The organism is Psychrosphaera ytuae, assembly GCF_017638545.1.
GTDB classification, from domain to species: Bacteria; Pseudomonadota; Gammaproteobacteria; order Enterobacterales; family Alteromonadaceae; genus Psychrosphaera; species Psychrosphaera ytuae.
The window spans coordinates 57,672-114,232 of sequence record NZ_CP072110.1 but is presented as its reverse complement, the minus strand read 5'-3'; the positions used below and the strand labels follow the sequence as shown (position 1 = coordinate 114,232).

Annotated in this window: 58 protein-coding genes; 22 read left to right on the top strand and 36 right to left on the bottom strand. The window is 41.6% G+C overall.

Going from position 1 to position 56,561, the window contains the following annotated elements:
- Nucleotides 1-244 precede the first annotated feature (244 nt).
- From J1N51_RS00570 to J1N51_RS00540, 7 genes are all read right to left on the bottom strand, one after another.
- A complete protein-coding gene (locus J1N51_RS00570) occupies nucleotides 245-805 on the bottom strand; it encodes a GNAT family N-acetyltransferase (protein ID WP_208832082.1) in 561 nt (186 codons plus the stop codon).
- A 104-nt stretch (nucleotides 806-909) separates the two neighbouring features.
- The gene (locus J1N51_RS00565) at nucleotides 910-2,076 is read right to left on the bottom strand and encodes an alpha/beta hydrolase-fold protein (RefSeq protein WP_208832081.1); all 1,167 of its coding nucleotides are present in this window, start codon (nucleotides 2,074-2,076) and stop codon (nucleotides 910-912) included.
- Nucleotides 2,077-2,135: 59 nt separating this feature from the next.
- Entirely contained in the window at nucleotides 2,136-2,627 is a 492-nt protein-coding gene (locus J1N51_RS00560; protein WP_208832080.1) for a DUF2569 domain-containing protein, read from the bottom strand.
- A 256-nt stretch (nucleotides 2,628-2,883) separates the two neighbouring features.
- On the bottom strand, nucleotides 2,884-3,852 hold the full coding sequence (locus J1N51_RS00555) for an ion transporter (RefSeq protein WP_208832079.1): 969 nt from the start codon (nucleotides 3,850-3,852) through the stop codon (nucleotides 2,884-2,886).
- Between the two features lie 88 nt (nucleotides 3,853-3,940).
- Nucleotides 3,941-5,158, bottom strand: a complete 1,218-nt coding sequence (locus tag J1N51_RS00550; protein WP_208832078.1) for a low temperature requirement protein A — start codon at nucleotides 5,156-5,158, stop codon at nucleotides 3,941-3,943.
- A 25-nt stretch (nucleotides 5,159-5,183) separates the two neighbouring features.
- Entirely contained in the window at nucleotides 5,184-5,726 is a 543-nt protein-coding gene (locus J1N51_RS00545; protein ID WP_208832077.1) for a peroxiredoxin-like family protein, read from the bottom strand.
- 21 nt (nucleotides 5,727-5,747) lie between these two features.
- Nucleotides 5,748-6,344, bottom strand: a complete 597-nt coding sequence (locus J1N51_RS00540; RefSeq protein WP_208832076.1) for an NAD(P)H-dependent oxidoreductase — start codon at nucleotides 6,342-6,344, stop codon at nucleotides 5,748-5,750.
- A 156-nt stretch (nucleotides 6,345-6,500) separates the two neighbouring features.
- On the opposite strand from J1N51_RS00540, the gene J1N51_RS00535 reads away from it, so the two are divergent.
- Together J1N51_RS00535 and J1N51_RS00530 are read left to right on the top strand one after the other, a co-directional pair.
- A complete protein-coding gene (locus tag J1N51_RS00535; RefSeq protein ID WP_208832075.1) occupies nucleotides 6,501-6,857 on the top strand; it encodes a winged helix-turn-helix transcriptional regulator in 357 nt (118 codons plus the stop codon).
- A 10-nt stretch (nucleotides 6,858-6,867) separates the two neighbouring features.
- Nucleotides 6,868-7,473, top strand: a complete 606-nt coding sequence (locus tag J1N51_RS00530; RefSeq protein WP_208832074.1) for an acyl carrier protein phosphodiesterase — start codon at nucleotides 6,868-6,870, stop codon at nucleotides 7,471-7,473.
- A gap of 29 nt (nucleotides 7,474-7,502) precedes the next feature.
- On the opposite strand, the gene J1N51_RS00525 is transcribed toward J1N51_RS00530, so the two are convergent.
- The 4 genes from J1N51_RS00525 to J1N51_RS00510 are packed head-to-tail and all read right to left on the bottom strand — an operon-like array spanning nucleotide 7,503 to nucleotide 9,580.
- Complete coding sequence (locus J1N51_RS00525; protein ID WP_208832073.1) at nucleotides 7,503-7,748, bottom strand: DUF2164 domain-containing protein; 246 nt, start codon at nucleotides 7,746-7,748, stop codon at nucleotides 7,503-7,505.
- 27 nt (nucleotides 7,749-7,775) lie between these two features.
- The gene (locus tag J1N51_RS00520; RefSeq protein WP_208832072.1) at nucleotides 7,776-8,414 is read right to left on the bottom strand and encodes a fumarylacetoacetate hydrolase family protein; all 639 of its coding nucleotides are present in this window, start codon (nucleotides 8,412-8,414) and stop codon (nucleotides 7,776-7,778) included.
- A gap of 1 nt (nucleotide 8,415) precedes the next feature.
- The gene (locus J1N51_RS00515) at nucleotides 8,416-9,111 is read right to left on the bottom strand and encodes a DNA alkylation repair protein (protein ID WP_208832071.1); all 696 of its coding nucleotides are present in this window, start codon (nucleotides 9,109-9,111) and stop codon (nucleotides 8,416-8,418) included.
- 10 nt (nucleotides 9,112-9,121) lie between these two features.
- Nucleotides 9,122-9,580, bottom strand: a complete 459-nt coding sequence (locus tag J1N51_RS00510; protein WP_208832070.1) for a MarR family winged helix-turn-helix transcriptional regulator — start codon at nucleotides 9,578-9,580, stop codon at nucleotides 9,122-9,124.
- A gap of 139 nt (nucleotides 9,581-9,719) precedes the next feature.
- On the opposite strand from J1N51_RS00510, the gene J1N51_RS00505 reads away from it, so the two are divergent.
- Nucleotides 9,720-10,163: an MAPEG family protein gene (locus J1N51_RS00505; RefSeq protein WP_208832069.1), complete on the top strand. Its 444-nt coding sequence runs from the start codon at nucleotides 9,720-9,722 to the stop codon at nucleotides 10,161-10,163.
- 70 nt (nucleotides 10,164-10,233) lie between these two features.
- On the opposite strand, the gene J1N51_RS00500 is transcribed toward J1N51_RS00505, so the two are convergent.
- The 3 genes from J1N51_RS00500 to J1N51_RS00490 form a co-directional block, all read right to left on the bottom strand.
- Nucleotides 10,234-12,081, bottom strand: a complete 1,848-nt coding sequence (locus tag J1N51_RS00500) for a DUF885 domain-containing protein (protein ID WP_208832068.1) — start codon at nucleotides 12,079-12,081, stop codon at nucleotides 10,234-10,236.
- 121 nt (nucleotides 12,082-12,202) lie between these two features.
- Entirely contained in the window at nucleotides 12,203-12,922 is a 720-nt protein-coding gene (locus J1N51_RS00495) for a substrate-binding periplasmic protein (protein ID WP_208832067.1), read from the bottom strand.
- A gap of 104 nt (nucleotides 12,923-13,026) precedes the next feature.
- Nucleotides 13,027-13,380, bottom strand: a complete 354-nt coding sequence (locus J1N51_RS00490) for a VOC family protein (protein WP_208832066.1) — start codon at nucleotides 13,378-13,380, stop codon at nucleotides 13,027-13,029.
- Between the two features lie 100 nt (nucleotides 13,381-13,480).
- Between J1N51_RS00490 and J1N51_RS00485 the strand changes: the two genes are divergently transcribed.
- On the top strand, nucleotides 13,481-14,320 hold the full coding sequence (locus tag J1N51_RS00485) for an EamA family transporter (RefSeq protein WP_208832065.1): 840 nt from the start codon (nucleotides 13,481-13,483) through the stop codon (nucleotides 14,318-14,320).
- 10 nt (nucleotides 14,321-14,330) lie between these two features.
- Here the strand turns inward: J1N51_RS00485 and J1N51_RS00480 are convergent, their stop codons facing one another.
- Together J1N51_RS00480 and J1N51_RS00475 are read right to left on the bottom strand one after the other, a co-directional pair.
- Nucleotides 14,331-14,792, bottom strand: a complete 462-nt coding sequence (locus J1N51_RS00480; RefSeq protein WP_208832064.1) for a hypothetical protein — start codon at nucleotides 14,790-14,792, stop codon at nucleotides 14,331-14,333.
- A 14-nt stretch (nucleotides 14,793-14,806) separates the two neighbouring features.
- Nucleotides 14,807-14,995: a DUF3185 family protein gene (locus tag J1N51_RS00475; RefSeq protein ID WP_408635865.1), complete on the bottom strand. Its 189-nt coding sequence runs from the start codon at nucleotides 14,993-14,995 to the stop codon at nucleotides 14,807-14,809.
- Between the two features lie 169 nt (nucleotides 14,996-15,164).
- Between J1N51_RS00475 and J1N51_RS00470 the strand changes: the two genes are divergently transcribed.
- Entirely contained in the window at nucleotides 15,165-15,956 is a 792-nt protein-coding gene (locus J1N51_RS00470; protein WP_208832063.1) for a hypothetical protein, read from the top strand.
- Nucleotides 15,957-15,987: 31 nt separating this feature from the next.
- On the opposite strand, the gene J1N51_RS00465 is transcribed toward J1N51_RS00470, so the two are convergent.
- The 8 genes from J1N51_RS00465 to J1N51_RS00430 all read right to left on the bottom strand — a co-directional run bounded on the left by J1N51_RS00465 (nucleotide 15,988) and on the right by J1N51_RS00430 (nucleotide 23,901).
- The gene (locus tag J1N51_RS00465; RefSeq protein ID WP_208832062.1) at nucleotides 15,988-16,473 is read right to left on the bottom strand and encodes a DUF6174 domain-containing protein; all 486 of its coding nucleotides are present in this window, start codon (nucleotides 16,471-16,473) and stop codon (nucleotides 15,988-15,990) included.
- A gap of 16 nt (nucleotides 16,474-16,489) precedes the next feature.
- On the bottom strand, nucleotides 16,490-16,867 hold the full coding sequence (locus tag J1N51_RS00460; protein WP_208832061.1) for a DUF3224 domain-containing protein: 378 nt from the start codon (nucleotides 16,865-16,867) through the stop codon (nucleotides 16,490-16,492).
- 40 nt (nucleotides 16,868-16,907) lie between these two features.
- On the bottom strand, nucleotides 16,908-18,146 hold the full coding sequence (locus tag J1N51_RS00455) for an ABC transporter permease (RefSeq protein ID WP_208832060.1): 1,239 nt from the start codon (nucleotides 18,144-18,146) through the stop codon (nucleotides 16,908-16,910).
- A gap of 6 nt (nucleotides 18,147-18,152) precedes the next feature.
- Nucleotides 18,153-19,376, bottom strand: coding sequence for an efflux RND transporter periplasmic adaptor subunit (locus tag J1N51_RS00450; RefSeq protein WP_232842828.1), 1,224 nt, complete (start codon nucleotides 19,374-19,376; stop codon nucleotides 18,153-18,155).
- The gene (locus J1N51_RS00445; RefSeq protein WP_208832059.1) at nucleotides 19,376-20,437 is read right to left on the bottom strand and encodes an HlyD family secretion protein; all 1,062 of its coding nucleotides are present in this window, start codon (nucleotides 20,435-20,437) and stop codon (nucleotides 19,376-19,378) included. The genes J1N51_RS00450 and J1N51_RS00445 overlap by 1 nt, the downstream gene beginning before the upstream one ends.
- Nucleotides 20,434-21,540: an HlyD family secretion protein gene (locus J1N51_RS00440; RefSeq protein ID WP_208832058.1), complete on the bottom strand. Its 1,107-nt coding sequence runs from the start codon at nucleotides 21,538-21,540 to the stop codon at nucleotides 20,434-20,436. The genes J1N51_RS00445 and J1N51_RS00440 overlap by 4 nt, the downstream gene beginning before the upstream one ends.
- A 2-nt stretch (nucleotides 21,541-21,542) precedes the next feature.
- Nucleotides 21,543-22,226: an ABC transporter ATP-binding protein gene (locus J1N51_RS00435; RefSeq protein WP_208832057.1), complete on the bottom strand. Its 684-nt coding sequence runs from the start codon at nucleotides 22,224-22,226 to the stop codon at nucleotides 21,543-21,545.
- A gap of 160 nt (nucleotides 22,227-22,386) precedes the next feature.
- Nucleotides 22,387-23,901 (bottom strand): fumarate hydratase, encoded by a 1,515-nt coding sequence (locus J1N51_RS00430; RefSeq protein WP_208832056.1) that lies wholly within the window; start codon nucleotides 23,899-23,901, stop codon nucleotides 22,387-22,389.
- Between the two features lie 259 nt (nucleotides 23,902-24,160).
- Between J1N51_RS00430 and pabB the strand changes: the two genes are divergently transcribed.
- The 5 genes from pabB (at nucleotide 24,161) to J1N51_RS00405 (ending at nucleotide 29,318) form a co-directional block, all read left to right on the top strand.
- Nucleotides 24,161-25,585 carry an aminodeoxychorismate synthase component I gene (gene pabB, locus J1N51_RS00425; protein ID WP_208832055.1) on the top strand — a complete coding sequence of 475 codons (1,425 nt, stop codon included), beginning with the start codon at nucleotides 24,161-24,163 and terminating at the stop codon, nucleotides 25,583-25,585.
- Nucleotides 25,586-25,606: 21 nt separating this feature from the next.
- Nucleotides 25,607-26,188 carry a CoA pyrophosphatase gene (locus J1N51_RS00420; protein ID WP_208832054.1) on the top strand — a complete coding sequence of 194 codons (582 nt, stop codon included), beginning with the start codon at nucleotides 25,607-25,609 and terminating at the stop codon, nucleotides 26,186-26,188.
- Nucleotides 26,189-26,271: 83 nt separating this feature from the next.
- The gene (locus tag J1N51_RS00415; protein ID WP_208832053.1) at nucleotides 26,272-27,648 is read left to right on the top strand and encodes an L-serine ammonia-lyase; all 1,377 of its coding nucleotides are present in this window, start codon (nucleotides 26,272-26,274) and stop codon (nucleotides 27,646-27,648) included.
- A 17-nt stretch (nucleotides 27,649-27,665) separates the two neighbouring features.
- The gene (locus J1N51_RS00410) at nucleotides 27,666-28,865 is read left to right on the top strand and encodes a cysteine desulfurase (RefSeq protein WP_208832052.1); all 1,200 of its coding nucleotides are present in this window, start codon (nucleotides 27,666-27,668) and stop codon (nucleotides 28,863-28,865) included.
- 3 nt (nucleotides 28,866-28,868) lie between these two features.
- Entirely contained in the window at nucleotides 28,869-29,318 is a 450-nt protein-coding gene (locus J1N51_RS00405; protein ID WP_208832051.1) for a SufE family protein, read from the top strand.
- A gap of 50 nt (nucleotides 29,319-29,368) precedes the next feature.
- Here the strand turns inward: J1N51_RS00405 and J1N51_RS00400 are convergent, their stop codons facing one another.
- Complete coding sequence (locus tag J1N51_RS00400) at nucleotides 29,369-30,433, bottom strand: DUF3549 family protein (protein ID WP_208832050.1); 1,065 nt, start codon at nucleotides 30,431-30,433, stop codon at nucleotides 29,369-29,371.
- 115 nt (nucleotides 30,434-30,548) lie between these two features.
- Here J1N51_RS00400 and truC point away from each other — a divergent pair, with 115 nt between their 5' ends.
- Together truC and J1N51_RS00390 are read left to right on the top strand one after the other, a co-directional pair.
- On the top strand, nucleotides 30,549-31,319 hold the full coding sequence (truC, locus tag J1N51_RS00395) for a tRNA pseudouridine(65) synthase TruC (RefSeq protein ID WP_208832049.1): 771 nt from the start codon (nucleotides 30,549-30,551) through the stop codon (nucleotides 31,317-31,319).
- A gap of 16 nt (nucleotides 31,320-31,335) precedes the next feature.
- The gene (locus J1N51_RS00390; RefSeq protein WP_208832048.1) at nucleotides 31,336-31,785 is read left to right on the top strand and encodes a flavodoxin domain-containing protein; all 450 of its coding nucleotides are present in this window, start codon (nucleotides 31,336-31,338) and stop codon (nucleotides 31,783-31,785) included.
- A 70-nt stretch (nucleotides 31,786-31,855) separates the two neighbouring features.
- Here the strand turns inward: J1N51_RS00390 and topA are convergent, their stop codons facing one another.
- Nucleotides 31,856-34,507: a type I DNA topoisomerase gene (gene topA / locus J1N51_RS00385; protein WP_208832047.1), complete on the bottom strand. Its 2,652-nt coding sequence runs from the start codon at nucleotides 34,505-34,507 to the stop codon at nucleotides 31,856-31,858.
- Nucleotides 34,508-34,901: 394 nt separating this feature from the next.
- Here topA and astB point away from each other — a divergent pair, with 394 nt between their 5' ends.
- Nucleotides 34,902-36,248, top strand: a complete 1,347-nt coding sequence (astB, locus tag J1N51_RS00380) for an N-succinylarginine dihydrolase (protein ID WP_208832046.1) — start codon at nucleotides 34,902-34,904, stop codon at nucleotides 36,246-36,248.
- A gap of 71 nt (nucleotides 36,249-36,319) precedes the next feature.
- On the opposite strand, the gene J1N51_RS00375 is transcribed toward astB, so the two are convergent.
- Nucleotides 36,320-39,997, bottom strand: a complete 3,678-nt coding sequence (locus J1N51_RS00375; RefSeq protein ID WP_208832045.1) for an Ig-like domain-containing protein — start codon at nucleotides 39,995-39,997, stop codon at nucleotides 36,320-36,322.
- 194 nt (nucleotides 39,998-40,191) lie between these two features.
- Here J1N51_RS00375 and J1N51_RS00370 point away from each other — a divergent pair, with 194 nt between their 5' ends.
- On the top strand, nucleotides 40,192-41,544 hold the full coding sequence (locus tag J1N51_RS00370) for a dicarboxylate/amino acid:cation symporter (protein WP_208832044.1): 1,353 nt from the start codon (nucleotides 40,192-40,194) through the stop codon (nucleotides 41,542-41,544).
- Nucleotides 41,545-41,626: 82 nt separating this feature from the next.
- On the opposite strand, the gene J1N51_RS00365 is transcribed toward J1N51_RS00370, so the two are convergent.
- The gene (locus tag J1N51_RS00365) at nucleotides 41,627-42,004 is read right to left on the bottom strand and encodes a DUF3192 domain-containing protein (protein WP_208832043.1); all 378 of its coding nucleotides are present in this window, start codon (nucleotides 42,002-42,004) and stop codon (nucleotides 41,627-41,629) included.
- 192 nt (nucleotides 42,005-42,196) lie between these two features.
- Here J1N51_RS00365 and J1N51_RS00360 point away from each other — a divergent pair, with 192 nt between their 5' ends.
- Nucleotides 42,197-42,499 carry a hypothetical protein gene (locus tag J1N51_RS00360; RefSeq protein WP_208832042.1) on the top strand — a complete coding sequence of 101 codons (303 nt, stop codon included), beginning with the start codon at nucleotides 42,197-42,199 and terminating at the stop codon, nucleotides 42,497-42,499.
- Here the strand turns inward: J1N51_RS00360 and syd are convergent.
- A complete protein-coding gene (syd, locus tag J1N51_RS00355; RefSeq protein ID WP_208832041.1) occupies nucleotides 42,496-43,056 on the bottom strand; it encodes a SecY-interacting protein in 561 nt (186 codons plus the stop codon). The genes J1N51_RS00360 and syd overlap by 4 nt on opposite strands.
- Before the next feature lie 65 nt (nucleotides 43,057-43,121).
- Between syd and queF the strand changes: the two genes are divergently transcribed.
- Both queF and J1N51_RS00345 read left to right on the top strand, forming a co-directional pair.
- Nucleotides 43,122-43,982, top strand: a complete 861-nt coding sequence (gene queF, locus J1N51_RS00350) for an NADPH-dependent 7-cyano-7-deazaguanine reductase QueF (RefSeq protein ID WP_208832040.1) — start codon at nucleotides 43,122-43,124, stop codon at nucleotides 43,980-43,982.
- Nucleotides 43,983-43,989: 7 nt separating this feature from the next.
- Nucleotides 43,990-44,379, top strand: a complete 390-nt coding sequence (locus J1N51_RS00345; protein ID WP_208832039.1) for a ribonuclease E inhibitor RraB — start codon at nucleotides 43,990-43,992, stop codon at nucleotides 44,377-44,379.
- Between the two features lie 86 nt (nucleotides 44,380-44,465).
- Here the strand turns inward: J1N51_RS00345 and J1N51_RS00340 are convergent, their stop codons facing one another.
- A complete protein-coding gene (locus tag J1N51_RS00340; protein ID WP_208832038.1) occupies nucleotides 44,466-45,887 on the bottom strand; it encodes a sodium-dependent transporter in 1,422 nt (473 codons plus the stop codon).
- A gap of 150 nt (nucleotides 45,888-46,037) precedes the next feature.
- Here J1N51_RS00340 and J1N51_RS00335 point away from each other — a divergent pair, with 150 nt between their 5' ends.
- Nucleotides 46,038-46,337, top strand: a complete 300-nt coding sequence (locus tag J1N51_RS00335) for a YciI family protein (protein WP_208832037.1) — start codon at nucleotides 46,038-46,040, stop codon at nucleotides 46,335-46,337.
- A gap of 45 nt (nucleotides 46,338-46,382) precedes the next feature.
- A complete protein-coding gene (locus J1N51_RS00330; RefSeq protein WP_208832036.1) occupies nucleotides 46,383-46,808 on the top strand; it encodes a lysozyme inhibitor LprI family protein in 426 nt (141 codons plus the stop codon).
- A gap of 39 nt (nucleotides 46,809-46,847) precedes the next feature.
- Here J1N51_RS00330 and J1N51_RS00325 read toward each other — a convergent pair whose 3' ends face one another.
- The 3 genes from J1N51_RS00325 to J1N51_RS00315 are packed head-to-tail and all read right to left on the bottom strand — an operon-like array spanning nucleotide 46,848 to nucleotide 48,690.
- Nucleotides 46,848-47,372, bottom strand: a complete 525-nt coding sequence (locus J1N51_RS00325; protein WP_208832035.1) for a hypothetical protein — start codon at nucleotides 47,370-47,372, stop codon at nucleotides 46,848-46,850.
- Nucleotides 47,373-47,414: 42 nt separating this feature from the next.
- On the bottom strand, nucleotides 47,415-47,642 hold the full coding sequence (locus tag J1N51_RS00320) for a hypothetical protein (RefSeq protein WP_232842827.1): 228 nt from the start codon (nucleotides 47,640-47,642) through the stop codon (nucleotides 47,415-47,417).
- 34 nt (nucleotides 47,643-47,676) lie between these two features.
- Nucleotides 47,677-48,690: a nucleoid-associated protein gene (locus tag J1N51_RS00315; RefSeq protein ID WP_208832033.1), complete on the bottom strand. Its 1,014-nt coding sequence runs from the start codon at nucleotides 48,688-48,690 to the stop codon at nucleotides 47,677-47,679.
- Nucleotides 48,691-48,753: 63 nt separating this feature from the next.
- Here J1N51_RS00315 and J1N51_RS00310 point away from each other — a divergent pair, with 63 nt between their 5' ends.
- Entirely contained in the window at nucleotides 48,754-48,978 is a 225-nt protein-coding gene (locus J1N51_RS00310) for a YejL family protein (RefSeq protein ID WP_208832032.1), read from the top strand.
- A gap of 28 nt (nucleotides 48,979-49,006) precedes the next feature.
- Nucleotides 49,007-50,473, top strand: a complete 1,467-nt coding sequence (locus J1N51_RS00305; RefSeq protein ID WP_208832031.1) for a DUF3413 domain-containing protein — start codon at nucleotides 49,007-49,009, stop codon at nucleotides 50,471-50,473.
- Here J1N51_RS00305 and J1N51_RS00300 read toward each other — a convergent pair.
- Complete coding sequence (locus tag J1N51_RS00300; RefSeq protein ID WP_208832030.1) at nucleotides 50,467-51,753, bottom strand: HD domain-containing phosphohydrolase; 1,287 nt, start codon at nucleotides 51,751-51,753, stop codon at nucleotides 50,467-50,469. The genes J1N51_RS00305 and J1N51_RS00300 overlap by 7 nt on opposite strands.
- 146 nt (nucleotides 51,754-51,899) lie before the next feature.
- Here J1N51_RS00300 and J1N51_RS00295 point away from each other — a divergent pair, with 146 nt between their 5' ends.
- The gene (locus J1N51_RS00295) at nucleotides 51,900-53,414 is read left to right on the top strand and encodes a sensor histidine kinase (protein ID WP_208832029.1); all 1,515 of its coding nucleotides are present in this window, start codon (nucleotides 51,900-51,902) and stop codon (nucleotides 53,412-53,414) included.
- Here the strand turns inward: J1N51_RS00295 and acnA are convergent.
- On the bottom strand, nucleotides 53,383-56,049 hold the full coding sequence (gene acnA, locus J1N51_RS00290; RefSeq protein WP_208832028.1) for an aconitate hydratase AcnA: 2,667 nt from the start codon (nucleotides 56,047-56,049) through the stop codon (nucleotides 53,383-53,385). The genes J1N51_RS00295 and acnA overlap by 32 nt on opposite strands.
- 98 nt (nucleotides 56,050-56,147) lie before the next feature.
- Complete coding sequence (locus J1N51_RS00285; RefSeq protein WP_208833269.1) at nucleotides 56,148-56,546, bottom strand: VOC family protein; 399 nt, start codon at nucleotides 56,544-56,546, stop codon at nucleotides 56,148-56,150.
- Between the last annotated feature and the right edge of the window lie 15 nt (nucleotides 56,547-56,561).

The following is a 56,561-nucleotide window of genomic DNA, read 5'->3' as shown; positions in this document are numbered from 1 at the left end:
TTTAGGTACTAGTAAAATATACGCTACCCACGCGAACCACGAAATGAATAAAAACGCCAGTACCCATAAAACTTTTCGAAAACCTGAAGTTCTATCCGACATTAATAATAAAACTAGTGGCACAAACCAAACCGCAACGACTAGCAATATTAGCGTTACACTTAATAGCATTTCCATATGATTGATTTCCTTAGATATTATAAGAGCTTTATACTAACACCCATCAAGTTACTTCAACAGCCCTTTAGCTCTGCTTTGACCTTAACTGTTTTTCAACAGCGTATTCATGATTTAAAAGCCCTAGCTTTAAATCATTCCGCCAATGACCACCTAATTTAAAGTTATCCCTAATTGTCCCCTCATGAGTAAAACCCAAGGCTTTTAGTAAATTAAATGATGGGGTGTTACCTTCTGTGACGGTTGCGATTACTTTATGAAAGTTACATTGGTCAAAGGCATATTCAATAACTGCTATGGTAGACTCTTTACCGAAGCCTTTGCCTTGAAACTCTGGACTTAGCAAAAAGCCAAGTTCAGCTTGTTGATAAGGTTCCCACTCAGGATAAAAACCAGTTACGCCAATTTTTTTCTCAGTTGCTTTTTCTATTATTGTTAACGTTAACCATTGATTAACGGTCTTTTTCCATCCACCTAAGCGAGCATCAAAACGGTCTTTAATTGCTGATTCGGTAAAAGGGTCGCTGACATATTTGATCACTTCACTTGATTGATGAAGCCCCTTAAAAAGCTTCCAATCATTTTCATTAAGTGGCCTTAAAATCAACCTGGGGGTTTCAATTTGCACTGGCTATCCTTTGTCACATTACCTTTAAAAAATTTACATTGTAGAAATAGTGAAATCGTTAAACTAAAACACCAAAGGATAAAACAAGCGTCATAAATTAATTACTAGTTACTTTGCTTTATTTGGCTAAGTAGTCGCTGCTGTCGATTGACGTAGACGTCGTAACCGTCGTCCCCCTCTTTTGACAGCTTCAATGAGGTATTTACCTGTTTTAATGACTCTTTGTATTGCTTATTTTGTTCGTACGCGTAGGCCAAGCCATTGTAGGCGCTCGCCATTTCAGGGTATAACTCTATGTTGTATTTAAACACCTCAATGGCATTTTTAAAGTCTTCATTTCTAACTAAAAAATACCCTAGTTCTCGCATGACCCACTCTTCAGCGTTGATCGAGTAGCCACGTTGCTCAGACACGCGCTTGTAGTAATTTTTAATCGAACTTACACCGTCTTTAAGTTCTGGGTAAGGCATAACTAACGGTAAGAATAGGTTGTGATATGCATTGAACAAGCCTGCTACCGACGTCAATCCGTGCGGAACATCAGGAAAAAAGTCGGTTACTAACTCCAAATTCTTGGGTTTGTTACGCAGAATATCTGCCAGCATATCATCATAAACTTGGCGCATTTGTATATGTTCTGACCCCATATTCATATACAAATAGCTGCTGAGCTCTTTTGTATCAGACATGAACTTAGTTAACGCTTTGGCGGTTTTGTGTTCGCCCCACCATACTGCTGGGCTATATGCGATGTGTGCATCAAACAAGTGTGGTTTGGTTCTTAAGGTATGCAGTGCAAATAATCCAGCAACGGATGCTCCTGCTATAACTTTAAAATCCCCAATTCTGTATTGGTCTTTTAAGCGGGGAAGCAGCTCGCTTTCAATAAAGTTTAAAAACTTATCAGCGCCTCCGCCTTGACCTAGTGGCCCTCTTGGATCTTCATTCACGTAAGGCGCCAAATCCCTGAGTCTGTCCGTGTTTTCAATGGCGACCAAAATCACCTCTGGTGCCGAACCCGCCTCAAATAAGGTATTTAAAATGGAGGACTCTCTTGGCATGTTTGTGGCGCCATCCAACCTAAGGATAAGTGGATATGTTTGATCGGTCTTTTCAAAATAAGACTTGGGAAGCTGTACCGCTATTTCACGCTGCTCACCGAGAATTTTAGAATTCAACGAAACATTCTGAAGCAATGCCTCTTGTGCTAGCACATTAGAAACACTTAAGAAGAGTAATATCGCAGTGAAAAGTCGCTGACAAGATTGCATTGAAATATCCTTATTTTTTAGAAACCTAGACTAGCCAGTCTGTTTCTTTAAACGTGTATTTAGTTAACAAAGGTGTCTTTAGACCTTTGAGAATATATTAAATAGGGAGACCATATTATTAACGGCACGACACTGCGGGCAATTTCTTTCATTGTCTCCGAGTCAAAGGCCTCTAAACCAGGCACTAACAGAGAAGCAACATAAGCATTGATAATGATTAGTATGGTAGAAACAAGTGCCAGCCCAAAGTACCACTTAGGGAGATTACTTTTTTTGTTAAAGAATAGATATATAAGATAAATCCCAGCGATCGCCATCATAAGATTGATTAAGATCTCGCTAATAAAAAAAGTCCCAAAATATGGAATATAAGCGTCGCTACTAGGTAGTGTTAACGCGTCCCATGTACCGTTGGTAAAAAACGCTGGGTAGTTAGTACCAATGTAAAAAAACTGCCTTACCGGCGACAACACAACACCGATGGCAACTATGATTAACCAACCACCAATAGCAAGTGGTTCTTTTTTATCTATATTTTCAATTGTTTTCAATGTACGCTCCTTTGTACTTCCTAGCGCATTTGACATAATTTGCGCCATTGCTTGAGTCGCTTACTTTTCGTAAGCTTTGCCCTCAAAAGTGGTTAAAAAAGAATTTGATTTTTACTCAGATGGTGGCGGAATGCAAACACCCTGGGCAGTAAAATACTCGACCAATATAAAGGCTATTGCCGCAGCCATTCGAGAATTAGTGAACTGATTTAAAACGTACTTACAAGAACGTCTTGGTTGCAAATATTAAAGGGCTCTATGCTTTATCTATATTGACATTGAGTACTTTTCCACAGCTGTCACACGTGACGGAGCAAGTAGTATTTTTGTTGTAGTTTAATATCGCTTGCTCTAATTCATCTGCGGATATGCCTATCGACTGGGATAGTTTTTCGATTGTGGACTGCTCTTCTGAGGTGATGACTCCATCTTCTAATGCCGCATTTATTTCCTGTTCTAATAATTCTCTTCTCGTTCTGAGTTCATCACCAAACTTGGCCGCTAACATGGCCGCTGGCAATGCAACAATTCCAACCCCCAATAACATGATAAAAATAGCAATAAATTTACCTAAGAAGGTAACCGGTGTCACATCGCCGTATCCCACGGTTGTCATGGTGACAACCGACCACCAAATAGCGCTTGGAATACTGTCAAACACCTCGGGTTGTGCGTCGTTTTCTAGACTGTACATCACACTTGCTGAGAGTATTACCAAAACTCCCATTATGAAAATAGCAGCACCAATACTAGGCAATTCTTTTTTTAGAACATCGATAAATAACCGTAACCCTTTGAAGTAATGCGTTAACTTTAATAGCCTAAGCATTCTCAACATTCGAAGATATCTGAGGTCGATAGTAAATATAAACGATAAATAAAACGGGGCGATGGCTAACAAATCAATGAGTGAGACAGGTTTAAATAAGTATTTGACTCTAGATTTTATAGGTGTCGTTTTATCGCACTTTGGTGATTCAACCGACACCCAAATTCGAACAAAATACTCGATAGTAAACACAACGACTGAAAATACATTAAAAACGTAAAACTCGGTTTTATACGCTGTACCGATTGGCTTGTAGGATTCGAGGACAATCGCAAAGACATTTAGGATGATCAATCCTACGATAAATCCGCTAAACAGCTTACTGAGCATCGAACCATCAAACCCGTGTTCAAGCGCTTCGTATACTTTTTTTCGAGTGCTGTGTGTTTTATCCATTTTCCTGTTTGGTCCCTATCCGCTCAATTTTATTAGAGCTTGTTTTTACAAGCTTTATTATGAATGAGTTATGTCGTTAAGTCTAAGTCTAGGCTTTTATCTGTTGTTCTTTTGCCTCTTCATTTAAAAAATGAAAGTAGGCCTGAGTTAATGGAATCGCAATTTGCGAAATCAACGCCGTCCCCCACAATAAGTTACCGACTAAAGCTGGTACAAATGGCAAAACGATTAAAGTAACCAATGCCAAAAACACACCAAAAAACCGAACTTTGGCCGTCGCAAATTTGTGTGCTACTCGCTCTTCGATGTTGCCCTGAATCCATAATAAGCAGAGTAAATAAGCGGCAAGACCGATACAGCCTATCGCACCATATTTAAGAGGGTATGGGTCCCAAAAGCCCACTTTGACCTCACCAGCAAGTGCAACACCCATCATTACCGCCGATAACATAAGGAACAAATGAGCCAACCACCAGTTGACTAAAGTCCATTTTGCTTGGCTTTTAGGTTTGCCGTTACCCACAAAATCAAAATAAATCCAACACTGCACAAAAACAGCAATACCACCAAACATGAAGTTAAATAAAACTTCTGGAGTGACTTTATAAACTCCTTTTTCAGAAAGCGTAATGACTAGCTTAAAGAACCCCTCTCCTACGACAATCAAAAGCAATAAAGCAAAGCGCTCGGACATGTGACCTAATCTAGGTAAAAATCGCTTACACTCCAAAACGCCTATTTTTGGTAGCATGTACAAAAACTGGATTGAAATAATTCCAGCTCCAAATACGATGAAGTTATATGGCTTAGGTAAAAACGCACTGACAGCAAATACAATCGCGAGACCAAAAAAGTTACGACTGACCGTACGTGAGAGAACGGTAACTTCAACACCTAGCTTGTTTGTACGGTAGTACAAATACGCCGTTATTAATCGATTGGCCGCATAAGCGAGAGCAAAAAACGTCCAACCCTTGTTCAAAACATGAGGAATTGATGCGGCCATCACCATAGCAGTGACGATTTGGCAGGACATGATTAAGCGGTGTTTAAAATCAGTGCTGACATAAAGTGAATTAAATACACTAGAGTCTGCCCAAGCAAACCAAACTGCAATAAACAATCCTGCAAACGCCCAAAAGCCATCCATTGTGAGATGATCACTTAAAAAGTTACCAAGTAAAAATATAATGACGACATGGATTAAGTCGTAAAATAATTCAACCCAGTGCACGTGATCATGCGTTCCTTCATGATCTAAGTGGTGCTTTGGTAATCTCCACATTGGATGGTTTTGTAGCGCCATATCAATTCCCCGTTTTTATTAAAGCCTACTTGTGCATGCCACGAATTGGATAATTATTGTCTGGGTTACGAATCCACCCTAGGCCATTAATTAATGACTGTAGCTCTGGTCGCACAAACGGGTTGTTTGAGATATCCACAACATGAACTTTTCCTTCACTGTTAACGACAAACAGCCCAGGTTCAGCAAACGGGTGATCCGTCTCCTCTGGGGACCTCGGATCAGAAATGTACAAACCGAGCTCTTTCATTTGTTCGACAGTAAGACCATAAGCAATAGGAAAGCTAACGTTGAGTTTTTCCATATGACTTTGAAGTTGATCTTTACTGTCACCAGAGACAGCAATTAAGTCTACGCCGACCTGTGCAAGTAAATCTTTAGCACTCTCTAGTTGATTGAGGTATCGAGTACACAAAGGACAATGCTGCCCTCTATAAACAACCACCATTTTCCAATCTAAACCGTTTTCAGGAATCGAAAGTGTTGTTTGATCACCATTTAATAACTTTGCGTCAATAACCGGAAAGTCATCACCTGGGTGCAACTTATTGGTATATTGAATGCTCATAGCAGCTCCTTACAATTTTGATTAAAAATGCTCGTTTATATGCGCTTCAAATCGTTTGAAGTCGTTTTCAACGTCAGCATTTTTCATCACGTCAAAGCTGGCAAAGGTTGGCATTGGTTTCATACCAAAGAACTTAAAGTTCATGTGCGTAGGGAACATCAAATCATCAACCGATTTGCCATCAAAAAACTCAGTCTTATCGTCAAATGATTCGGCAGGTGCATTAAATGTTAGGGATATCATGTATTTTGTGTCGGTTAACGTGCCACCTGTACCATAGTTTTTCTTTGGTGCGTCTTCTGAGCGGCCGTCGCCATGACAAAGTGCCCCGCCCATGCCTGCGGTATACACTTCATCCATATATTTTTTGAAGGACCAAGGCACACCCATCCAATTAACTGGTGTTTGCAAAAAGACAATATCCGCCCATTGGTGCAACGCTAATTGTTCATCGATGTCATATTCGTCACTCATCGTCACGATGCGGGTGTCATATCCTTTTTGTTCAAAGATAGTTATCGCCTTATCAATTAACGCTGCATTTAGCTTACCCTCTGAAAATGGATAGTATTGATGGGCGTTAATAATTAAAACATTTTTTGAATCAGTAGTAGTCATATAGCAACTCCAATTTATTACTAATAAAAATAAGTCAGAGAAACGTTCTCTAACTCCGTCTCTATGTGTTATCTTTGTGTGGTATATATTAGTAACCTATTGCCGACAATCAATTAGTATACTTTTAGTAACCTAGTAAATTTATCAGGAGTATTGATGGAAAGTGTTGTAAAAACAGATAGTAAGGGGCGAAAAAAAGTTTTAAATGTTTGTACCGAGCCCTGTGCCATAGAAAAAGGCATGCGATTGATTGGTGGAAAATGGAAAGGCTCTATTATTTATCACCTCAAAGACGAGCCGGTAAGATTTAATGACTTAACCCGTATGTTAGGCGGCGCCAGCAAAAAAATGGTCGACCAGCGCCTCAAAGAGCTTGAAAGTGAAGGCATGGTAGTGCGCAAAGTGATCAGTGACAGACCCGTTGCAGTTACGTATGAACTCACCGACTTTGGTAAAACGGCATTGAGTATTTTGGACCAACTGCGCATTTGGTCAGAGTCACACAAAATTTAAGGGTATTCCCATGAATTACCTAGCTCATCTTTATCTAGCCCAATCTACAGCGGATTCACACTTTGGTAATCTTTTGGGGGATTTTGGTGGCAAAAGAATCGCTAACGATTTACCAATGACAGTAAAAAGAGGCCTCGACAACCACTATTTCGTCGATAGATTTACTGATAATCATAAGATGGTGATCCAAGCTAAGCAGTTATTCTCGCCTCAGCGAAAACGATTTGCTGGTATTGCCATAGACGTTGTATTTGATCATTTTCTTATTCAGCACTGGCAGCGGTTTAATCAGATACCACTAGAAGACTTTAAAACCAAAAGCTATCAGCTCTTACGTCAACGTATCGATTATATGCCTGCTAGAATGCAAAGGGTTGTAACTAGTATGGTTAACAATGACTGGTTTAAGGAGTATGAAACTACGACAGGTATTGGCACTGCCTTGGACAATATCGCAAAAAGAATTCGATTTACTAATCGCTTTTCAGGGGCCATTGAAGACATTGAGCGTCATTATGGCCAACTTGAAATGGTGTTTTTGGAGTTTTTTCCACAACTGATTGAACATGTTAACGATCATGGGCCTGAAAAGTCAGCGCTAATGGAAAGAGGATAGAGCTCTTCCCTATCGGTGTTAAGAATTTGCTATGTAACGTCCTGCTCTATCGCGTACAAATCCTCATCAATGCTTTGCACTCGCTTTTCAAAAACGGTACGCGCGTCCTCAATGCCTTTGTTATAAAAATGGCCACCAAGCTCTTTGGTGATAAAGTCCAATAAAAACTCCGCATCAAACTGGCCTAATTCAACATCCAATTCTGACCCCATATAGTCTTGTAATCGCTCTACAATTGTGTCTTTTTGTTGTTGAGTAAATTCTATTTTAGCCACTTCTTCTCCCTGTTTATTTTTCTGGCTCTAGGATCTTGATGTTGCATGCCAAGTTTGGCGGATCACAGACGTTGCTCTATGTGTTAGTTGAATATGGAACACATCACCTTCTTTGACTTCACCAACCCCTTTAGGTGTTCCCGTCATCAAAATGTCGCCATCCGCCAAACTCATAAAGCGAGACACTTCTGAAATTAATGCTTCAGGTTTGTGGATCATCAACTCAACATTGGCTTGTTGCGCAACCTCATTGTTAATGGTCAATACCATCTCATAGTCAGATAAATTACCTTCACATGCGATAAACTCGCTAAAGACTGCAGAGCCATCAAAAGCTTTGGCTCGCTCCCACGGTAGTCCTTTGGCCTTTAACTCTGTTTGAACTTGTCTCTTGGTCAGGTCTAAACCCACACCGATACCGGCGAGTTGATTATTTTTAATTAAAAAACAAATTTCCGCTTCGTAATGAATTTGCTCTTTGGGGTTTGAAATTGGATCTTGTGTAGTCCACAGCACATCAGAAAGGGCTGAGTTGGGTTTGATAAACACCACAGGCTCGGTAGGCATTTCGTTGTTGAGCTCTTTAATGTGGTCGACATAATTGCGACCAATACAAACCACTTTACTCGGAATGACAGTTTGGCTATTAAAATTAATAGTGTTCATTTTAGATACCAAGTTTCTTTTGAAGGGCTGGCGCTATAAGGTGTTTTTCTACGTTAAGTGGATCACAACTTTGCCCTTCTTCATTAAAATCTATAGGCCCAATTAATCGCGCTATTTTTAATGCCCTTTGATTAAGGTTCACTGAGCGTTTACCAATACCAAGTAAAGCGCCGCCCATAGCCAACAAGACTTTTTTGGAGGCTTTGTTATAAGACGATTCTATTGTATCGAGTACGTTTTCAAAAAAATCATCTGTGTACTGTTTGGATTTCTTTTTAGAAAACTCATACACCAAGCCATAAGCACAACTTTGCCTGACGACATCGTCGCTGTTAAGCCACTCAATAGCAACATCGAATGCAACTGGCGACTTTGCAAGCGTTGCATCACAGGAAGAAAAGACATGAGTTAACATACCACCATGTAATTCTTGTACTTGTTGTTCGGCTTGTGCTTTGGTAATTAATTTGGGCTCATCGATTAATAATCCCAACACTTTGGCATCGTAACAGTCGGTTTGCCACAGTATTTGGGCGAGCTCTCGATTACGACCTATTTGTTTGGCCAACTTACGCTGCGTGGTCAGCCCCAATCCAAAACTTGTTAAGCCACCTGTGTTGCTCATTTTATTCCAATGAGTAATGCCTTTTTCATTTTTATGCTGTTCTAACAGCTCAAACACATCCGTTTTGTTCATTGCATGGAGTCTATGTAGTTAATTGTTTTAGCAGTAAATCAGAAAGTGCCTTTAGCTGCAATGCATGCTCGACCGACATGTTTACTTTGCACATCAAAGCGTGTGGTACTGATTTAGCTTTGGCCTTTAGCTTTATGCCCTGCTCGGTCAAATGCAAAAACACTTTTCGCTCGTCTTTTTCTGAACGCACCTTATTGACCATTCCTTTGTCCTGTAGACGTTTTAGCAGAGGGGTTAAGGTGCCTGAGTCTAAGTGTAATTTGTCGCCAATTTGTTTAACCGTTATCGGCGAAGATTGCCACAACACCATCATCGTCATGTATTGCAAATACGTTAAGTCGAGTTCTTTTAACAACGGCTTGTACGCGCGTATGAGGGCATTACTTGCAGAATACAGTGAAAAGCACACTTGGTTTTCTATCTGTAAGCTTTTTTCTTCCACATCATCGCATCGAGTACTATCTTTCATGTGTCATCCAGTATTTGTATTGGGCTGGTTACTCGGTCTAAATAACAAGGTTAACCAATTTAAATTGCGCACAATTGAATTGCTCGCTATTATAAACAAAATATAGTTATTAAACACATTTAAAACAAGGGGAAGTAATATGTTTGAATCTACGCTAAGTACCGTATTTGAAACGTACAATTTTACACTTTGGGGCATGTGGCTTATTTTTGTCACTATTGTTGCACAAGCAATGATTGCAACTGTAGCGCACCGAAAACAAACGCAATATGTTCCTGGTATTGTTGATGACAAGCTGAGTCACGAATCATTTGTTTTTAGAAGCCACAGAACAATCCAGAACTCGCTAGAGAATATAGTACAGTTTATTGTACCTGCGATCTTGGCAATGCTTGTTGGTGCGGATGAAGGTTGGTTATCTGGCTTAGTTTGGACTTATGCTATCGCCCGTTTAATTCATATGGTTCTTTATTACGCCATTGCGACGGAGAAAAACCCAAGCCCACGTAGCTACTTCTATATCATTGGCTTGTTTGCCAACATTGGTGTTTTGGTTCTACTTGCCTCAGCGCTTGCAGCTTAATTCCAATTTTTAGATTATAAAAAAGGCCCTTCATCAAGGGCCTTTTGTATTTTTACAAGAGTACTTAAAATTACGCTTGTTCTGCAGCAATGTACTCATCAACAAACTGTTCTAGTACATTTAGCGGTACTGGACCGTTTTTCAAAATAACATCATGGTATTTGCGAATATCAAACTTGTCGCCAAGAGCTTTTTTGGCCTTTTCACGTAATTCGATAATTTTGATCATACCAATCTTGTACGCTGTCGCTTGTGAAGGCATTACAATGTGACGTTCTACCATCTTAACCGCATCCGAAACTGCGTTAGGCGTGTTATTCACGTAATAATCTATACCTTGCTGACGAGTCCACTTTTTAGCGTGGATACCAGTATCAACAACTAGACGACATGCGCGCCATAATTCCATCGCTAGACGACCGAAGTCAGAGTACGGGTTTTCGTAAAGACCGATTTCTTTTGGAATAAACTCAGAGTACAAGCCCCAACCTTCGGTATGCGCTGTGTAACCACCAAACTTGCGGAACTTTGGAATACCCTCTAGTTCTTGTTTGATAGCAATTTGCATGTGATGGCCTGGAATACCTTCGTGATAGGCAAGTGCTTCCAACTGATACGTTGGCATCGCTTCCATATCATAAAGGTTGGCGTAGTAAATACCTGGACGCGAACCATCTGGCGCAGGTTGCTGATAGAAAGCTTTACCTGCTGATTTTTCACGGAACGCTTCAACGGCTTTTACTTTCAACTCTGCTTTTGGCTTAGTTAAGAATAACGAGTCTAGGCGACCTTTCATGTCTTCAATAACACGTACCGCTTCGTCTAAGTATGCTTGTTTGCCTTCAGCCGTGTTCGGATAATAGAACTGCTCGTCATTACGCATAAATTCCATAAATGCAGCAAGATCGCCATCAAAGTTTACTTTGTCTTTGATTGCGCGCATTTCTTCATGAATACGGGCTACTTCAGAAAGACCAATATTGTGAATTTCTTCTGCGGTTAAATCAGTCGTTGTCGTACGAGCTAATGCGTTATTGAAAAACGTCTCGCCCTCAGGAAACTTCCAAGCACCATCACGGGTGTCCGCTTTAGTCTCTAACTCTTCTAGATACGATACCAAACGCTCATACCCTGGTTTGATGTTGTTGACTAATGCCGCTTTGGCCTTTTCGATTAGCTCGTCTTTTTTAACTTGGCTTAACTCTAATGCGTTTACTTTGCCAGTGAAATCAGCCAATAAAGTACTTGGCTCACCATCGTCGAAAGGTGCGCCAACAATGATGTTTTTGGAGTCACGAATAACGTGTGGAAACACAAACTTAGGAGCGATGATCCCCTTTGCTTCACGTACTTTTAATGCGTCAACAACTTGGTCAAGAACCGACTCAGCGCCTTCTAAACGTGCAATATAAGCCAAGGCTTCTTGTTCGTTTGCGATTGAGTGTTGGTTGATCAAAAACGCAGGAATCTGCGAATGAGTACCAAACATTTGGTTAACTGGGTATGAATGATGACGCCATTTGTAATCAGCGATTTCATTTTCTAGCTTTTGCACAAATAGCGTGTGACTCACCTTAGTTTGTGCATCTAGAGTAGAAGGGTCAATTGCCTTTATCTTAGCAAGGTTTTGTTTGCTGATTTCTAATTCTTTAGCGGCGTTTTCCTCTGACAAATCAAACCATTTATCGTAGTCATCCTTAATGCCTAGGTAAGTTTGATAAACCGGGTTTCGCATAACACCCGCCATAAAAATCTCATCAAATAACTGATTAGCGGCTTTAGATGCCTCCGCAACGGATTGAGTAGACTGAGTTGATGCTGACGTTGCTTGGTTTTGTTGAGTTGGTGAAGTTGATTCACCACAGGCGGTAAGGAAAAGTGCAGAGCACACCGCCGCACTTAATATCGTTTTTTTCATAAGTAGGTACTTCTTATTATCTTTTATTATTAAAAGTTAAAATCCGTACCCTTTTGACACAGCAAAAATCAAATTTCAAGGCAAGTACGTTAACTTGCCTCAAATTGCCGATGTATTGCGGTTATTTTGACCCGGCAGTTGCAGCGAGCTCTGCTTGTCGAATTAAAACTGCGAGCTCGCCTGACTCTTTCATCATTTTTATTTGATTGTCTACTTTTGGCACTAACGCTTCATTGGATTTGTGGAGATAGTGATAAAGAGGCTCTGTGGCTAATGGTTGATCTAAAGAAACGACATTATTGAGGCTCAAACGCTCAATCGCCACGAGCCCGTCAATCGTATTTGTTAAAGCGACATCTACTCGACCTTTGTCGACAAGTTTTAATATTTGTTTTGTATTGGTTAAGGCAACAACACTCTCTAGTCCTTTGGTGGCGTTTTCGGTGTGTTTAACACCTTTAACCACCGCAACCTTAAGGCCCTGGAGGTCTTTTATAGATTTGATGGGAATTTTTCTATTTTTATTTACAAACGCCATAGTTTGTAACTGGTAATAAGGTGTAGGAACGCGAATCACCCTATCATTATTATCGCCGTAACTTTCGATGCGCATTATTTCGCCGTCTATAAAACCCAAATATAATAGATTTTCGACTTTGTTAGCGGGCAGCGACTTAACTTCTACATTAAATCCAAGTCTTTGATAGACCTTAGGTAGTATTTTTTTGCCGACTTCTTGCTCAATAAGTCCTTGAATTGCACCTAATTGATAGGTTTTCGCGCTTATGCTCTCACTAAACACCAAAGCAACCAAAACAAGACTTAACAAAAATCGCAACATGTAACTTACCTTATTCAAATATATTAATCAGTTACAAGTATTAGACTAAAAATCAGATTTAACCAGTTTGAGTGTTTGATGACTTATATCTGAGTGTAAGTCGCTTAACAGTCTGACCAAACCGCAAACTCGTTACCACACGGCTCTTTAAAATGAAAACGCCTGCCTCCAGGAAAACTAAAAATAGGCTTTACGATATCACCACCAGCAGCTTCAATTTTTTGTTGTGTCGCCTCTAGGTTATTACTATAAAACACTAACAAAGCACTGCCGTTACGAGTGTCCGCACTCAGTGGCGCTTTAAAAAAACCACCATCTAAGCCCTGTCCGTTAAACGCAGTATATTCAGGTCCATAATCTTCAAATTTCCAACTAAAGGCTTGCTCAAAAAAAGCCTTTGTTTTGCTCAAGTCGACCGATGCAAACTCAACGTAATTTAATTTTTCGTGTTCTAACATAACAAATCCTTTGTGGTTTATAGATTTAGTCTTAGTTCAACCATTGTTATTTCACCCCAATCACTAGACAATATCAATAAAAACTCAGCATGGTAGTTATATGTGGTATTTACTTATCGTCACCTTAGTGTGGGCATTCTCATTTAGTTTAATTGGAGTTTATCTAAGGGGTGTCGATCCTTGGTTTTCGGTTTTATTAAGAGCAGGATTAGCAAGTCTTGTGTTTTTGCCATTTATCTCAATCGCCAACATCAAGCGTGATGTGATCATTAGGCTTTTGGGTATTGGGGCAATTCAACTCGGCTTGATGTATGGCTTTTATTACCACTCATTTTTGTATTTAACGGTGCCTGAAGTCTTATTGTTCACCATAATGACGCCGATTTATATTACCTTACTCAAAGACTTATTAGACCGCCAATTTAACCCAACGCCGCTGGCAGCTGCACTTGTTGCTGTTGCCGGAGCTTTACTGATCAGGTATGACACTTTAACCAGCGATTATTTATTTGGTATGTTTTTGGTGCAAGGTGCCAACCTTTGTTTTGCCTCTGGGCAAGTTTTCTACAAGAGGCTAATAGCCGCAAATTCTAATCTGACTCAGCACAATGTATTTGGACTTTTCTTCTTGGGAGCCTTTGCGTTTTCTGTACTTAGTTTTGTTTTATTTGGCAATGCAGAGCGCTTGCCAGCCACAACGACAGAATGGTCTGTATTGATCTACCTTGGGGTTGTTGCATCCGGACTTGGTTATTTTGCTTGGAATAAAGGAGCAACGATAGTCTCAGTCGGTCAATTAGCAGTGATGAATAATTTACTTATCCCTGCGGGGATAATTGTCAATGTCGCAATTTGGAATCGCGAAGCAGATTTGCTTCGCTTGACTCTAGGTGGTGTGATTATTTTAGCGGCCATGTTTATGGCAAAAAAATCACAATAATGAGGTGGATTTATATCTTCTTGATGGTGATATCAGCTTTTTCTTGTTCTGTTATTATTGACTCGATATGAGCAAGAATATCAGCACGCTTGGCCTTGAGTACAAAGTCAAATCCTTTGCCATTACCATCTAAAATAACGCTGATATAATTATCACCGACCGTTAAAGTAGATATCCGCGAAAGCTCTATTTCTTCTTCAATTGATGACGATACTTTCATTACACCTTTAAATTGGCGAAAGATAAGTAAGTCGCCTACTCGTTGAATAACCGATTGCGGTTTGTATCTATCGAGAAAGTCTTTTGAAAAGTAATAAGAAAACAACCAGCTGTAACAGGCACCTAGGATAGCAAAACCACTGCCCTCTTGGTCTTTGTGCCAAAGATAAAACCCATAACCCAAAAACACAAACGCCAACACTTGTAAAAAGCGTTGGAACTGGTTGTCAGTTGATAAAAATGATTTTTGCATACTTATATCTGGTACTACTTTAATTTTAACAGACCGACCAATACACAAATTCCGCCACCGACTAGGCCAATCCAAGCTTCTTTTGGAGTATCGCCATTTACTAAACGCGTCACTTGAGCGCTGGCTGAGTCATAAACATCGTAACCCCATAACAACAAAGCAATACCTGCTACCAGTAATACGATTCCAATAATTCTATTCATTATAAGCTCCTGTTTTTCAGCTAAGGCAACAATATCACAGTATTTACCGTATCAATAACAAACTGTTACGTTTTTATTGTTTTTCCACAATAGTGAAAACTGGTATTCTGCGCCCAATGAATTACTGAGTAAACACTTGGAAAATAGATCTACATTAAAAGGAATTATTATGGTTTTTCAAACAGATCCAAAGGTATTCATTGCCTTACTTTCACCGTTAGTTATTTCGGGTTGTTACTCAACACCCTATGTCAAGAATGACACCAAACGCCTCATTACCCCGGAAATTCATTCAGAGCCTTTTAAAGTCACCTTGGCTGCTGCAGCATCAAAATCAGATGAAATAACCCCAAGATATGATGAATTGAACGTAAATGATGGCGACTTATCCATCGAAGCAAGAATGACTACTGGTGGTGGAGGTGAAATATTCATCTCCTCTGGTGAAGTAGAAGGTGCGGGGTTTGTCTACCAATTTATGGGCGAACACTTTGATGTTGCTCCTGTTCACAACATATCAGCGGCCATATCAGCTGGATATTACAGATTTAAGTCAGACCAAGTAGCCAGTGACGACTATACGGGTTGGGAAGTTGAACAGCACATGGTTGACGTATCTCTAATTGCTGGTTTTCGCACACATGACAGAGGCTTATTATTCGCTAGTGTCTTTTATCGGGGCGGTGATATTGATGTCAACGTTATTCCAGAATTAAGTGAGCAAGACGAGCTATCATCATACTTCTATCGCAGAATATTTACCTGTGACGATTTGTCAGACAATTGTACTGGTAATCAATTCGAAGCAACGAGCCAAATCAGTGGCTTCAATTTTGGTTATCGTCATGATTTTTACAAATGGTTATCACTGACCGGTGAGATTGTTTATTATCAAGAAGACGTTTTTGACAAGAAGCAATCTGACCAAGCGATTAACTTCAAAGTCGGCTTTCACTTTTAATTATTGATTTACCTACACCCAGCCTGAGTGTCTAATTAAAATTAGACACTCTAATTGCCATCGCATCACAATCATTATAACTCTGATCAATATAAGCTCGAAGTGGATAACCCAAAGAGATATCAAAGGTAGGTAATTGAGTATTTGATTTAGTTTCAGAGAATTGTATCGGCAAGCTTGCTAACTCTCTTAGTTGAAGCTGAAAGACTTCGTCAATCGTAAGCCCTAATCGATTTTCGGTTTGTTGATCAGTCCCTGTGTAATAGACTCGGCTCACCTCACCGTCTTCTACATAAACATCAACACTTGGCAGCGCATCGGCGGTTGGACAATCTCCCGGTGTTACAGAATACGTGAACGAGTAGTCAATGAGTCCCGCGGCTCTCCACTCGCTTTGGTTGCTTTTAATCAGTTGTTCTATTTGTTCATAGTCTACATTGTCGCTCGCATCACCACAGCCTGTTAGCGAGAACGCCGCGAACATCATCAAGGTGAAGCTTCTTCGTTGAATGCGCATATATTCCCTCCCTAAACTATACATCGAATTGATATTTGGCTTGCCCGTGCTCACCAGACTCAAACCGTCCACATCCTGTCAATTGCGATAGTCCTTCTGTACCTGCGCCTTCAACTACAGTGAACTCGCTGCTTGCAACGCCATTTTTAAATGTCCCGGTATGTTGAAACGTTACACTTCCCGAGACTTGGCCTATCTTGCCAGTAAACACTTCAAAGCCGACAAATACAGCTTCTGCAGATGATTGATAGGACATTAAGTACTGAACTTCACTGGTGCCCTCAAAATCACCTTGATAGTTTTGGGTTATTTTAGCCAAACTCTTTTTCTGCTCATCAGGTCCATTTTGATAGTTGTTTTCGTCCCAACCTGTAATTTGAAATACCCCTTCCATATCTAAATCCTTTCATATTTTTTTATTAGTTACGTTCTAACTAGTCCGAATGTAACGCTTCAATGGGATTTAACCTCGATGCTTTAATCGCCGGAAAAGCACCAAACGCTACACCGACAAGCATACAGATTGATAAACTCAACACTATAGCCCACATAGACCACGTCACGGCCCATTGAGAATAATAGCCAATGACCTCTGAAAGTAAGAGTCCAAACACAACCCCAAGAACCCCACCTAACACTGAAATTACAAAACTTTCTGTTATAAATTGTAATTTGATATCACGTTGTGTCGCACCGACCGCTCTTAACAGTCCTATTTCTTTGGTTCGCTCAAGTACATTAGCCAGCATGATATTCATGATGCCAATACCACCAACCAACAATGAAATCCCCGCAACGCAAGCCATTACGATGTTAAATATTTGCTGGGTTTGCTTTTGTTGAGCTAACAGCTCTGACGGGATCACCAAGGTGTAATCCTCCGTTTCTCCGTGACGAACTTTGAGTAATTGCGACACGGCTTTTGCTGCTAAAACGGGGTCGTAGTTCTTATCGACAGCAAGTTTAATTACGTCCAATTCACTGCTCAAATATTCGTTGTTAAACTTTTTGATGCTAGTGGATAAAGGCACAAAAATTCGATTGCGGTCACCACCTAATTTAACCCCTTGGAAATCATTTTTATTGAGCTTAGGAAGGTGTAAAACACCAACGACCTGAAGCCACACATGATTGATTTTTACAAATTGCCCTACTGCAGATTGGCCTGGAAATAACTGACTTGCAGAATCAGATCCCAATACCGCTACTTGCGCGACATTTAAGTCGTCGCTAGACGTCAAAAACCGCCCCTCAGCCAAAACCGCATTAGTCAACGAGAAATAACTATCTGACACCCCTACGGCCTCAGAACTAGACTTAGCGGCGTCGCTATACACTGCGTATGTTTTGATCCGCTTTTCTGCGCTATAGCCGGTAACAAACGGTAGTGTCTGTAGAGCCGCTTCAACGTCTGCCATATTTAGACCCAAAGATTCCTCCCGGATCTCTTTTAGTTCGTTACGTTGGTATTCTTTTCCCTCTATGATGAGATTGTGAACGCCCATGGAGTCGATTAGTTTTAGCGCTTCTTTTTCGGCTCCTTCACCAATGTTTAACATTGCGATAACGGCACCAACGCCAAAAATCATCCCTAACAACGTCAGCAGAGTTCTTAGTTTTTGTGATGCAAGTTCGTGTATTGCATCTAACACGAGTGGTTTTAACTTTTCCATTGTTGTTTATCCATTACTACTGAGTTCGGGTTGACTCAAAGCGATTTTATCTCCGACCTGCAAGCCCTGCGAAATTTCAACAAAGTAGAGGTTTTTGTTACCAGTTTGCACGACTTGTTTTACAAACTGATCGCCTTGTTTTTTATATACAAAGTTCTGTTCGTTTTCGTTGTGAATAGCTTGGATTGGCACTTTGATTAATTCGTTATATCGGTTAACACTGACCTTAGCCGACAATTTACGACCGGGTCTAAATACACTATCGCCAGACTGCTGTAGCTCGACCGTAACATCGTAATATTTCACTGGGTTGCCTCGCTCAATAGTACGAGCAAACGCAGCCACCTGCTTTACTTTTCCTGAAAACTTTTGGTCCGGAAAAGCATCTAAGGTCAAGGCCACATTTTGTCCCTCTTCTAAACCAATCGCTTGCTTTTCAAGGACATATAACTTTGCCTGCATTTTTTGTAAATTGGGGATCCTGGCGATGGGATTACCAGGAAATATCGACTGTCCCAACACTGGTTTTTCACCGCGCCAATTTCTGGTGTACACCAACAAGCCATCAAACGGTGCAACAACTTCAAGCTGTTTTAAAGCGCTTTCGTGACGTTTCATTTGCGCAGCATGGCCTTCTTTTCGAATGTTTAAAACATCAACTGCGCTTTGGCTTTGTTCACTGATACTGCCTTTTTTCCAATCCAAAAACTCATCTTTGGCGTTGAGAAACTCAGTGTTTTCCATCGACTCTATTATTTCTAATTGACTATAAATCCTAAGATCGTCAATGGAATAACTTTGTGAAAATTCAAACTCTTCACTGACTAAATCTTTTTCTGCGTTAACTTCCGCTTCTTGTTGCGACTTTTCGGCGTATTTGCCTTGCATGTCTTTAGCAATAAGCTCCATCTCTAGTTGCTCTTTGCGTTTTTGTAACGTCAGACTTTCTGCGTCAAATCTCGCGATAACTTGACCTTTTTTGACGTGAATAAACTCTTGTTCCATCCAGGCCAGAGTCATCGGCTGTTGACTTGGGTTTGAAATGACCTCAGCTTCTGCGGCTTCGAGTTCACCTAAAGCGGGGACCTCGATGATCAAATCAGTTTGGCCCACTTGATACGTGGGCGTCGACTCGACTTGCTCTGAACAGCCCGTAATAACGGATAAAACAAACATCCAAGGTGCCAGTATTAAAGGTTTTTTAGTACTCATAAAGTTTAATGTTTTCATTACGTATCCGACCCTTTTTCAACTAGTTGGGCGAGTGTGATCTCTGGCTGTTCTTGTGTTTCATCCACTTCTAACAACTCTACTTTACCTTGCATACCTGGGCGCATGATTGATGGGTCTATATTGCCTAAACTTATATATGCATCGAACACAATGCGTTTGTTTTGTCTTGATTTGTTTTTGAAGGCTTGGCCAAGCGAGGTAATTTTGCCAGTGAAGGGCAATTCAGGATATGCGTCTAACGTTACTTTGACGGGTCGGCCAATCGCTACTTTTGTTAGATCTGGCTCGTCAAATTGAGCTTCCAATACGATGTCATCCAGCGAGGGTATGGTCATAATTTGTTGACCTTGCCACACGCTATCACCCACCGCTGTTTTTTCGCCGTCGTTATTTGGCACATACATCACAATGCCATCTTTCGGAGCAAGTACATTTAGCTTTTTAATATCCGTTTGTATTCTGGCTACGTCCGCTTCCAGTCTAGTCACTTTTGATTGTGTGACGTCAGTGTTTACTGTTTTACTCTCAAAGAAATTGTCTAAGACTTGCTGCGCCTGAGCAAATTGCAACTGAGCAATTTTGTGTTGTTTTTGCTGTTTGGCGCGTTCGATCCCTGAAATTGACGCATCGACAATCTCGGCTTTTCTTTTTTCTTTATCGAGGTTCTTTTTGGCTTCAGCCAATGCCAAGCGCAAGTCCTGTTCTTTTTGCTCTTGCTCTAAGCCTTCTTTTTCTTGTTCTTTTAAGGCGGCGCTCAACTGACTTTGTTTGGACATCAGGTTATTTTTTAGCTGTTGACTGTCAAACCTTACGATGACGTCACCTTTTTTAACTGATTGATTTTCACTTGCCAAAAATTGAACTTTGTATTGCCACATAGTCGTCACCGAAGGTGGTGAAATCGTCACTGTGTTTTCCGATACTAAAGTTGCAGTAGCTGTTAATGGCTCCGCAGTAAATGAAGAAACTTGTTCTTGTTTAGTTTCATTACAGCCCGTCAACGCTATACTCATCGCAAAAAATAAGCTCGATAGTTTGAGGTATTTATTTTGATTCATTGTACGGACTCCTGTCTGGCAACATCTGAATCGAGCTCAACCATTACTCGAGCACTCATACCTGGCAAAAGGTTGAGGCTAGGCTGTTGGGTGAACTTGAGTTGGACTTCGTGATAATTGCTATCACTCCACTCGGTTTTTGCTTCCGATTGGCTTGCTACTTTAACAATCGTCGCTTCGAATGCTTGACCTTGATATGCGTCTAAAGAAACCGTGGCGGCTTGCCCCTCTGCAACTTTATTTACATCAATTTCGTGTATCCACGCTTTTACTAGGTAGTCACCTGAACCCTGAACTAACATCACTTGCATAGATTGTTGAACTGTCGTTCCTGCCGTAATTTTAGTGCGCATCCAAGGGTGCATCATATAGCTAACTTGCCCTTCGATTTGCGCTTTAACTGTTGTTCGCTCCAAAGTACGTTCAAGTTGCGCGAGTGTTTCTTCGATTTTTGTAATTTCTATTTTTTGCTTTTCTAAGCCGACCCATTGCTCTTTTTGTTTTACTTTAAGCTCTTCTTCCGCTTTGATCTTTTGTACCAAAGCCTTTTCTAACGCTAATTTGTAGCGCCCTTTGTCATAGTTACTGACATCAGACGATTGAATGGTCGCCTCGATTTCGGCCTTTTCGACTTCAAGCTTAGCGATGGCTAGTTTTCCTTCCGCCACCACGACTGCTTGTTTTAATGCGACGGTTTGTTTTTCTAATTGGAGCCTTTGTGATGCAAGTTGTTCTTGATTTTGTTGAATCTGATTTTTTACGCTGCCCGCATCAAACAGCACAATCAAATCTCCTTGTTTAGCAATCGTCCCCTCTTCGGCCATCCACTGAACCTGAATTTGCCAGCGATCTGTCATGGGTGCAGATACAAGTTGTTGCTTTGATGAGGAGATCTGCCCAGTAAATAACAACGGCTGTTGAAGGTTTCTGATCACAAGCTCGGTGTTACTAGGTGATACTGTAGTAGATGTATTAGTAGCGGATGTATTGGTTGACTCAGCAAAAGCAAGGGTTGGTAAAACTAAGCTTAATCCTATCCATGTCAAAGCCTGAGTCACTGGCTTTAATTTGCCAGGGGAGCTTTTTGAAATGACTTGCTTCATGACTATGCAACCCTCGCTTGAGATTCTGAAATGACTTGGCCATCACGCATTGTGATCACACGCTCAGCATATTCGGCAATATCATCTTCATGCGTCACCATAACAATAGTTTGGCCTTGCTGATGTAACTCAGTCAGCAGTGACATAATTTCCACTGAAGTTTTGCTGTCTAAATTACCTGTCGGCTCATCTGCCAATATAACGCTGGGTTGGTTGATTAGCGCTCGAGCAATCGCTACTCGTTGACGTTGACCGCCCGACATTTCAAAGGGCTTGTGGTACATGCGATGTTCTAACCCCACTCGTTTAAGGAGTTGTATCGCTCGCTCAGTCGCTTCCTCGTCTGAAATATCACTGTATCGCATGGGTAGTTTAACGTTGCCAATGGCATCTAACTTGGGGAGTAAGTGAAAGGTTTGAAAAATAAACCCTATGTGTTCATTGCGAATTTTAGATAACGCTTCGTCGGACATGGATGCGACGTTTTGACCATTTAACAAATATTCTCCATTACTCGGTGCATCCAAACACCCCAGAATATTCATTAACGTTGACTTTCCTGATCCCGAACTGCCCATAAAGGCGACAAACTCGTTTTCTTTAACCTCTAAGGTAACACCGTTTAGGGCTCTTACCACCTCGTCGCCATTAGAAAACGACTTTTCGATATTGTTGATCTTTAGCATGACTTCCAACTGTCTTGTGTGTATGAACTTAGTCTAATCCAATTTATATTTAAAAGATTGTACAAAATTTAAATATACGACCGTTCACCATAATATAAAGTTCAAAAAAAAACGCCGAAAGTCGACGTTTTTTATTTAATTAACTCAATGAAATTAATAACTATTTCATTTCAGCAATTTTACCTTTCCACATTGCAGGTCCCGTTTCATGAACGTTGTTACCTGTGCTGTCTACCGCTACCGATACTGGCATATCTTCAACTTCAAATTCGTAAATTGCTTCCATACCTAGGTCATCAAATGCAACAACACGTGACTTTTTGATCGCCTTAGATACTAAATAAGCCGCGCCACCAACAGCCATTAGATAAACTGCGCCGTGTTTCGCAATTGAATCTACGGTTGCAGGACCACGTTCGGCTTTACCAATCATGCCGGCTAAGCCTGTTTGTTCAAGCATTAGATCTGTGAATTTGTCCATACGCGTTGCTGTAGTCGGACCTGCCGGACCTACTACTTCATCGCCTACTGCATCAACAGGACCTACGTAATAAATAAAACGACCATTGAAGTCTACGCCTTCTGGTAAACCTTCGCCCTTGTCTAGCATATCTTTGATACGCTTATGCGCTGCATCACGACCAGTTAGGATCTTACCGCTTAACAATACTGTATCGCCCGCTTTCCACGTTGCGATTTCTTCTTTAGTAATGTTGTCCACGTTAACACGGCGAACGTTTTCGCCAAGTTCCCATGTCACTTCAGGCCAGTCTTCTAATTTAGGTGGAACTAGGTTCGCTGGACCACTGCCATCAAGGTGGAAATGAACGTGACGGGTCGCGGCACAGTTAGGGATCATAACTACTGGCTTTGACGCTGCGTGTGTTGGTGCAGATTTAACTTTAATATCAACAACGGTTGTTAAACCACCTAAACCTTGAGCACCAATACCTAAGGCATTCACTGCTTCTAATAAGTCTAAGCGCAGTTGCTCGTCAGATGTTTCTGCACCTTTTTCAATAAGATCTTGGATATCAACAGGATCCATTAAAGATTCTTTTGCCATCACTGCTGCTTTTTCGGCCGTACCACCAATACCTATACCTAACATGCCAGGTGGACACCAACCCGCGCCCATTGTCGGCAGAGTTTTAGTAACCCATTCTACGATGTCGTCAGATGGGTTTAACATTGCCATTTTTGATTTGTTTTCTGAACCGCCGCCTTTTGCCGCAATCATAACTTCAACCTGGTTACCCGGAACCATGTCAATGTGAACAACCGAAGGAGTGTTGTCTTTAGTGTTTTTACGTGCACCATTTGGGTCTGAAACAATCGACGCACGAAGCGGGTTATCTGGGTTTAGATAAGCTCTGCGTGTGCCTTCATCAACCATTTGTTGAACCGTCATATCGGTTTTGTCCCACTGAACTTCCATGCCTATTTTGACAAAACAAGTTACAATACCCGTATCCTGACAGATTGGGCGATGCCCCTCTGCTGACATTCTTGAGTTAATAAGGATTTGCGCCATTGCGTCTTTGGCCGCTGGGTTTTGTTCTTTGTGGTAGGCTTTTTCAACCGCTTGAACATAGTCAAGTGGGTGATAGTACGACATGTACTGAAGTGCATCTGCAATACTGTCGATTAAGTCTTGTTGGCGAATAACCGTCATAACGACCTCTGTTCTGAAACTGTTTTGTTGATAGTTTTTATTGACCCAGTTTTATAGAAATGGGTTTGTGTTTGATTATATTCAGCCTAGCAAATTTTAATCAAAAAACGGCCGTTAACTGCGCGTTTTTTATAAAATTCTCTAATTGCTGAATTTTAGTGATAAGAATGATACTCTGCGCCGTAATGTAAACCAACTAATTATCCAGTAAAAGTTTTTATAAACTGTTTATTTTGTTGAAAAATCAAGCAACCAATACATGATGCAGGCCTCTTTATACTCACGACAGCTCGAGCTCGATACAACTCAGTTCGACGCGTTGTTACAACATTTACAACACCAACCTGATTTTATTTATTTGGACTCTGCCAGCCTTGGCCATGAGAATAATAACTTTTCGGTTTGTGTTTGGAATGCTAGTGCCTTTTTTACAACGTTTGGCACTCAGACTCATTGTCATTATCGAAATAAAGCACAAACCTTTGTTGATGAGTCAGATCCGATGACGCTCATTCAAGCTGCTCTCAGCCAGCTTTTGCCTAGCGATTTAACAGAAGATCAACACACTTTGCCTTTTTCGGGTGGTGCTGTGGGGTATTGGGGCTACGAACTTGGCGGTCGGTTTGAGCGCTTACCTGTAGCCAAAACCACTGAATTAAAGCTCCCTGACATGGCCGTTGGCATTTACGATCAAGGACTTGTTGTTGAACATACGGAGCACGGTGATAAATACCACTTTTTTTGTTTTGGTTCTGAAGCGCACACAAAGCAGCAAGAAACTGAGCTGTTGGAGGTGTTAGCCAATACCACCTCCATACAGCAATCTGAATTTTGGTTGACGTCAGAATGGCGAGCCAACATGACCAAACAACAGTACGCTGAAAAATTTGCTCGAGTACAAGAATATCTGCGCTCTGGAGATTGTTATCAAATTAATTTGGCACAGCGATTTGATGCCGATTATCAAGGCTGTGAATGGACGGCATATCAAGCGTTGCGCCGTTCAAACAAAGCGCCTTTTTCTAGCTTTATCCGTTTAGAACAAGGTGCTGTTTTGAGTGTTTCACCTGAGCGTTTTATTCAAGTTAAAGATAATCAAATCGAAACCAAGCCAATAAAAGGTACCCGTCCACGAAGTGCTGATCCTAGCCTTGACCAAGAAAGTGCTAATGACCTTGCTCATGCCGAAAAAGACCGAGCCGAAAACTTAATGATTGTCGATCTGCTTCGCAATGATTTGAGCAAAGTGGCAATTCCCGGTTCGGTGAATGTACCTAAGTTGTTTGCTATCGAAAGCTTTCCGGCAGTCCATCATTTGGTCAGTACCATTACTGCGACATTAAAACCAGGTGCTCTGTCGATTGATTTGTTACGCGGTGCTTTTCCTGGTGGTTCGATTACAGGTGCGCCAAAAATTAGAGCAATGGAAATTATCCATGAGCTCGAGCCCCATCCGCGTAATGTGTATTGCGGTGCAATTGGCTATATCAGACCAAATGGCGATATGGATACTAATATTACTATTCGGACCTTGGCCTGCCATAACCAAAAAATTTATTGCTGGGCCGGCGGTGGTCTGGTTGCTGACTCACAATGTGAATCCGAATACCAAGAAACACTTGATAAAGTCCACAAAATTTTGCCAGTATTGAGCCAACTCAAACCATTGAGTCAGTCAACTTAAACGATTTTATTTAGGCGTTATATGAGTCCCGAGGAATTTGCCAGTCGATTGATGCTTCGACCATTTCAAGATGAATGGGAGCCTGACTATGGCCGATTTGGACCTTCAGGTAACGCCCGTCATGCAGCGGTATTAATTCCTGTTATTCCGCGTGACGCTGGTTTACACATCCTGTTAACCAAACGTTCTGCGCATTTACGCAGTCATCCAGGCCAAATAAGCTTTCCCGGAGGAAAACACGATGAAACGGACAAAACGCTTTTGGATACAGCCCTAAGAGAATCAGAAGAAGAAATAGGCTTAGATACACGTCTAGTCAAACCCCTTGGTTGGTTACCTCAATTTCATACCATTAGTCATTTTACTATGTCGCCTCTGGTCGCTCTCGTCGACGGCGAGCAACAATTTATTGCGAACGACGGTGAAGTAGATGAGATTTTTGAGGTTCCATTAGACTATTTACTCCAAAAAAAGCATCAATTTTTCTTAACCCCAAAGTGGCAAGGTAAACCCTCTAAAGTACACTTCATAAAGTACCAAGACAAAGTAATATGGGGCGCGACGGCCGCAATATTGCAAAAACTCATTCGTCATATCAAATAAGTTTTTCTCATGGTAACTAGGGTGTGAAACCCTTCAATCTGAGTTACAATCTACCTATTATTTCTCAAAGTAGAAAACGATTTATGTTAAGTGTTTTTGATATGTTTAGTATCGGCATTGGGCCGAGTAGTTCACACACAGTTGGACCGATGCGTGCCGCGCGTCAGTTTGGTTTATTGCTTGAAGAGCAAGGCCTGTTTGATGACACAGATTATATTCAAACTGAATTATTTGGTTCGTTAGGACAGACTGGCGTAGGCCATGGTTCAGGTAAAGCGGTAATTTTGGGTCTATTAGGCGATGAGCCAGAAAATATTGATCCTGATACAGTAGCCGGCAAATTAGCTCAAATAGAAAAAACGGAATTTCTTTGCCTGTTGGGCAAAAAAGACATTCGTTTCCCTAATAAAAATGCCATTGTGTTTCATCGTCGCAAAACCCTACCGTTACACTCAAACGGAATGACACTTAGTGCATACAAAGGCGAAACTTTGTTGTTTAGTCAAACCTATTACTCAATTGGTGGCGGCTTTATTGTCAAACACGAAGAATTTGAAATGCAAAAAGAAACGGCAGCTCCGCAAGCGGATGATGCCAACGTGCCATATCCTTTTTCTACTGGTCAAGAGCTGTTAGACATGTGTCAACGTGATGGCTTGAGTATTCCTGCGCTGATGATGGCCAACGAAAAAGTTTGGTTAGATGAAAAAACCGTTCGTTCACAGCTTGTTCAATTATGGCGTGTGATGGAAGCGTGTATTGAACGTGGCATTCGCACCGAAGGTATTTTGCCAGGTGGTTTAAAAGTGCGTCGTCGTGCATCCAGTTTGTATCGCAAGTTGTCCTGTGAACAGTCTAGTGATCCACTGACTGTCATGGATTGGGTTAATTTGTTTGCCCTTGCTGTTAACGAAGAAAACGCCGATGGAGGCCGAGTCGTCACTGCTCCGACTAACGGTGCTGCTGGCATTATTCCGGCTGTTGCAATGTATTACCATAAGTTTGTCCGTGAGTTAGATGAACAGGCGATTGTAAGATACTTACTTACAGCCGGTGCTATCGGCATACTTTACAAAAAGAACGCGTCGATTTCTGGTGCAGAAGTGGGTTGCCAAGGTGAAGTCGGTGTAGCCTGCTCCATGGCCGCGGCTGGATTGGCTGAATTACAGGGCGGCAGCGTCGAACAAGTTGAGTGTGCGGCTGAAATCGGAATGGAACACAACTTAGGTTTAACTTGTGATCCTGTTGGTGGTTTGGTACAAGTACCCTGCATCGAACGAAATGCGATGGGCTCAGTAAAAGCAATTAATGCAGCCCGTCTTGCATTGCGCAGCAGTGGTGGCCAAAAAGTATCCCTCGATAAAGTAATTAAAACAATGTGGGATACCGGTAATGACATGAAGTCAAAATACAAAGAGACAGCCCGTGGTGGTCTCGCAGTAAACATCACTGAGTGTTAACTTGGAATTTTGATTGAATGAGTCTCAAAGAACAGTTTCCTTTTTTTCAACATAACCCCAGCACCGTTTATTTAGATAGTGCAGCAACAACACAAAAGCCCAAGTCGGTCATTGACGCCATTGACCGATTTTATCAGGCCGATAATGTAAATGTTCACCGAGGCTCTTATCGAGCAGCTAAACAAGCGACTAATGATTACGAACAAAGCCGTATAGACGTAGCAAAACACATCAATGCGTACACGCCTTCTGACATAGTTTGGACTAAAGGCACGACCGATAGTATAAACACGGTTGCCATGAGTTGGGCTCAACATCAACTCAATACTGGTGATCGCATCGTATTACTTGCCTCTGAGCACCACGCAAATTTTGTCCCTTGGCAACAGCTTGCATTAAACAAAGGCTTAGAAATAGACTTTATCGAACTGACCGAAGATGGTGTCATTGATTTAGCTCAGTACGCCGAAGTCATGAAGCAACAGCCTAAGTTTGTCGCCATGCAACACGTTTCTAACGCGCTTGGTAACATTCATCCCATTGAGCAAATGACCAAAATGGCAAAGGCCGTGGGAGCAACGGTACTCATTGATGGGGCGCAAGCAATCGCTCACATCGAGGTTGATGTTCAAGCGTTAAACTGTGATTTTTATGCTTTTTCTGGTCACAAAATGTTTGGACCAACAGGAATTGGTGTTTTGTATATTGCACCCTTTATCAAATCGCAGATCAGACCGGTACAATTGGGTGGAGAAATGATCCGTCGTGTCAGCCGACAAGAAACCACATTTCGACCACTACCAGCCCTTTTAGAAACTGGCACACCAAATATTGCCGGAGTTATAGCCCTAAAAGCGGCAATTAATTTTATTGAATCTGAAAAGTATCACGCCCAGCACGAACGTATTCAGTCCTTATATCACGGCTTAGTTGCGCAACTAGAGATCATTGATGGTATCAAAATATATGGCGACCCTATCAACAATGTTGGTGTTGTATCGTTTACCTATGCCGATGAATCAGTATCTGACCTAGGTGCCCTCCTCGACCAGCAAGGCATAGCTGTTCGTGTCGGTCACCACTGTGCAATGCCGTTAATGGATGCCCTTGGAATAAACGGCACAGTTCGCGTTTCTTTGGCGGCGTATAACGATCAAGAAGACGTTGACCGATTTATCTCTGCCCTAAACCATTCTATTGAAATATTGGATATCTAAGCCATGAACCACGTTGCACCAGCCGAGTTACAACAATCTGTCGTTATTTTTGCCGACGAATTGGGTCTGACAGCCGACGATATTGTTAACCAATTAAGTGCTGAGCAAGGATGGCAAAATAAATACCGACGTATCATGTTACTCGGTAAAACTCTGCCAGTTTTGGATGACAGTTTTAAAAACGATTTATATCAAGTACAAGGTTGTGAGAGCCAGGTTTGGCTGACACACTCTTGGCAAGGTGATCGATTAAAACTAGCAGCAAGCTCTGACGCCAAAATCGTCAAAGGCCTTATCGCTATTGTACTTGCCGCATACAACAATAAAACCCGTAACGAAGTCGAGCAATTTAATGTAGATGAGTACTTAGACGGGTTAGGACTTATTGATCAACTAAGTCCTTCTAGAGGAAATGGCATTAAAGCGATCATTGAAGCCATCCGCGCCTTTTAAAGGCGCGCTTTATTTAATGGCTTTCGATCCACTCCCATTTGGGAATTAAATTAGCGACCAAACAAAGTTCCAATTGCTCGAGATACAGCTGTGCTTCGGTTAGGGTCACGCAAAAGGTTTAGCATTGTTTGACGAGTTTCAGGAATCGCCACCAAATCGGCAAAAATACCAGGGAAAAGCTGTTGGTTTGGATGTTGTGCCACTCTATCAAAAAACACATGCAGTAATTCTTGGTCATTTAAGTAAGACCAAAAACGCCCTGCAATAATCAAAAACAAACTCTCTTCATCAATATCATGACACGACAATAAATGCTTTAGCTGTTGTAATACAAGAGCCTTTGACTCACTACCGGCCATGCACCTTAACAAGTGGAACACCTGCTCGTGATCCGACGTCGAAATTGCGACCTTTTGTTGTTCAATTAACTTCTCTGTCAATGCGACACCAATGGTGTAGTGTTCAAGCGTCGCGCCTAAAACACTTAACGTTTGGACGGTTAGATCATCTAATGCTTTGATCAACGCAGTTTGATTGTCTTTTACGTCGATTCTTGAAGCAAAATCAGCGATACCCTGAACCGTCAGCTCTTGCCACTTATCTGTACCTAAATGGCCATTAAAATAGGCTTGAGCATGCTCGTAATACATAGATGCGGGTTGCTTTAACGCGACTTTTACACGGGCATTAAACGCAGCTTGGCGATTCTGATCAGGCGTAAAGCTGTAAGGATGATTGTTGAGTTTATCTGCTTGTTGTTCTGTATCGCCTGCTAACGCCCCGCCGAGCTCTTTTATAACCAATGAAATGTAATGGTCACGCTGTTGCAGCTTTAGCATGCCCAGCTCATCGACATCAAATTGTAAAAACCAGATAAATGGGTTTTTCATGCCGTCTGCTTTTGCTTGGTTTTGATCCCAAAATAACAGAGCAAATCGCGCTTTTTGCTGGATTGGATAAGGATATGGCTTGTCGTTGGCCTCTACCGCAGCAAACTCTTGTTTGCTTATTGATTGAATGCGACGCCCTAAATCAAACACACGCCATTGAGCATTTGCGTGCTCCATCAAATCTGCAAGTGTTGGGACTGGATTGTTGGGGGTAGCATTCGACATAGACATTCCTAACTAAAATTTTAATGGCCGAATTATAGGGGGTTCGGGACAGAAGTGGTATCCTTTACGCGTTTATTTTGTTGATTCTAACGAATCACTGTACAAGAAGTTTACAATGCGAAATCAAGTTTTTACCGAAGCTCCTCAACTTGACGTCCTTTATCAAGACGACGACTTAGTAGCGATTAACAAACCCTCAGGACTGCTAGTCCATCGCAGTGAAATTGATAAAAGAGAAACCCTGTTTGCAGTCCAACTCACTCGTGACCAAATTGGCCAGAGAGTGTTTCCTGTTCATCGCTTGGACCGCCCTACGTCGGGTGTATTATTGTTTGCGTTAAACAGTCAAGTTGCTCGCACTCTCAGTGATTATTTTATCAATAGTGAAATTCAAAAAACCTACCAAGCATTGGTCAGAGGTTACGGACCAGAATACTTGGATTTGGACTATCCATTGACACGAGAGCTCGACAAATTTGCAGATAAAGATGCCAATAGAGACTTAGGCCCGCAAGAAGCCCAAACCATCATGAAGTGCCTGCGTACCTATGAAATGCCTTTTAGCTGTGGACGCTTTGATACCACCCGTTACAGTCTAATGGAGCTGCAGCCTAAAACCGGACGCAAACATCAAATTAGAAGGCACTTAGCCCATATTCGTCATCCGATTATTGGTGACACTAAACACGGTGACGGTAAACAAAATAAACTCGCTCGTGAACAGCTTGGCCTAAACCGACTTGCCCTTCACGCGACAAAATTAGAATTTGTTCATCCTACTAATAAAAAGCCGATGGTCATCACAGCCCCAATAGACGAAACACTTGCTAATCCGTTGGCTTTGCTCAACAATTCAAATATACATAAAACCTTAACCAACCCTTAACCATCAAGGAAACGTAATGGCGCAAATCGCATTAATTATGGGTAGTGTTTATGGTGCGGCTCAAACGCTAGCAGACACGATTCAACAAGTTCTTCACGACAAAGGTCACACAACTATTTATAACGCATCAGCATTGGTTAGTGACGTTCATGATGTGGATGCTTGTCTTATTATCACATCAACAACGGGTCAAGGTGATCTACCCAGTAATTTAGAGGGTTTTTATTTTGGTGCCCGAGATACTATGCCGCTACAAAACCAAAAGCCATTTGGGGTTATTGCTTTAGGTGACTCAAGCTATCAAACATTCTGTGGTGCAGGTGAAAAAATGGAAGAGCTGTTTTACGAGTTACAAGGGATGGCCCCTGTTCCTATGTTAAAAATAGATGCTTGTGAAACATTAGAGCCAGAATCTCTAGCCTTACCTTGGCTTGAAAATTGGCTCGCGACGGTTAACCTCAAATAATCACATGTTTTAAGAATAACAAAGGGCCTAATGGATTAACCAATAGGCCCTTTTTTTATCTACTTAGGTATTATTTCTTCTTTGCTTTGGTGCTCGTTTTGCCTTTTCGCTTGTCATCCACGACCCATTTGTCGTCTTCGTACCAAGCACTCCAGCCCGTTGCCTTGCCTTGATCGTTTTCAGTCATAACATACTGCTGCTTAGTTTTACGACTGTATCTAACCTTCGCTTTGTTACCATCAGGATCTTCCGCTGGCGCTTCAGCTAAATAATAAAACTTAGAACTAATGCGGTCTTTAAAACGCGCTAACTCTTCAACAAATGGCGCTCTTGTTTCACGAGATTTAGGGAACGTCGACGCGGCCATGAAAATACCCGAAGCTCCATCACGAAGAACAAAGTAACCTTCTGATTTTTCACATGGCAACTCTGGTAAGTGAACTGGATCTTCCTTCGGTGGCGCGGCTTCGCCATTTTTCAACAGCTTACGAGTATTTTTACATTCTTCGTTGGTACAACCGAAGTATTTACCAAAGCGCCCTGATTTTAACTCCATGTCTGAACCACACTTATCACATTCGATAATTGGGCCATCGTAGCCTTTGAGCTTAAAGGCACCTTTTTCAACTACATACCCTTCACAAATAGGGTTGTTACCACAGATGTGAAGTTTGCGCCCCTCGTCAATTAGGTAGCTGTCCATTGCTGTTGAACAGATTGGACAACGTTTCATATGACGCAGTGCTTCTGTTTCTAGCTCTTCATCGGCAACATTTTCAGCTTCGTCGCCAGACGTCAAATTCATCGTATTGGTGCAACGCTCTTTAGGTGGCAAAGCATAGCCAGAACACCCTAAAAATACGCCCGTACTCGCAGTACGAATGTTCATGTTGCGGCCACACTTACCACACTCGATATCTGTCTCTACTGGCGAATTCTGACGCATGCCGCCTTCATCCGCTTCTTTTGAGGCGTCTTCAAGCTTGGCTTTAAAGTCTTTGTAAAACTCGTCAAGCAAGGCTTTCCACTCAAGATCACCGTCAGCGACTTCATCGAGTCGACCTTCCATGCGTGCAGTAAAATCGTAATTGAGTAAATCAGTAAAGTTTTCTACTAAGCGGTCGGTGACAATCTCACCCATTTTTTCTGCATAAAAACGGCGATTTTCCAAACGAACATAACCGCGGTCTTGAATCGTTCCGATAATCGATGCGTATGTAGATGGACGACCGATACCTCGTTTTTCAAGCTCTTTAACCAAACTTGCTTCTGAAAAACGAGCAACAGGCTTAGTAAAGTGCTGCTTTGGTTGAAGTTCTTCTAAGGATAGAGTTTCGCCTACTTTAACGTCAGGTAACACTTGGTTTTCGTCGTTGGCTTTTTTAACAGCCGGTTGAACACGAGTCCAACCATCAAAACGCAACACACGACCTTTCGCTTTAAGCTCAAACTCACCCGCTTTTACGGTTAAGTTTGTCACATCGTATTCTGCAGCTACCATTTGACAGGCAACAAACTGATTCCAAATGAGCTCGTAAAGACGAACGGCATCGCGATCCATACTCTCAAGTTGCTCAGCTTTAACGCCTACACTTGAAGGACGAATTGCTTCGTGAGCCTCTTGTGCTCCTTCTTTGGAACCATATAAATTTGGTTTTTCTGGAAGATACTTTTCACCAAATTCACTTTGAATATACATTCGACAAGCGCCTACAGCTTCACTACTCAAGTTAGTTGAGTCGGTACGCATGTAGGTAATATGACCCGCTTCATATAGACGCTGAGCCATCATCATGGTCTTTTTAACACCAAACCCTAAACGAGTACTAGCTGCCTGCTGTAAGGTAGACGTAATAAATGGTGCAGAAGGTTTGCTTTTGGACGGCTTGTCTTCGCGATTATCAACAGTAAAAGTTTGCGATTTAATGTGTGCTAAAACTTCATCCATCGCCGCCTTGTTTGTCGGCCTAAAAGTTTTACCTGACTGTTTCGCGACTTCTAGCAGTATTGATTCTTTATCTGCAGTTAGCGTGTCAGCATGTAAACGCCAGAACTCTTCAGGTACAAACGCTTTAATTTCACGCTCGCGCTCCACAACTAAACGTACGGCAACTGACTGAACACGACCTGCAGAAAGACCACGAGCGATTTTTTTCCACAACAGAGGTGAAACCATAAAACCAACCACTCGGTCGAGGAAACGACGCGCTTGCTGAGCGTTAACACGAGCTATATTAAGTTCGCTCGGTGCACTAAACGCCTGCTGAATGGCACTTTTTGTGATCTCGTTGAAGACTACTCGTTTAAACTTACTATCGTCACCACCAATGATTTCCCGCAGGTGCCAAGCAATGGCTTCCCCTTCGCGGTCCAAATCGGTTGCGAGATAAACTTGGTCGGCGTCTTTGGCAAGCTTTTTAAGGTCTGTAACTACTTTTTCTTTACCCGGCAGTATTTGATATTTTGCTGCCCAACCTTTTTCAGGGTTGATACCCATGCGGCCGATTAAGGCCTCTTTGTCTTTTTTCGCTTTTAATTTGGCTTTTTCTTCTGCTGATAAGCCTTTGGTTGAGGTGCGTTCTGCCGCTTTTTTAGGACCACCAGACGTCGGTAAGTCACGAATGTGACCAACACTGGATTTAACCACAAAATCCTTACCAAGGTATTTGTTGATGGTCTTTGCTTTTGCTGGTGACTCCACTATTACCAGAGATTTTCCCATAATTCCTCAATCACTTATAAAACTGAACCGCCGCCCTCATTATGAGCCACGTTTAGTGTCTTTGGTTTATTTGCGTACTTATACTAACTTATAAGATATATATGCGATTCTATTCGACTTCAAGCACTAATCGCTATCAATTTCTGTTAGAGATTTAGATTTTTGCGCTTAACTGCGTATAATATAAACGTTTTCTAGCCGCTACAACGCAGTGTTTATAGGCATTCCAGGGCATTGAGCTTATTTGGTCGCCGCGGCGCTAGAATTTTTTAAGGTGCGGAAATTACCAAACTGACAGATTTCGTCAACCGTGACCCACCTTTTTAAAAAAAATAAGAATTTTTTTTCTGAATAAAAATCCATTCAGAAAGTCATGTCGAGGAGTTGTCAATCAATGAAGTACTTTGAAGCAAATTTTGATGGTCTTGTAGGCCCTACACACAATTATGCTGGGTTATCTGTAGGTAATGTCGCATCATTATCAAACGCAAAAGACGTATCAAACCCAAAAGCAGCTGCACTACAGGGCTTACAAAAAATGAAAGCCCTTCACGACATGGGGTTGAAGCAAGGTGTACTTGCTCCGCAAGAGCGACCAGACCTTAATGCCTTGCGTCGTCTTGGCTTTTCTGGTTCTGACGCTAACATTCTCCAACAAGCAGCCAAACAAGCTCCGCAAGTATTGAGAGCCGTTTATTCTGCATCAAGCATGTGGACTGCTAATGCTGCAACTGTTTCGCCAAGCTCAGACACAGCGGACAAAAAAGTACATTTTACACCGGCAAACCTTACTAATAAGTTTCACCGTTCGTTAGAGCCTGAAACAAGTGGCCGTATTTTAAAAGCCATGTTTGCTAGCGAAGAGCACTTTGCACATCACAAACACCTACCAGATAATGATCACTTTGGTGACGAAGGTGCCGCTAACCACACCCGCTTTAGCGATGATTACGGTCGTGGTGGTGTCGAAATGTTTGTCTATGGCCGCTATGCGTTTGATGCCAACAAACCTGCGCCTGTTAAGTTTCCTGCTCGTCACACTTTTGAGGCATGTCAAGCCGTTGCTCGTTTACATCAACTTGATGACTCTGGCGTTGTATATGTACAACAAAACCCTGATGTTATTGACCAAGGTGTGTTCCACAACGACGTTATTGCGGTAGGCAACCAGAACGTATTGTTCTATCACGAACAAGCTTTCTTGAACACGGAAGAAAAATTAGCAGAGCTAAATGCTAAATACTCAGCAATGAACGACAAACAAATGCACTTTGTTAAAGTCGCTACAGACCAAGTGAGTGTGGATGAGGCGGTTAAAACTTATTTATTCAACACTCAGCTTGTCGATATTGGCAATAACGAAATGGCCATCATTGCTCCTATGGAATGTAAAGAAAGTGATTCTGTTTCTGCTTATCTAGAACAACTTGTTGCTCAAAACACACCTATTAAGAAGGTTCACTTTTTTGATGTTAAGCAAAGTATGCGTAATGGCGGCGGCCCTGCGTGCTTGCGTTTACGAGTAGCATTGAGCGAACAAGAGCTCGCCGCAACAAACCAACATGTCCTTATGTCTGATGAGTTATTTGGCACACTTAATAGCTGGGTTGAAAAACACTATCGTGACCAACTTTCTGAACAAGACTTACAAGACCCTCAATTAGTCTTAGAGTCGCGTACTGCATTAGATGAGTTAACACAGATCTTGAACCTTGGCTCGGTATACGACTTCCAGCGTTAACCCACATTGGTTTTCAAGATAATAAAAAACGCGCCTAGGCGCGTTTTTTGTTTTTAATGGATTGTGCTTAATTAAAATGAGGTCGCACAGTTACCGTCACTACCAAACAAGTTACTTGTTGGTGGGTTTTGCTCATCCGTTACGTCTTCTGCGGAAAACGGTAACATCAAAGGTACACTTCGTTGATATTCGGTGCCAGCCACTTTAGCTTTCACTACAAGGTTAACACCGACCCATGCACCGAAGCTTTCTGCATAGCGCAAGCCAACCGACGTTGTACCATTTTCATCCGTTAATAAGCTGCCAATAACAGACACAACATTACCAGGTTCTAACGAGCCATTGCGGTTGTAATCTTCGTTAATACCCTCTTGGTCAACAATACCGTCACCGTTGTAGTCATACTCAATCACATCTAGGTTTCCATCATTATCGATGTCCTCTAGGATATTGATCTCATTGGCTTCTAGGTTACCGTTGTTGTTTAAATCACGACCGTAGGTACCATCATCAACATCGTAAAATGCGAACGTATCTAAGTTACCATCTGCGTCTAAGTCTTCGTTTATTGTGTCTAAACGACCGTCTTGATCGACATCTTCATTAACGTCTAAATCACCGTCACCATCAAGATCTTCAGTTAAATCTAAGACGCCATCTCCGTCTACATCTTCGCCTGGATCTAATACGCCATTACAATTGCGGTCTTCACCGACGTCTAAGTTACCATCGTTGTTTAGATCCACGTTATTCGGGTCGTTAATGTCACAAGCACCTGCAACATACTCATAGAAGACATCTAAGCGACCGTCGCCATCAATATCTTCATTAACGTCTAAATTGCCGTCGTTATCCAGGTCTTCGTTAACATCAAGGTTGCCATCGAAGTCTAAGTCTTCGTTCACCAAGTCTAAACGGTTGTCGTTGTCTAGATCTTCGTTGTAAAGGTCTTGAACTCCATCGCCATCGACGTCTTCAATACGATCTAACACACCGTCTTCATCAATGTCTTCATTGCGGCATAGGCCAGTAATTCTCGGGTAATAAGAATCAAATTCACCGTCTTCATCTAAAAGTACATCCCAATCACCTTCAGCATAAACACTCGGGATTGCAGATACAGATAGCTGTACACCTTCAACTGGATTAGAGTCGGCATCCGTCACAATAATAGAAAAGCGTTTTTCGTATTCCTGGTCAGAGGCTTGGTCAATTGTATTACCCGTGCCCACTGCAATGAATAACTCTCTATCCGCCACGGTTAGTTTTACATTGTCAGATACACATCCGTCGGCGCCATTAGAACAACCAAACGTATCGTTTGAAGCGTCTTCATCACTAAAGTCTTCTCGGGTAATTTGACAAGAGCTCGTTGCACCCTCTTTATCAGTACAAGCAGCGATAGCAACGCCTTGAGCTGCAGACACTGTGTTTGATGTATAAACGGTCGTCGCTAAACCATTACTATCGGTCACATCCGTCGCAGGGAAAATCGAACCACCGCTGACATCAAACAGATTGAAGTTTACTGGACGGTTTTTAACTAGGTTACCGTCTTTGTCTCTAACAACGGCTGAAATCGTGGTCTTTTGACCATTTGGGCCAATCGAGAGCTGCGAGGCTTGAAGGTCAATTTGGTGTGCTGTTTCAGCAATGAATTCGAAATTCTTAGTCGCTGTTAAACCAGACGCACGTGCCGTCAAAATCGCCGGGCCCGCATTAGTAGAAACTAAGCGTACCGTAACTTGACCACTCGCATCCGTCGTAACAGAGCCGCTAATTGGATTGCCAAATAGATCTACGATTTGACCACGTGTTGACGAAAGTTGAACATCGCCACTAAAGCCTGCGCCATTCTTTTCCCAAGTTAGGGTGAATTCACCGCCAGCCTTAAGTGGTACTTCTTCTGTCGTTGTCGAAATTACGAAATTATCAGGCGAAACAGAAATTGGATAATCAATAGTTGCGCCTAACGCATAAGCAGACAAAGTATCAGAACCGCTGGTTGACGCCACATAAGTGAACTGAGCATTGCCAGTACCATCAGTAATAACATAAGGAGCAACATTACCAGTACCGTCATCTGTAGTTGGTAACGCACTGCCAGTCGTGGTTAAAAGGCTATTGCCACTGTCACTATTTAAGAAAATACGTCTCTGACCAATACCTTCTCCGTCTGAGTTCAATAGTGCAACACTCATTTCTGATGCGTCACCCGTAACAATAGAAGCATTACCGATAAGTTTTACACTAGTACCTGTAACTCGAATCACTACACTTGCTGATTGATCGTTTACAAACGCGTTAACCGTGACATCTCTAATTTCTGGGTTGTTTAGGGTATTTAGTTTCGCCGTTGCTGCACCACTGCTATTGGTTAATGTATCGATTACTTCGATACCACCAGATGATGCTTCAAAACTCACTCGAACATCAGGGAGTAAATTGTTTTTGTTGTCTTTTACCAAGGCGATTAAATCAATTTCGTCTGACGCAGACGAAGCCATTTGGAAGGAGTTGGCAAGTAACTCTATAGAGCCAATGTTAACTGCTGCTTCTTGGTTGCCGTCACCCAATGACTCTAGCGTTAATGTTTTGGTCGCACCGCCAAAAAAGGTTACCGACATTGTTCCGGCACCGCTCACGTCCGTTGCTAGGATATCAATAGCAGCAAAGCCCTGTTGATCAGTTGCATCAGTACCTAAGTCATTATCAATAGTAGCAAGGTCTTCATAACCAGGGTCTAATTGCAGTGACACTAGCTGCCCAGATACTGGCGCACCGTCACCATCCGTAACTCTCATTAGTACTGTGCCTGGGGTTGACGCAGAAATCGTAGTGATTGTTGAGCCAGAAATAGTCGAGTAGTCACTCTCTGGAGTGCTAGCAGGTATTAAATAAACTGAATAGGTGTTTTCACTGCTACCCTGCGCGACACGACCAGCAGACGCAATATTAATTGACAGGGAAGATTCGTCTTCTAAATTAACCGTAACTTTTGCGGCACCGCTGATGTCACCCACTTCAAGGTTTAACCAAGCAAATCCATTATTGTCCGTTAAATCTTTTCTATTTTGTTTATCTAGGCTCACATTGACTACTAGACCTTCGGCACTAGACAGGTCGAAATCAACTAATTGATTTACTGCGGGCAGACCATCATCACCAACAACTTTAACTAATAAAGTTGCAGGAGTTTCTTCCGAGATAACATCTAGAGTGCTACTGGTAATATTAGGATATTCACTTTGCGGAGTAGATGCCGGAATTAGATAAACCGCTGAAGATGACGCGGTCGTTAGCACCCCTTGTGAAATATAAGGTACGGTCAATGCGTTTAGACCTGATAGGTCGGTTGTTACTTCAATTTGACCTTCACCTGCCGTTTGACCACCGGTAAGTAGTACACTTGCTCGACCATTTGCATCTGTCGTTACAACAGTAGACGATAACGAGGCGTATTCTTCTGAACTATTTGTGAGTGTTATGGTTTGACCCGACTGGGCTTCACTATTGAGCTGTAGCTCAAGTTGTAGTGTAAGTGTGGTTCCTTCGGACAGGCGATTTGCCGTATTGCCGTCAGCATCCTGAAGTGATGCAGATAACGTGTACGTTCCTGAAGTTCCGTCTGTTCCATCTGTGTTATCGCCATCTGACAGTGCTCCATCACCTCCGCAGGCAACGATGAACAGCGACAATAAACCAACTATAAAGCTCTTATATGAGCCCTTTAAAGCCGTTGGTAACATGCAATATCTCCCTAATCTATTAATACTATTGCGGCATCATCTACGTCTAAGTTAATAAATATCAAATTATTACTCAATTGTTTTCTGTATTTAATTAGGAAAAATTTGTAACTCACCGAAGCAAAGATGAAATTAATTTGAATTTGTGGTTAGATTGGCGCGGATTTTTAAACAGAAAATAAGAATAACTAACAATGACAGCTCAAAATGATAATAAAAAGATGGGCCTAACTGCACGTATTTTAGTCGGCATGATTACCGGTATTGCAGTTGGCGTAATCTTGCAAATGCTATTTGCTGGTACGGGGGACTTTGTAGTACCGCTTGGGTTTACTGAATTTTCATTCAATGACTTTTTCGTAAATGGGGTCTTTTACGTTGGTGGTGCTATCTTTGTCGCAAGTTTAAAGATGATTGTTGTGCCACTGGTCTTCGTTTCTCTTGTAGTCGGAACATGTAGCCTGAATGACACTTCTAAACTTGCACGACTTGGCGGTAAATCGATTGCTTTATATCTAATGACAACCGCGATTGCGATCTCATTAGCGATTATGGCAGCTTTGGTTATTGCCCCTGGTGAAGGCGTCAATATGTCTACTGAAGCGAGTTATACCGCAAAAGAGGCACCTGGATTTGCGCAGGTCATCGTAAATATGTTCCCTACTAACCCAATTGAATCAATGGCAGAAGGTAACATGTTACAAGTTATCGTTTTTGCCTTATTGTTCGGTGTTTCGATGGCGTTAGCAGGTAAACCTGGTGAGCGTCTTACAAGCTTATTTGAAGATATTAACGCAGTGATCATGCGCCTGGTTGTTATTCTAATGAACCTAGCTCCATACGGCGTTTTTTGTTTATTGGCTAAATTATTTACCACGTTAGACTTTGCGACAATTACTAACCTCGTTAAATACTTCTTACTCGTTATTGCTGTATTATTGACCCATGCCTTGGTCGTCTACGCCATTTTGTTAAAAACATTTACTGGACTAAACCCAGTTACTTTTTACAAGAAAATGCGAGATGCCGCTTTATTTGCATTTAGTACTTCAAGTTCTGGTGCAACGCTACCTGTCACAATGGAGACAGCTACTAAAAAATTAGGTGTGAAAAACTCTATTGCGTCATTCACCCTGCCTATGGGTGCAACACTGAACATGGATGGCACGGCTATCATGCAAGGTGTCGCTACCGTATTTATCGCCCAAATCTTTGGTGTGGACTTGACCATTGGTGACTACTTAATGGTTGTATTAACTGCGACATTAGCCTCGATTGGCACTGCAGCTGTACCAGGTGTTGGGTTGGTAATGTTAGCCATGGTATTACAACAAGTTGGTCTACCTGTCGAAGGCATCGCACTGATTCTAGGTGTTGATCGATTACTTGATATGACCCGCACAGCAGTTAACGTAACGGGTGACTGTATGGTGAGTTGTGTTGTTGCAGCCTCTGAAAAAGAGTTTGATTACGACCGATTTAACGACCCTGATGCAGGCCTTAAGAGTGAAGATGTTGACTTTCACCACTTAAAAGATGGTCGCTAGTTAACAATTAAAAGGTAACAAAACAAAAAAGTGCGCTTAAATCAGCGCACTTTTTTTATCTCTTAAATCTTGGTGTTGACTGTTAAAGCTTTTGGTACGCCTTGTGACCAAAACCCACCAAACGACCTTCTTTAAAAATTAACGGTGTGCACTCGTCTTTCGTAGTTTGACTGTCAGAGTGTCTGTGTTTAGTGCGATAAAACAGAACCTGAACAGGTTTACCGTTATCTTCAAAAGCTTCATTGATATCAGGAGTGCCCATAAGCGACTTTACAGACTCGTAAGTAGCACCTAGCTCTAAAGTCGCAATTTTTTCATTATTTTCTCTTTGCTGCTTTTTCCAATCTGATGAAGAAGACCAGTTATTTGGATCTACTTCATCGCTATTTACAATAATGCAGCCCGTAAGTGAAAAAGAAAGTGGGATAACGAGTAAAGCAGCTTTTAATGTATTGTTCATTTTTGTATTTCCTTGGTTCCATGTATAAATACAGGGGATTTGTTATTATCAGCCTCATAGATGAGTGGTCTAAACTATACAAATTTAATTCCATAATTTAAACACTTGATATTAAAGAAAATTTTTAATAACAACAAGATTTAACTGGTCAAAAACCCTAACCATTTAGCCAATTAAACCAAAAAATACGATATGAACAATCAAGAAATTATTACAATATGCCAACAACTTGAAAGTGAGGGAAAGTCCCCTACGGTTGCACTCGTCAAAGCGCGTATGGCTGGCCCCAAAGTACTACCTGTTATTATTGCTGGTATCAAACAATATCAAGCCAACCCTACTTTAAAGGTTACAGATACGGCTGACGAAGAAAACGATAATTTAAGAGCTGAGCCAACTGCTGAAGGCGAATTGGCTCAAAGGGTAGAAATACTCGAAGCTCAGGTAGAAAAGCTCACTCAGTTGGTTGAGAGCCTGACCAGAGACAAAAATTAACCCTTTACAACAGGCTTAGCCTTTCTGATGAACGAAGCAAGATCTGGTGCCACCACCTCATGTGGTGGCTTTCCGACATATTCCAAACACACCTCTCCTGTTGAATTGTCGATAACTAGGTTAAGGTCATCTTCATCTGTAACGGCAAAAAACAACGTAGGTGATTGTTTTAATTTATGCTTCATTAACAGATGACCAATCACATTTTGTTGAAGCCTTTCAAAGTCTGACTGAGACCAGGCTTGTAAAAACTGCAATGGCCCTTTGTCGTGTACGGCGTTGATCCCATCGGCAAAATAAAGCGTAAAAAATTCAATAAATTGCTGATTTAGAGTAATTCCTAAAGCTTCTTCTACATTAGCAAAGCCCAAAGCGACATCTGTGTGTTCATCCACAAGCACTGGGCGCCAATATGTTTTGCCATGCTCACTAAACTCACAAGGTGAAGGCCAATTTTCATCGGGCTCTATTTCTGGAAAGCCAACCTGGTCTGCTTCAGTTAGCCACTGTTGAATAAATTGAGTCCAAGCCTGAGTTAAATCGGTGTTTTTTGACATTTAGATTTCACTTTTGATGGTAGCCATTTACAATATACGTCAAATAGCTAGTAAGAATTTAAGTAATGACTGCAAATTATAACGACTCTGGTCTACTCGACAACCTTACATTAGGAAAAACAACAGAGTATGCCAGCCAATACCAGCCTGAGTTACTCCAGCCTGTACCACGGAGTCTAAACCGTGATGATTTGAATCTTGGCGATAGCCTGCCATTTACTGGCACTGATCTTTGGACGGGTTATGAGGTAAGTTGGTTAAATAGCAAAGGTAAACCAATCGTGGCTATTGCGGAGTTTTATATTCCAGTAACAAGCCCTAATTTGGTAGAGAGTAAGTCTTTTAAACTGTATTTAAATAGTTTTAACCAAACTCGTTTTGAATCGTGGGCTGACGTCCAATCTGCAATGCAAAAGGACCTGACAGAATGTGCAGGTGAGGCTGTAGAAGTTAAGCTGTTTAGTGTAGATGAAGTTGAACACTTTCAGGTTACGTCTCTGCCTGGCATCAACATTGATGATTTAGACATAGATGTTGATGATTATGAGTTTGATCCAAGTTATTTACGAACCAGCACCAGTGGTGACCAAGCCACTTCGTTGGTAAAAGAAACATTAAATAGTCATTTGCTCAAATCCAACTGCTTGATCACCAACCAGCCGGATTGGGCCAGTGTTGTCATCGAGTATGAGGGTAACGCCATTGATCGTGCTTCCCTACTGCGTTATCTGATATCTTTTAGAATGCACAATGAGTTTCACGAGCAGTGCGTTGAGCGTATCTTTACTGATATTATGGCTAGCTGCCAACCGCAGAAATTGTCGGTTTACGCACGTTACACAAGGCGTGGTGGTTTGGATATCAATCCATTTAGAACCAATCAATACTCACAATTACCTTACAAAATCCGATTAAACCGACAGTAGGCATTCTATGACATTTCCAAACGACGAAACCGGACAAATTTTACAAGAGATGAAAGACGCAGGCTTCGACTTTGAGCCTGAATACGTTGTCGACTTTTATGCGCTGTTTCACAGTGAAGACGATGCAGACGCTGTCGCGAAGTTGTTTATGGCGCGTATCGACAACGACGAACCATTTGTAAAAGTAGAAACTCGTAACTACGAACACGGTGGTGAAGCTGCCGATGCAATCGAACTGCAAGTATCAAAAGTCATGAAAGTTGAGCACCAAGCTATTTCGGAATTTGAGCTCGAATACAAACGCATTGCCGAAAAACACAAAGGTTATTCTGATGGCTGGGGCGTATTTATGGGCGATGACGATGACAGTGGCGAAGAAGACACTTATATAGAGTAAGAGCGACTCTGAGAGCACCTTAACAAACAAAAAACGCGGTTGTTTTAAATAACGACCGCGTTTTTTTATGGGCTTTAATTATGTTTTTAGAACAGTAGGTTCACTGCAAAAAACTTCATAGCCACTGTATTTATAAAGATAACGGCTAGGATAACTGGAATAAACGTGGACAATGCAAAATCAGCATATTTTAGTAACCACTTATGTTTACCAGGTGCCGCGCCTTCCATTAACTCGTTGTTAAAGTTTGCTTTTTTCCAGCGCAACATAACAAATAAACAAATCAACAAGCCATTCAACGGTAAAATCGTATCGTAGAATACGTCATAGATGACATCAAACAGTGACTTGTCTGCGCCCGCATAAGAGACAAACTTAGTAAAGAACTCAGACATACCAAATGACATTGACGCAAACACACTTAACAGCACAACCATCACGGCCAGTGTCGCTAAAGACTTCTTACGTGACATGTCTTTTTCACCCATGATAGCTGAGTTTGGTACTTCAATAATCGAAACTAGCGATGTAATTGCAGCAAAAAATACTAACAAAAAGAACAATGACGCTATCGCACTCGCTCCAAAATAACCAACATCCGCTTGGAGCGACAAGAAAATTTTAGGTAGTAGTACGAAGATCAGTGATACCGACGAATCTGATAAGTTTGCTGTATCTACATTCGGGTCAAAACTAAAAATAGCCGGCAAAATCAACAAGCCCGCCACAAAAGCAACGCCAGTATCTGTTAATGCTACTAATTTAGATGAGTCAGGAATGTCTTGTTTTTTACTCATGTAAGAGCCGTACGTGACCAAAATACCCATACCCAAGCTAAGCGAGAAAAACGCCTGTGATAACGCACCACTGATGACACTAGCTGTAATTTTGCTGACATCAGGTAAAACGTAAAATGATACGCCAGCAAAGGCATTATCAAGCGTAAGCACGTAAATCACGAGTAAAACCAATAGCACAAAAAGCGATGGCATCAATACCTTAGCCGCCTTTTCTATCCCCTCTTTTACCCCGCTCATGAGTATGACACCAGTAATAGCAGCTACTACGGCCATATACACAAACAAAGATTTACCAGTAATAAACTCACCGAAGGTGTTTGGATCAGCCAGAAGTTCTAAGTCACCTATAACGGCACCAAATAAATAACCAAAAATCCAAACAGTGATAACAAGATAAAACACACCAATCATAAATGGCGTGATTACACCCAACCAACCAGCGAGTTTCCACTTGCTGTCGTTGTCCGATAACTTAGTGTATGCGCCCAAAGGGTCTTTGTTGGTGTGACGACCCACAGCCATCTCGGCCATCATCACAGGTAAACAGATTATTACGACAAAAATTGCGTAGATTAGAAGAAAGGCTCCGCCACCGTTTTTTGCCGCAGCGACAGGAAATCCAACTAGGTTACCAATACCTACCGCAGATCCTGCTGCGGCCAATATAAATCCCAGTTTAGAGGAAAAATGCTCTCTATCAGCACTCATAAATACGACCTTTATTATAATTATTTTTTATTATTAACGCAGTCATGCTACCAAGTAATTATTATGCTGTCTTCCCATTCGACTTGATTTTTATGTCAATTAAAGCAAGATCCGCAAAAAACTTTATAAGCTATAATAACGAGAAGCACTATGTACTACATGATTTACTCAGAAGACAAGGCCAATTCACTTGAAACGCGTTTAGCGACCCGTGAAAAGCACCTTGCTAGATTGCAGGAATTAAAACAAAAAGGTCGCCTATTAGTGGCCGGACCTCTTCCTGCGATCGACAGTGAAAACCCAGGAGAAGCTGGTTTTACAGGTTCTTTAGTTATTGCTGAGTTTGACTCTCTAAAAGAGGCGCAAGAATGGGCAGCAGCCGATCCATACATGGATGCAGGAGTTTACGAGCGCTCAACGGTTAAGCCGTACAAAAAAGTATTACCATAAATTTGAATTAGCTAATTCTTATTAAGCAGCAAAAAGAGGTTATTCTTGAAAACGACATTTTTTACCGCAATCTTTTGCGTATTAGTCTGTTTGCCATTTGATAGTGTTGCGGATTTCTTTTACGACTCAAAAGAAATTACCGACTGTAAACAAAAACACAAAAACCCAATGGACTATACCCTGTGTTTAGATGCGGCATTTGTACAAGTAGAGCGTCAATTAATGACGTGGGAAACCAATGTCGAAATAAAACTCGAAGAAATCAGCAAGGAAAAAAGCGGTGACTCGATTCGTTTATACAAATCGGCACAGCGCTATTTTAATAAGCACGTAAAGGCCACTTGTCAGTGGCAGTATTTAGCAATGTTGCCGGACATGACGTCTGCCGTGATTATGTCAAAAGAGTGCCAGATCTATATGACCAAGGATCGAATTAAAAAGCTCCAAGAAATGAGCGAAATGAAGTTTTAAGTTAAGGAAAGTTTAAGATTCAAAAAGTGAAAAAGGTGCTTACGCACCTTTTTTTGTATTTCGTTTTTCACCCTTTAGCTCAAAAATTAGATCTGCTTCCGAGCGCAACGTTTCTTTGTTTCTAATATTTGCAAAAGGGTCCTTATTAGGGGAGCCTTTTGGCTGTTCAGGATTAGATTGTTGTTGTGCCGCACTTGCCTCTGGTTTTTGCTTATCATCCCAGACGCCAGTACCGCTTTGTTCTTTATTGTTAGACCGACCTAAACCTCTAAACTTACTTAAAAAGCCCAGTCCTTGATGACCAACTTCACCTGACTTAGAAACTCTCTGAAAAACCCAATAAAAAATGACAGTAAAGACAATATACGCCAGCCATTTAGCTGCAAACGAAGCACCAACGGTTTGGTTCCCTTCACCTGCGGCAGACACATACTCTAAATAGTCGTCATGGACCATAGATACCAGCCACAAAGAAGCCAAGTACCCGATAATCGTTAATAACTGTCCTTTATACTTTTTCCAAATCGTTATAATAAACGTCCAGCGAACCACTTGTTGAAACATACCTATTCCTATTAAGTAATCTAACTCAGGCTTACTAAAGCTTTAGCTCCAAAGTGACAAGCCAAGTAACGACGCCAATACCAATAGCCCCTTTTCTTTGTAGCTATTAAATATTTTGTCTTCTTCCTCTTTGACCAATACTTCCAGTTGAGCTTCATTAAAGTCAGTAGGGGTTTTCCCCGCTAACATAATTCGAGTCTCTGCTCTTTTAATGGCTTTTTCTCTGACTTTGGTCGCCACTTTTTTCTTGAGGTTCAGTTCTGTTTTCAAGTCCACGTAGGCCTGCCTTGTTCAATTTACTGGCTTACTCCAAGCCAAATTCATCTAATAGTACCGCTTTAAGTGAGGTAGGTACGCCCTTAATCGTTAGCACGTCTCTGTTTGGATCGTAATTTACTCTATCACCTAATAATATTCGGTCAAAAGAAACAGAGACACCTCCGCCACTACCACTGAGTTTAACTAACTTTCTGACAGTTGATTTATCTAAGGTCACATTATCGTCAAAGCTGTAATCTTGCTGACTGATAAAGTCTTTGAATTCATTGTCAGCCGCCATACTCAAGGTGTCGTTTAGCTCTTCAAGTCTTGCGTCTTCACCTGCAGCTATTTTTTCATTACAGTATTCAAATACTTTTTCTCGTGTTTGAGCTTTTTCTTCTGGGTCTAATGTTTCTGCCGACATAAACTCATCGATAGCACCTAACAACTCTTTAGACTGTGTTTTGGCGTTGATCGTTTCTGTACAGCCTAACAAGTCCATAAAAAAGTCATTAACCTGGCGACCCGCTCTGCCTTTAATAAACGAGATTGTTTTTAAGTTATCCGCTGAATGCAGCAATGAGCTCACGTCTATACGTGCGGCCAATTGAATTTTGTTAATGTCCAAGTGACGCTCGCGCTTAATGCCAAATTCTGAGTCAACAGAAAAATGTTCTGACAAGTTCACCACACCAACCATAAAATAACGCGTCGCCACGTATTCGTAATCTATCAACAGTAAATAGCCCGTTTCTTCAAACTCATACTTTTCAAGTTCGGCTTGAAACAAGCCCAATGTGTCTTTTGATAAGTGGTCAAACGGGATCTCTTGATTTAAATAGGTATGTAAACGCTGTGAGAATGCCGTATTTTTCTCTTCGTTAAATGCCGCATAGCTCTTACTCGGCTTTGCGTTGTATACATTATGCAGTTGTTCGACAAACACTTCTGCCTTGGCCAGACTGTCATCAGTCATCACGGCCCACTTTGTAGAAAACTCGGTATCCGCTTGTTTTTCATAAAAGGCGATAGAAAATTGATTTACTGCTAACGACATGATTTTTCCTGCTTGTTAATTATGGTAATATTGGCGCCACTGAACCAAAATCAAGAATTCTTTATGCCAATCATATCAAAATACTCAAACGAAGAGATTAATAATTTAGTCGAACAATTGTTAGATGTTGTTGCCAACAACAAGGTATCTGTCGACCTAGCACTCATAGCGCTTGGAAATACAGTAAGTAATATTATTGACGACAACGTAAAACCTGAGGTAAAACAACAAATAGCTAAAAGTTTTGCCGATGCACTGTTAAACTCAGTGGAGAATGCAAAACACTAAATTGATTTAAGGATTAGAACAACAATAAATGGTCATTAAGCTAAAAAGCCAATGGGAAACGGAGCAACCGTTTAACCTATTATCTTGGGGTCATTGGTTTACCTTCGCAAACTTGATCTTAGCGTTGCTGTTTTCGTCCTTTTATATGGTCGATTACACCATGCCGGAAACCTTTGCCGGCTGGTTGTATCTTGTTTTAACATGGGTTGGCCACTTCTCGTTTTTGGCCCTTAGCTGTTTTATTCTGACCATATTCCCAGTCATCACTATATTCCCTTATAAACGTCACATCCGCGGTGTATCGGCGGTTATGGCATCGATATTTCAGCTTTATTTGTTCTTGGATGTTCTAGCTTATCGAGGGCTAGGTTATCACCTGACGTCCAGTTCTTTTAAACAAATACGTGAAGTAGAAGACGTATATGTCGCCATGATGGGTGATTCTTACTTCTTGATGGTACTAACCGTGTTTGTGTTTATTTTGGCCTATCAATTTTTGGTTAGTAACCTGACATGGAAACGAATCCACCAGCTGCAAAGCTTTAAATACAAAAATGGTTTGGCGAGTAGTTTAATAGGTGCGTTTTTTCTGAGTCACTTCTTCCATATATGGGGAGACGCCACACTCAACTCCGACATCGCTAAACAAAGCTCTATGTTTCCTGCCCACTATCCGCTCACTGCAAAAACATTGTTAGCGAGATACGAACTCATAGATCTGCAAGAATACAAGTCTTCTCAGTCTAACCGAGCGGTATTATCTGAAAGTGAATACAGATTGATTCCAACGCAAGTGCCCTCTTGTGATTTTGAGGACCAACCCAAGCTTAATGTTGTTATGTTACCCATAAAACAGCAGTTGGCCGCTCAAACTTGGATAAAAAACTCCAATCTAAAATTTAGCTTTAACAAAGAACTGAATGTACCGAGTGATTTATCGTCGTTGATTTTTAATTTTTCAAGTGGCCTTCCGGGGCTTTATGAAGACTTTAAAGAGCAAGTGAACATTAATAAGCAACTCAGTGTAGATTTGCTCTCTGTGCAACTAATGGCCGGTGACTTTGACCCTAAATCTATAGACAGTAAAATCAGTGATAAGCTTGTCGTCGTATTTTACGATGAAGATAACGAGTCGCCATTTTATCGAACGAACGTATTACTCGTCGGGTTTGAACATATACCTCAAGCGCCTTTTTCACCGCAAAACATCGTCGCCAGTTATCTTGCCGATGGCCTAGGTTGCAAAGAGTACGTTAAACGTAATTTAATCGACCTACCCTTTAGCGAGTTTGATACCCACCACATAGTTACTCACTACAGTAGTGGTTATTTCCAATTTGTTTACAAAGACAATGCTTTGTTATTTAAAAATGGCAAGTTATTAACCAACAAAACGTTTTCATCGAACAAAGATGTTAACGCAACAGTGGATGTCCGACTTATTGAGGAAGCGGTAAGTAATTTAACAAAACGCCGGTTAAAGATATCTCAATAAATAAATACCGTTAAGAAACACTCGTTATCTTTTTCATAGGCTTTGAGTTTGTTTATAGCAGCTTGGGTTAACTCAGTATCCTTGGTCAACATAATACTCCCTTTTTGGGTAACGACATCGGCCGAAACAATCATTCCAGGTTCCAATTTTGAGGTCGCCACACAATAATCGGCTTCAAGCTCATCAATTTCAGGTAGCCGCTCAAGAAGTGATAAGTATTTATCGACAATTTTGTAATCGTATTGTTTGCCTCGTTCCTCTTTAAGATAAAACTGAGCTCTATCGGGAGATAACTTTTGGGCGTGTTTATGGCCTAATAACAAATAGTCGTAGTCACTGACGACTTTTAAGATACGGGAGCCAAGTGGAATGTCTTCTTTTTTCAAATTATCTGGGTAGCCAGAGCCATCCCAGTTTTCATATTGATGACGTATGTTAGTAGCAACTTCCCTTAAACTTGGCAACCGGGACAATATATTAGCCCCCTCGACAGCGTGAGAACGAAAAGCCTGCTGCTGTTCAGGGTTGCGCTCGATTTCTGTCGTCGCCAACAACTCATCGCTAATTGAGACCTTACCAACTTCATGTAACATTCCAGTTAAATAGATATTGATAGCTTCGGCACGACTGAGGCCCAATTCTTCCGCTAAAACTTTACTGTGTGCTGCTACGCGTTTGCTGTGGCCGTTTTCATGACCTGCCCTATCTTCAATAATGACACTGATCATGTCTAACAACTGGCGAAAAAATTTACGCTGTTTTAACGTAGACTGCTTAAGACGCATGGTTTGTTTGTTTAACGCTGCAGTTCGTGCCGCAATGCGCTCTTCTAGTTTTGCATTAGCCTCAGTAAGCTTAGTATTGGCTGCAACGAGCTTTCCTGATAACACGTCATTTTTTTTGATTAACTCGTAGCGCGCGAGTGCATTCTTAACTAAAACTTTTAACTCTGTATTGTCCCACGGCTTACTGACATAACTAAAAATCTCACCTTCATTTATCGCTCTCACCGTACTTTCCATATCCGCATAGCCCGTAAGTAACAACCTACTGGCATCAGGTGCTACCTGCTTGGCCTGCCCCAAAAAAGCGGCACCATCAAGCTGCGGCATTCTCATGTCCGATATAATAATAGCGTACTCTTTTGACATAAGAGCCTCGAGTGCGTCTTGCCCATCCGTAAATATGTCTACAACAAAATCCTTACGAAAAAGTCGTTTTAACGCATTTAATATTTCAGGCTCATCATCAAGCAATAACATCGACGGCTTAGCAGCCATAAAGCTATACCTTCTACTTACAATTTAACAAAGCTATATACTTGAACTATAGTCTATTTTAGGCACTCAGTTGTGAAGAACCGAGATAATTGTAATTAAATCGCTTTAATTATGAATAAAATGACAAGTAAAGTGACGAGTAATTAATGGCCGAAACTGAAACAAAAGACTTAAACCAAAAAGTCTCCGCGCTAGAGAAAGCGTTAGAGCGTGAAAAAGCAGCCAGAAAAATGGCAGAAACGCTTTTAGAACAACGTTCTAGAGAGATATTTGAGTCTAACCAATCACTGCAGACTCAAATGAACGAAGCTAAACTTCAACAGTTACAGTTGTCGTTTTTGACCGGATTGTCGGCCGATATATGGAATGCAGATTCTGTTAATAACATAGTTCAAGTATATTTAAGGCGAAGCAGTGAGTTTTTGAACAACGCCCAATGTATGTTTTTTCAGTTAAGGGACGAAAAAACCCACTGGAAACTTTCCTCTGTCATGGAGCTAGAAAATAAATACCAACAAAATGACATTGATAAAGAAAAAATCAAAACCCTAATCAAATCATTTCAAGTAGACGCCCTATTAGAAGCAGTAAAAGATGCAGGAGGCGAGAGTACGCTCCAACCTGTCATCGCCTTTACTGACGAATCGTCTGAATTTCAGTACATATACATAGTGCCGATTTTCGATATTAATGATAATCGCGGGTTTGCTAGCTATTTGTATTCTGATCATACTCAAATAGACGTTTTAAAATTACAAACGGTAGAATCATCAAGATCAATGTTGGCAGTCGCTATTCAGCGCCAACTTGCGACTGTCAATCTGAACAACCGTTTTAAAGAATTAAAAAAGACCTACAAAAAACTAGATGATGCCCAAAAGCAACTCGTTCAATCAGAGCGAATGGCGTCCATCGGTCAACTCGCAGCGGGCGTAGCACATGAAATAAATAACCCTATTGGGTTTATTTTGAGTAATTACGAAACCCTGGCTGAATACATAGAGGTACTAAATAATATTTTAGAGCTTTACCCCAATTTGGCCGAACAGGAAGCACAAAATAAACTCAATCAAATTTGGCATGATGAAGATGTCGATTACATAAAAGAGGACTTAAAAGAGCTGTTGAGTGCTTCTAAAGGTGGTTTAAAACGAGTTCAGGAGATTGTTGCAGGCCTTAAGTCATTCTCGCATAGCAATGAATCCGCAGACTTGACCTCGTTTAATTTGAATGAGTGTATCGAGGATTCGATAAACTTAGTTTGGAATGAGTTAAAATACAACTGCACAATTGACCGTAAATTCGACGATAATTTAGCGCCAATTAAAGGAAGCTCGGGCCAAATTGCACAGGTAATAGTTAACATGTTAATTAACGCCAAACACGCGATGGACAGCGGCGGCACGATTACAGTTCAAACCCAGAACATAGACGATAAAGTACAAGTAGCCATCACCGACCAGGGCTGCGGTATATCAGAAGAAAACTTAGAAAAGCTGTTTACTCCGTTTTTCACCACAAAACCAGTCGGCGTAGGCACCGGCCTTGGACTGTCTATCTCGTATGGAATCCTCAAAGATCACCATGCCGAAATAGATGTCCAAAGCAAGGTGGGAGAAGGCACCACCTTTACGATTTTGTTTCCAGCATATTCCGAATAACGTATGACAAAATGCCGCCATTGGCAAAGTAGTCAAATTCATTTGCCGTATCAATTCGGATAATCATATCTATAGTTTTGGTTTGTTGATCGGTTTTCACTTCAACCTGAACCTCTTTCTGACCCGCACTGACGGCAGGAATAGAAAACGTTTCTTTTCCGGTGATGCCATGACCCTCTGCACTCTCACCTTCTTTAAATTGAAGTGGTAAAATCCCCATTCCAATTAGATTGGAGCGATGAATTCGCTCATAGCTTTCTGCAAATACCGCTTTAACTCCCATTAACGAAGGGCCTTTTGCTGCCCAATCTCGAGAAGAACCAGTACCGTATTCTTTACCTGCAATTACTACAGTTGGGGTGTTTTCAGCACGGTATTTCATCGCTGCGTCGTAAATAGACATAGGCTCTTGTGAAGGTTGATATTGCGTGTGACTGCCCTGAGTGCCAGGAGCAAGCTCGTTTTTAAGGCGGACGTTTGCAAACGTACCACGCATCATCACCTCGTGATTGCCGCGCCGAGAACCATATGAATTGAAGTCCTTAACCTCTACACCTTGTTGTTGAAGGTACTTTGAGGCGGGGCTATCTTCTGCGATAGAGCCTGCAGGAGAAATGTGATCGGTCGTAATACTGTCACCTACTTTGACCAAGCAGCGTGCGTTTTCGATTGCAGCAACCTGTTCTGCCCTGGCTGCCATAGCTTCAAAAAATGGCGGATGTTTTATATACGTCGACTCTGGCCAATCATAGATAGATTGCTTTTTAGAGCTTAAGCTATTCCAAGTCTCATCTCCGTTAAAGACATCGGCGTATTTTTCAGCAAAAATCTGACGTGAAATCGAGCGTCCTACAACGTCCTTAATTTCTTCATCTGATGGCCAAATATCTTTTAAATAAACCGCTTGGCCGTTTTTGTCATGACCTAGAGGCTCTGATGTTAGGTCTATTTTCATATTTCCAGCAAGGGCATATGCCACCACGAGAGGAGGCGATGCTAAGTAATTCGCCGCTATATCCGCATGTATCCGGCCTTCAAAGTTACGGTTTCCTGACAACACAGATGTCACAGATAGGTCGCCTTTGTGAATAGCGTCGCTAATCTCATCAGGCAAGGGGCCCGAGTTACCAATACAAGTCGTACAGCCATATCCCACTAAGTTGAAACCGAGTGATTCTAAGTCATCCATCAAGCCCGCATTTTCAAGGTATTGCGTAACGACTTGAGAGCCAGGAGCGAGAGACGTTTTGACCCAAGGTTTAGTGGTTAAGCCTTTTTCAGCTGCATTACGTGCAAGCAGGCCTGCAGCTACGAGAACGTGTGGGTTAGAGGTATTCGTACAACTAGTGATCGCTGCTATAACAACAGAGCCATCTGTAAGCTCAAAGTCCTGACCTCTGAATTGGGTAGTAATTGCCTTGTTTGATGTACTTCCACTTCCATTTAATTCTAGCCACTCTTTGTATTTGTTGGCTGCATCGGTCAGTGTGATACGGTCTTGAGGACGCTTTGGCCCTGCAATACTGGGTTCGACCGATGACAAATCAAACTCAATATTTTCGTGATATACCGCCTCTGGCGTCGTCTCATCATGCCAAATTCCTAATTGTTTAGCATAAGATTCAACGCGCTCCATATCAGCTTGGTCACGGCCAGTTAAATTAAGGTAATTAACCGTTTCTTTGTCTAGAGGGAAAATGCCGCAGGTCGCACCGTACTCTGGCGCCATATTAGCGATAGTTGCTCGGTCCGCTAAGGTCAAGTGGGCCAAACCTGGACCATAAAATTCGACAAACTTACCGACCACACCATGTTCTCGTAATCGCTCAGTTATGGTCAGTACTAAATCCGTAGCAGTTACACCTGGTTTTAATTTGCCTACTAGCTTGAAACCAACGACTCTCGGGATCAACATAGTAACAGGCTGCCCTAACATTGCCGCTTCTGCCTCAATGCCACCGACACCCCATCCAAGAATACCTAGACCGTTGATCATTGTAGTGTGAGAGTCTGTACCAACTAAGGTGTCTGGGTAAGCCCACTGTTCACCATTTTGCTCTGTGCCAAATACACAACGCGCTAAATATTCCAAGTTAACTTGATGGACAATACCACGGCCTGGTGGCACTACTTTAAAGTTATCAAACGCACTTTGGCCCCATTTTAAAAATTGGTACCGCTCTTTGTTGCGTTCTACCTCTATTGCAGTGTTTTTCTCAAGGGCATCTTCAGTAGCAAAGTGATCCACCATAACGGAGTGGTCAATGACCAACTCAACCGGATTGAAGGGATTAATTTTTTCAGGATCACCACCAAGTCGTGCCATCGCATCGCGCATCGCGGCTAAATCAACAATCGCTGGTACACCGGTGAAGTCTTGTAAAACAACTCGAGCCGGAACAAAAGATATTTCTTGCTCTGTATCTGAGTTCACATCCCATTTAGCAAGAGCGATGATGTCCTCTTCGTCTACAAATGGCTTATCTTCGTGCCGCAAGAGGTTTTCGAGCAGAATTTTGGTGGCATAAGGTAGGCGATTTAAGTCGTACTGTTCGCTGAGCTTGTCAAAGCTGATCGCGTTATACGTCTGGTTACTCAATTGCAATTTAGCAACTGACTTCCACTGTGTAGACATAGTTCACTCCTGTAAATGTATGAAATTTCAAGACTTGGCTTGTAATACATTACTAAGGATAGAAGTGAACTAGTTCAACCTCAAGCGCAAAAAAAGTTTTATATTTTTTGTGCAGTTTGGATTAAATCCCATTTATTTCCGTACAAATCTTCAAACACTGCGACGGTACCATATACTTCCTCACGAGGTGTTTCGTTAAATTTAACACCTGCATTTTTCATGTATTGGTAATCTCTATAAAAATCGTTGGTTTCTAAAAACAACCACACTCTTCCGCCCGCTTGCTGACCAACCGCATTCAGTTGCTGTTCGCCATCCGCTTTAGCAAGAAGAAGCGCAGTGCCCTCGCTATTTTGAGGCGCGACACGAACCCAACGTTTGCCTTCTGGCATCGCTGTATCTTCTAACAACTCAAATTGACATTTGTTCACATAAAAATCGATGGCTTCGTCATAATCTTTTACAACGAGGGATATGGCACCAATGCTTTGTTTAATCATCTTTACTGCTTC

What these genes read in the sequence shown, in the direction of transcription:
- J1N51_RS00530 (WP_208832074.1), top strand. Translation starts at nt 6,868, where the DNA reads ATGAATTACCTAGCTCATCTTTATCTAGCCCAATCTACAGCGGATTCA.
- J1N51_RS00535 (WP_208832075.1), top strand. Translation starts at nt 6,501, where the DNA reads ATGGAAAGTGTTGTAAAAACAGATAGTAAGGGGCGAAAAAAAGTTTTA.
- J1N51_RS00360 (WP_208832042.1), top strand. Translation starts at nt 42,197, where the DNA reads ATGAACAATCAAGAAATTATTACAATATGCCAACAACTTGAAAGTGAG.
- J1N51_RS00435 (WP_208832057.1), bottom strand. Translation starts at nt 22,226, where the DNA reads ATGCTAAAGATCAACAATATCGAAAAGTCGTTTTCTAATGGCGACGAG.
- J1N51_RS00565 (WP_208832081.1), bottom strand. Translation starts at nt 2,076, where the DNA reads ATGCAATCTTGTCAGCGACTTTTCACTGCGATATTACTCTTCTTAAGT.
- J1N51_RS00500 (WP_208832068.1), bottom strand. Translation starts at nt 12,081, where the DNA reads ATGAAAAAAACGATATTAAGTGCGGCGGTGTGCTCTGCACTTTTCCTT.
- J1N51_RS00390 (WP_208832048.1), top strand. Translation starts at nt 31,336, where the DNA reads ATGGCGCAAATCGCATTAATTATGGGTAGTGTTTATGGTGCGGCTCAA.
- J1N51_RS00495 (WP_208832067.1), bottom strand. Translation starts at nt 12,922, where the DNA reads ATGTTGCGATTTTTGTTAAGTCTTGTTTTGGTTGCTTTGGTGTTTAGT.
- J1N51_RS00545 (WP_208832077.1), bottom strand. Translation starts at nt 5,726, where the DNA reads ATGAGCATTCAATATACCAATAAGTTGCACCCAGGTGATGACTTTCCG.
- queF (WP_208832040.1), top strand. Translation starts at nt 43,122, where the DNA reads ATGACTGCAAATTATAACGACTCTGGTCTACTCGACAACCTTACATTA.
- J1N51_RS00305 (WP_208832031.1), top strand. Translation starts at nt 49,007, where the DNA reads ATGGTCATTAAGCTAAAAAGCCAATGGGAAACGGAGCAACCGTTTAAC.
- J1N51_RS00450 (WP_232842828.1), bottom strand. Translation starts at nt 19,376, where the DNA reads ATGAAAACATTAAACTTTATGAGTACTAAAAAACCTTTAATACTGGCA.
- J1N51_RS00460 (WP_208832061.1), bottom strand. Translation starts at nt 16,867, where the DNA reads ATGGAAGGGGTATTTCAAATTACAGGTTGGGACGAAAACAACTATCAA.
- J1N51_RS00405 (WP_208832051.1), top strand. Translation starts at nt 28,869, where the DNA reads ATGAACCACGTTGCACCAGCCGAGTTACAACAATCTGTCGTTATTTTT.
- J1N51_RS00365 (WP_208832043.1), bottom strand. Translation starts at nt 42,004, where the DNA reads ATGAACAATACATTAAAAGCTGCTTTACTCGTTATCCCACTTTCTTTT.
- J1N51_RS00375 (WP_208832045.1), bottom strand. Translation starts at nt 39,997, where the DNA reads ATGTTACCAACGGCTTTAAAGGGCTCATATAAGAGCTTTATAGTTGGT.
- J1N51_RS00470 (WP_208832063.1), top strand. Translation starts at nt 15,165, where the DNA reads ATGGTTTTTCAAACAGATCCAAAGGTATTCATTGCCTTACTTTCACCG.
- J1N51_RS00480 (WP_208832064.1), bottom strand. Translation starts at nt 14,792, where the DNA reads ATGCAAAAATCATTTTTATCAACTGACAACCAGTTCCAACGCTTTTTA.
- J1N51_RS00555 (WP_208832079.1), bottom strand. Translation starts at nt 3,852, where the DNA reads ATGGATAAAACACACAGCACTCGAAAAAAAGTATACGAAGCGCTTGAA.
- J1N51_RS00335 (WP_208832037.1), top strand. Translation starts at nt 46,038, where the DNA reads ATGTACTACATGATTTACTCAGAAGACAAGGCCAATTCACTTGAAACG.
- J1N51_RS00410 (WP_208832052.1), top strand. Translation starts at nt 27,666, where the DNA reads ATGAGTCTCAAAGAACAGTTTCCTTTTTTTCAACATAACCCCAGCACC.
- astB (WP_208832046.1), top strand. Translation starts at nt 34,902, where the DNA reads ATGAAGTACTTTGAAGCAAATTTTGATGGTCTTGTAGGCCCTACACAC.
- J1N51_RS00415 (WP_208832053.1), top strand. Translation starts at nt 26,272, where the DNA reads ATGTTAAGTGTTTTTGATATGTTTAGTATCGGCATTGGGCCGAGTAGT.
- J1N51_RS00540 (WP_208832076.1), bottom strand. Translation starts at nt 6,344, where the DNA reads ATGACTACTACTGATTCAAAAAATGTTTTAATTATTAACGCCCATCAA.
- J1N51_RS00505 (WP_208832069.1), top strand. Translation starts at nt 9,720, where the DNA reads ATGTTTGAATCTACGCTAAGTACCGTATTTGAAACGTACAATTTTACA.
- J1N51_RS00325 (WP_208832035.1), bottom strand. Translation starts at nt 47,372, where the DNA reads ATGTTTCAACAAGTGGTTCGCTGGACGTTTATTATAACGATTTGGAAA.
- J1N51_RS00455 (WP_208832060.1), bottom strand. Translation starts at nt 18,146, where the DNA reads ATGGAAAAGTTAAAACCACTCGTGTTAGATGCAATACACGAACTTGCA.
- J1N51_RS00430 (WP_208832056.1), bottom strand. Translation starts at nt 23,901, where the DNA reads ATGACGGTTATTCGCCAACAAGACTTAATCGACAGTATTGCAGATGCA.
- J1N51_RS00515 (WP_208832071.1), bottom strand. Translation starts at nt 9,111, where the DNA reads ATGAACAAAACGGATGTGTTTGAGCTGTTAGAACAGCATAAAAATGAA.
- topA (WP_208832047.1), bottom strand. Translation starts at nt 34,507, where the DNA reads ATGGGAAAATCTCTGGTAATAGTGGAGTCACCAGCAAAAGCAAAGACC.
- J1N51_RS00345 (WP_208832039.1), top strand. Translation starts at nt 43,990, where the DNA reads ATGACATTTCCAAACGACGAAACCGGACAAATTTTACAAGAGATGAAA.
- J1N51_RS00295 (WP_208832029.1), top strand. Translation starts at nt 51,900, where the DNA reads ATGGCCGAAACTGAAACAAAAGACTTAAACCAAAAAGTCTCCGCGCTA.
- pabB (WP_208832055.1), top strand. Translation starts at nt 24,161, where the DNA reads ATGATGCAGGCCTCTTTATACTCACGACAGCTCGAGCTCGATACAACT.
- syd (WP_208832041.1), bottom strand. Translation starts at nt 43,056, where the DNA reads ATGTCAAAAAACACCGATTTAACTCAGGCTTGGACTCAATTTATTCAA.
- J1N51_RS00510 (WP_208832070.1), bottom strand. Translation starts at nt 9,580, where the DNA reads ATGAAAGATAGTACTCGATGCGATGATGTGGAAGAAAAAAGCTTACAG.
- J1N51_RS00400 (WP_208832050.1), bottom strand. Translation starts at nt 30,433, where the DNA reads ATGTCGAATGCTACCCCCAACAATCCAGTCCCAACACTTGCAGATTTG.
- acnA (WP_208832028.1), bottom strand. Translation starts at nt 56,049, where the DNA reads ATGTCTACACAGTGGAAGTCAGTTGCTAAATTGCAATTGAGTAACCAG.
- truC (WP_208832049.1), top strand. Translation starts at nt 30,549, where the DNA reads ATGCGAAATCAAGTTTTTACCGAAGCTCCTCAACTTGACGTCCTTTAT.
- J1N51_RS00490 (WP_208832066.1), bottom strand. Translation starts at nt 13,380, where the DNA reads ATGTTAGAACACGAAAAATTAAATTACGTTGAGTTTGCATCGGTCGAC.
- J1N51_RS00485 (WP_208832065.1), top strand. Translation starts at nt 13,481, where the DNA reads ATGTGGTATTTACTTATCGTCACCTTAGTGTGGGCATTCTCATTTAGT.
- J1N51_RS00310 (WP_208832032.1), top strand. Translation starts at nt 48,754, where the DNA reads ATGCCAATCATATCAAAATACTCAAACGAAGAGATTAATAATTTAGTC.
- J1N51_RS00370 (WP_208832044.1), top strand. Translation starts at nt 40,192, where the DNA reads ATGACAGCTCAAAATGATAATAAAAAGATGGGCCTAACTGCACGTATT.
- J1N51_RS00315 (WP_208832033.1), bottom strand. Translation starts at nt 48,690, where the DNA reads ATGTCGTTAGCAGTAAATCAATTTTCTATCGCCTTTTATGAAAAACAA.
- J1N51_RS00520 (WP_208832072.1), bottom strand. Translation starts at nt 8,414, where the DNA reads ATGAACACTATTAATTTTAATAGCCAAACTGTCATTCCGAGTAAAGTG.
- J1N51_RS00475 (WP_408635865.1), bottom strand. Translation starts at nt 14,995, where the DNA reads ATGAATAGAATTATTGGAATCGTATTACTGGTAGCAGGTATTGCTTTG.
- J1N51_RS00550 (WP_208832078.1), bottom strand. Translation starts at nt 5,158, where the DNA reads ATGGCGCTACAAAACCATCCAATGTGGAGATTACCAAAGCACCACTTA.
- J1N51_RS00340 (WP_208832038.1), bottom strand. Translation starts at nt 45,887, where the DNA reads ATGAGTGCTGATAGAGAGCATTTTTCCTCTAAACTGGGATTTATATTG.
- J1N51_RS00440 (WP_208832058.1), bottom strand. Translation starts at nt 21,540, where the DNA reads ATGAAGCAAGTCATTTCAAAAAGCTCCCCTGGCAAATTAAAGCCAGTG.
- J1N51_RS00445 (WP_208832059.1), bottom strand. Translation starts at nt 20,437, where the DNA reads ATGAATCAAAATAAATACCTCAAACTATCGAGCTTATTTTTTGCGATG.
- J1N51_RS00465 (WP_208832062.1), bottom strand. Translation starts at nt 16,473, where the DNA reads ATGCGCATTCAACGAAGAAGCTTCACCTTGATGATGTTCGCGGCGTTC.
- J1N51_RS00420 (WP_208832054.1), top strand. Translation starts at nt 25,607, where the DNA reads ATGAGTCCCGAGGAATTTGCCAGTCGATTGATGCTTCGACCATTTCAA.
- J1N51_RS00300 (WP_208832030.1), bottom strand. Translation starts at nt 51,753, where the DNA reads ATGGCTGCTAAGCCGTCGATGTTATTGCTTGATGATGAGCCTGAAATA.